The sequence below is a fragment of the Micromonospora sp. NPDC023869 genome, from assembly GCF_055559695.1.
Map to the genome: position 1 here is coordinate 113,971 of NZ_JBVHKD010000012.1, position 57,671 is coordinate 171,641.

Annotated in this window: 49 protein-coding genes and 2 tRNA genes (2 of these 51 only partly in view); 20 read left to right on the forward strand and 31 right to left on the reverse strand. The window is 72.7% G+C overall.

Features of this window, described 5'->3' with window-relative positions:
• From ACZ31C_RS26850 to ACZ31C_RS26910, 13 genes are all read right to left on the reverse strand, one after another.
• On the reverse strand, positions 1-108 hold the 5' end (the start) of the coding sequence (locus ACZ31C_RS26850; protein WP_465797633.1) for an NADase-type glycan-binding domain-containing protein. 1,098 nt of this gene lie to the left of the window's left edge; 108 of the gene's 1,206 nt are visible here — the first part of the coding sequence; its start codon is at positions 106-108; its stop codon lies beyond the left edge, outside the window.
• Entirely contained in the window at positions 95-670 is a 576-nt protein-coding gene (locus ACZ31C_RS26855) for a phage tail protein (RefSeq protein ID WP_465797634.1), read from the reverse strand. The genes ACZ31C_RS26850 and ACZ31C_RS26855 overlap by 14 nt, the downstream gene beginning before the upstream one ends.
• Positions 671-699: 29 nt before the next feature.
• Entirely contained in the window at positions 700-2,649 is a 1,950-nt protein-coding gene (locus tag ACZ31C_RS26860) for a putative baseplate assembly protein (RefSeq protein WP_465797635.1), read from the reverse strand.
• The gene (locus ACZ31C_RS26865; RefSeq protein ID WP_396751961.1) at positions 2,649-3,071 is read right to left on the reverse strand and encodes a GPW/gp25 family protein; all 423 of its coding nucleotides are present in this window, start codon (positions 3,069-3,071) and stop codon (positions 2,649-2,651) included. Before ACZ31C_RS26865 ends, ACZ31C_RS26860 begins: the two co-directional genes overlap by 1 nt.
• Positions 3,072-3,076: 5 nt before the next feature.
• On the reverse strand, positions 3,077-3,430 hold the full coding sequence (locus ACZ31C_RS26870; RefSeq protein ID WP_465797636.1) for a PAAR domain-containing protein: 354 nt from the start codon (positions 3,428-3,430) through the stop codon (positions 3,077-3,079).
• A 13-nt stretch (positions 3,431-3,443) separates the two neighbouring features.
• Positions 3,444-5,261, reverse strand: a complete 1,818-nt coding sequence (locus ACZ31C_RS26875; RefSeq protein ID WP_465797637.1) for a VgrG-related protein — start codon at positions 5,259-5,261, stop codon at positions 3,444-3,446.
• A 5-nt stretch (positions 5,262-5,266) separates the two neighbouring features.
• Positions 5,267-6,016 carry a CIS tube protein gene (locus ACZ31C_RS26880; RefSeq protein WP_465797638.1) on the reverse strand — a complete coding sequence of 250 codons (750 nt, stop codon included), beginning with the start codon at positions 6,014-6,016 and terminating at the stop codon, positions 5,267-5,269.
• Between the two features lies 1 nt (position 6,017).
• Positions 6,018-6,446, reverse strand: coding sequence for a phage tail protein (locus tag ACZ31C_RS26885; protein WP_465797639.1), 429 nt, complete (start codon positions 6,444-6,446; stop codon positions 6,018-6,020).
• A complete protein-coding gene (locus ACZ31C_RS26890; RefSeq protein WP_465797640.1) occupies positions 6,443-9,553 on the reverse strand; it encodes a hypothetical protein in 3,111 nt (1,036 codons plus the stop codon). Before ACZ31C_RS26890 ends, ACZ31C_RS26885 begins: the two co-directional genes overlap by 4 nt.
• Before the next feature lie 6 nt (positions 9,554-9,559).
• A complete protein-coding gene (locus tag ACZ31C_RS26895; protein ID WP_350695530.1) occupies positions 9,560-9,718 on the reverse strand; it encodes a DUF6760 family protein in 159 nt (52 codons plus the stop codon).
• Positions 9,715-10,197, reverse strand: a complete 483-nt coding sequence (locus ACZ31C_RS26900) for a hypothetical protein (RefSeq protein ID WP_465797641.1) — start codon at positions 10,195-10,197, stop codon at positions 9,715-9,717. Before ACZ31C_RS26900 ends, ACZ31C_RS26895 begins: the two co-directional genes overlap by 4 nt.
• 84 nt (positions 10,198-10,281) lie before the next feature.
• Entirely contained in the window at positions 10,282-10,725 is a 444-nt protein-coding gene (locus ACZ31C_RS26905; RefSeq protein WP_350695527.1) for a phage tail protein, read from the reverse strand.
• 55 nt (positions 10,726-10,780) lie between these two features.
• On the reverse strand, positions 10,781-12,337 hold the full coding sequence (locus ACZ31C_RS26910; RefSeq protein ID WP_465797642.1) for a phage tail sheath family protein: 1,557 nt from the start codon (positions 12,335-12,337) through the stop codon (positions 10,781-10,783).
• Between the two features lie 240 nt (positions 12,338-12,577).
• On the opposite strand from ACZ31C_RS26910, the gene ACZ31C_RS26915 reads away from it, so the two are divergent.
• Both ACZ31C_RS26915 and ACZ31C_RS26920 read left to right on the forward strand, forming a co-directional pair.
• Positions 12,578-13,552: an alpha/beta hydrolase gene (locus ACZ31C_RS26915; protein WP_465797643.1), complete on the forward strand. Its 975-nt coding sequence runs from the start codon at positions 12,578-12,580 to the stop codon at positions 13,550-13,552.
• Between the two features lie 259 nt (positions 13,553-13,811).
• Complete coding sequence (locus tag ACZ31C_RS26920) at positions 13,812-15,242, forward strand: hypothetical protein (protein ID WP_465797644.1); 1,431 nt, start codon at positions 13,812-13,814, stop codon at positions 15,240-15,242.
• Positions 15,243-15,333: 91 nt separating this feature from the next.
• Here the strand turns inward: ACZ31C_RS26920 and ACZ31C_RS26925 are convergent, their stop codons facing one another.
• The 5 genes from ACZ31C_RS26925 to ACZ31C_RS26945 form a co-directional block, all read right to left on the reverse strand.
• Positions 15,334-17,727 (reverse strand): eCIS core domain-containing protein, encoded by a 2,394-nt coding sequence (locus ACZ31C_RS26925; RefSeq protein ID WP_465797645.1) that lies wholly within the window; start codon positions 17,725-17,727, stop codon positions 15,334-15,336.
• Between the two features lie 13 nt (positions 17,728-17,740).
• Positions 17,741-19,870, reverse strand: coding sequence for an ATP-binding protein (locus ACZ31C_RS26930; protein WP_465797646.1), 2,130 nt, complete (start codon positions 19,868-19,870; stop codon positions 17,741-17,743).
• Entirely contained in the window at positions 19,867-20,523 is a 657-nt protein-coding gene (locus ACZ31C_RS26935; RefSeq protein WP_449944757.1) for a Pvc16 family protein, read from the reverse strand. The genes ACZ31C_RS26930 and ACZ31C_RS26935 overlap by 4 nt, the downstream gene beginning before the upstream one ends.
• 19 nt (positions 20,524-20,542) lie before the next feature.
• The gene (locus ACZ31C_RS26940) at positions 20,543-23,557 is read right to left on the reverse strand and encodes a hypothetical protein (protein ID WP_465797647.1); all 3,015 of its coding nucleotides are present in this window, start codon (positions 23,555-23,557) and stop codon (positions 20,543-20,545) included.
• A gap of 139 nt (positions 23,558-23,696) precedes the next feature.
• Positions 23,697-24,305 carry a helix-turn-helix transcriptional regulator gene (locus tag ACZ31C_RS26945; RefSeq protein ID WP_350695515.1) on the reverse strand — a complete coding sequence of 203 codons (609 nt, stop codon included), beginning with the start codon at positions 24,303-24,305 and terminating at the stop codon, positions 23,697-23,699.
• A 219-nt stretch (positions 24,306-24,524) separates the two neighbouring features.
• Between ACZ31C_RS26945 and ACZ31C_RS26950 the strand changes: the two genes are divergently transcribed.
• The gene (locus tag ACZ31C_RS26950) at positions 24,525-25,805 is read left to right on the forward strand and encodes a hypothetical protein (protein ID WP_396751988.1); all 1,281 of its coding nucleotides are present in this window, start codon (positions 24,525-24,527) and stop codon (positions 25,803-25,805) included.
• Positions 25,806-25,906: 101 nt separating this feature from the next.
• Here ACZ31C_RS26950 and ACZ31C_RS26955 read toward each other — a convergent pair whose 3' ends face one another.
• On the reverse strand, positions 25,907-26,146 hold the full coding sequence (locus ACZ31C_RS26955) for a DUF6458 family protein (protein ID WP_396691481.1): 240 nt from the start codon (positions 26,144-26,146) through the stop codon (positions 25,907-25,909).
• Between the two features lie 151 nt (positions 26,147-26,297).
• On the opposite strand from ACZ31C_RS26955, the gene ACZ31C_RS26960 reads away from it, so the two are divergent.
• Together ACZ31C_RS26960 and ACZ31C_RS26965 are read left to right on the forward strand one after the other, a co-directional pair.
• Positions 26,298-26,370, forward strand: a tRNA-Gly gene (locus ACZ31C_RS26960).
• Positions 26,371-26,409: 39 nt separating this feature from the next.
• Positions 26,410-26,481 (forward strand) — tRNA-Val (locus tag ACZ31C_RS26965).
• A 459-nt stretch (positions 26,482-26,940) separates the two neighbouring features.
• Here the strand turns inward: ACZ31C_RS26965 and ACZ31C_RS26970 are convergent.
• Positions 26,941-27,615 carry a polysaccharide deacetylase family protein gene (locus ACZ31C_RS26970; protein ID WP_465797648.1) on the reverse strand — a complete coding sequence of 225 codons (675 nt, stop codon included), beginning with the start codon at positions 27,613-27,615 and terminating at the stop codon, positions 26,941-26,943.
• Between the two features lie 243 nt (positions 27,616-27,858).
• A complete protein-coding gene (locus ACZ31C_RS26975) occupies positions 27,859-29,481 on the reverse strand; it encodes a glycoside hydrolase family 43 protein (protein WP_465797649.1) in 1,623 nt (540 codons plus the stop codon).
• A 255-nt stretch (positions 29,482-29,736) separates the two neighbouring features.
• Here ACZ31C_RS26975 and ACZ31C_RS26980 point away from each other — a divergent pair, with 255 nt between their 5' ends.
• From ACZ31C_RS26980 to ACZ31C_RS26995, 4 genes are all read left to right on the forward strand, one after another.
• A complete protein-coding gene (locus tag ACZ31C_RS26980) occupies positions 29,737-31,032 on the forward strand; it encodes an extracellular solute-binding protein (protein ID WP_465797650.1) in 1,296 nt (431 codons plus the stop codon).
• A 46-nt stretch (positions 31,033-31,078) separates the two neighbouring features.
• On the forward strand, positions 31,079-32,098 hold the full coding sequence (locus tag ACZ31C_RS26985; protein ID WP_396751997.1) for a LacI family DNA-binding transcriptional regulator: 1,020 nt from the start codon (positions 31,079-31,081) through the stop codon (positions 32,096-32,098).
• Positions 32,099-32,222: 124 nt separating this feature from the next.
• The gene (locus ACZ31C_RS26990; RefSeq protein ID WP_465797651.1) at positions 32,223-33,248 is read left to right on the forward strand and encodes a LacI family DNA-binding transcriptional regulator; all 1,026 of its coding nucleotides are present in this window, start codon (positions 32,223-32,225) and stop codon (positions 33,246-33,248) included.
• Positions 33,249-33,499: 251 nt separating this feature from the next.
• The gene (locus ACZ31C_RS26995; protein ID WP_465797652.1) at positions 33,500-34,525 is read left to right on the forward strand and encodes an NAD-dependent epimerase/dehydratase family protein; all 1,026 of its coding nucleotides are present in this window, start codon (positions 33,500-33,502) and stop codon (positions 34,523-34,525) included.
• A gap of 34 nt (positions 34,526-34,559) precedes the next feature.
• Here ACZ31C_RS26995 and ACZ31C_RS27000 read toward each other — a convergent pair whose 3' ends face one another.
• Positions 34,560-35,534, reverse strand: coding sequence for an Acg family FMN-binding oxidoreductase (locus ACZ31C_RS27000; protein ID WP_465797653.1), 975 nt, complete (start codon positions 35,532-35,534; stop codon positions 34,560-34,562).
• Between the two features lie 210 nt (positions 35,535-35,744).
• On the opposite strand from ACZ31C_RS27000, the gene ACZ31C_RS27005 reads away from it, so the two are divergent.
• Positions 35,745-36,383, forward strand: coding sequence for a response regulator (locus tag ACZ31C_RS27005; protein WP_117226524.1), 639 nt, complete (start codon positions 35,745-35,747; stop codon positions 36,381-36,383).
• A 22-nt stretch (positions 36,384-36,405) separates the two neighbouring features.
• Here ACZ31C_RS27005 and ACZ31C_RS27010 read toward each other — a convergent pair whose 3' ends face one another.
• From ACZ31C_RS27010 to ACZ31C_RS27035, 6 genes are all read right to left on the reverse strand, one after another.
• On the reverse strand, positions 36,406-38,034 hold the full coding sequence (locus ACZ31C_RS27010; protein WP_396752027.1) for a GAF domain-containing sensor histidine kinase: 1,629 nt from the start codon (positions 38,032-38,034) through the stop codon (positions 36,406-36,408).
• A gap of 146 nt (positions 38,035-38,180) precedes the next feature.
• Entirely contained in the window at positions 38,181-39,188 is a 1,008-nt protein-coding gene (locus ACZ31C_RS27015; RefSeq protein WP_465797654.1) for an Acg family FMN-binding oxidoreductase, read from the reverse strand.
• A gap of 70 nt (positions 39,189-39,258) precedes the next feature.
• Positions 39,259-40,146 carry a universal stress protein gene (locus ACZ31C_RS27020; protein ID WP_465797655.1) on the reverse strand — a complete coding sequence of 296 codons (888 nt, stop codon included), beginning with the start codon at positions 40,144-40,146 and terminating at the stop codon, positions 39,259-39,261.
• A 13-nt stretch (positions 40,147-40,159) separates the two neighbouring features.
• Positions 40,160-42,553 (reverse strand): phosphoketolase family protein, encoded by a 2,394-nt coding sequence (locus tag ACZ31C_RS27025; protein ID WP_465797656.1) that lies wholly within the window; start codon positions 42,551-42,553, stop codon positions 40,160-40,162.
• A gap of 86 nt (positions 42,554-42,639) precedes the next feature.
• Positions 42,640-43,500, reverse strand: coding sequence for a universal stress protein (locus ACZ31C_RS27030; protein WP_396752014.1), 861 nt, complete (start codon positions 43,498-43,500; stop codon positions 42,640-42,642).
• A gap of 92 nt (positions 43,501-43,592) precedes the next feature.
• Complete coding sequence (locus ACZ31C_RS27035) at positions 43,593-44,363, reverse strand: PP2C family protein-serine/threonine phosphatase (RefSeq protein WP_465797657.1); 771 nt, start codon at positions 44,361-44,363, stop codon at positions 43,593-43,595.
• 123 nt (positions 44,364-44,486) lie between these two features.
• Between ACZ31C_RS27035 and ACZ31C_RS27040 the strand changes: the two genes are divergently transcribed.
• The 7 genes from ACZ31C_RS27040 (at position 44,487) to ACZ31C_RS27070 (ending at position 51,405) form a co-directional block, all read left to right on the forward strand.
• A complete protein-coding gene (locus tag ACZ31C_RS27040) occupies positions 44,487-44,723 on the forward strand; it encodes an HTH domain-containing protein (RefSeq protein WP_111218248.1) in 237 nt (78 codons plus the stop codon).
• On the forward strand, positions 44,723-45,304 hold the full coding sequence (locus ACZ31C_RS27045) for a Clp protease N-terminal domain-containing protein (protein WP_465797658.1): 582 nt from the start codon (positions 44,723-44,725) through the stop codon (positions 45,302-45,304). Before ACZ31C_RS27040 ends, ACZ31C_RS27045 begins: the two co-directional genes overlap by 1 nt.
• Positions 45,305-45,417: 113 nt before the next feature.
• Entirely contained in the window at positions 45,418-46,404 is a 987-nt protein-coding gene (locus ACZ31C_RS27050; RefSeq protein WP_465797659.1) for a diacylglycerol/lipid kinase family protein, read from the forward strand.
• A complete protein-coding gene (locus ACZ31C_RS27055; RefSeq protein ID WP_449944836.1) occupies positions 46,397-47,407 on the forward strand; it encodes a YihY/virulence factor BrkB family protein in 1,011 nt (336 codons plus the stop codon). Before ACZ31C_RS27050 ends, ACZ31C_RS27055 begins: the two co-directional genes overlap by 8 nt.
• A 125-nt stretch (positions 47,408-47,532) precedes the next feature.
• Positions 47,533-49,023 carry a phosphatase PAP2 family protein gene (locus ACZ31C_RS27060; protein WP_465797660.1) on the forward strand — a complete coding sequence of 497 codons (1,491 nt, stop codon included), beginning with the start codon at positions 47,533-47,535 and terminating at the stop codon, positions 49,021-49,023.
• Positions 49,024-49,042: 19 nt separating this feature from the next.
• Entirely contained in the window at positions 49,043-49,846 is an 804-nt protein-coding gene (locus tag ACZ31C_RS27065; RefSeq protein ID WP_465797693.1) for an endonuclease/exonuclease/phosphatase family protein, read from the forward strand.
• Between the two features lie 770 nt (positions 49,847-50,616).
• The gene (locus ACZ31C_RS27070) at positions 50,617-51,405 is read left to right on the forward strand and encodes a hypothetical protein (RefSeq protein WP_465797661.1); all 789 of its coding nucleotides are present in this window, start codon (positions 50,617-50,619) and stop codon (positions 51,403-51,405) included.
• A 242-nt stretch (positions 51,406-51,647) separates the two neighbouring features.
• Here ACZ31C_RS27070 and ACZ31C_RS27075 read toward each other — a convergent pair whose 3' ends face one another.
• Complete coding sequence (locus ACZ31C_RS27075; protein ID WP_465797662.1) at positions 51,648-52,610, reverse strand: TIGR03557 family F420-dependent LLM class oxidoreductase; 963 nt, start codon at positions 52,608-52,610, stop codon at positions 51,648-51,650.
• 366 nt (positions 52,611-52,976) lie between these two features.
• Between ACZ31C_RS27075 and ACZ31C_RS27080 the strand changes: the two genes are divergently transcribed.
• On the forward strand, positions 52,977-54,368 hold the full coding sequence (locus ACZ31C_RS27080) for a cellulase family glycosylhydrolase (protein WP_465797663.1): 1,392 nt from the start codon (positions 52,977-52,979) through the stop codon (positions 54,366-54,368).
• A gap of 426 nt (positions 54,369-54,794) precedes the next feature.
• On the forward strand, positions 54,795-55,892 hold the full coding sequence (locus tag ACZ31C_RS27085) for a sporulation protein (protein ID WP_465797664.1): 1,098 nt from the start codon (positions 54,795-54,797) through the stop codon (positions 55,890-55,892).
• 107 nt (positions 55,893-55,999) lie between these two features.
• On the opposite strand, the gene ACZ31C_RS27090 is transcribed toward ACZ31C_RS27085, so the two are convergent.
• A complete protein-coding gene (locus ACZ31C_RS27090) occupies positions 56,000-56,383 on the reverse strand; it encodes a hypothetical protein (protein ID WP_131051311.1) in 384 nt (127 codons plus the stop codon).
• A 356-nt stretch (positions 56,384-56,739) separates the two neighbouring features.
• Here ACZ31C_RS27090 and ACZ31C_RS27095 point away from each other — a divergent pair, with 356 nt between their 5' ends.
• Positions 56,740-57,141, forward strand: a complete 402-nt coding sequence (locus ACZ31C_RS27095) for a hypothetical protein (RefSeq protein WP_350695477.1) — start codon at positions 56,740-56,742, stop codon at positions 57,139-57,141.
• A gap of 90 nt (positions 57,142-57,231) precedes the next feature.
• Here ACZ31C_RS27095 and ACZ31C_RS27100 read toward each other — a convergent pair whose 3' ends face one another.
• Positions 57,232-57,671, reverse strand: the final stretch of a protein-coding gene (locus ACZ31C_RS27100) for a HelD family protein (RefSeq protein WP_465797694.1). It continues 1,783 nt past the right edge of the window; 440 of the gene's 2,223 nt are visible here — the last part of the coding sequence; the start codon falls outside the window, past its right edge; the stop codon is at positions 57,232-57,234.

Consider the following 57,671-nt stretch of genomic DNA (forward strand, 5'->3'; position numbering starts at 1 on the left):
GACGGGCGGGGGAGCGTCCGCGGACTGTTCCCAGTCGAGGAACGATCCGCAGACGCCGCAGAAGGCGCTGCCCGGTTCGGCCGGTACGCACCGCTCACAGCGCTCCATCGTCGTTCCCTTCCGCCTGCTGCCCGTCGGCGACGATCCGGACCGTGCAGGGCACGTGCGCCGGCCGGTTCGCCTCGACCAGGGCCCGCAGCGCCTCCAGCGGGACCCGGTCCGGCTCGGGTACCCGTACCGTCACGGTCAGGGCGGGCACCGCCGTTCCCGGAAGCGGCCCGCCCGATCTCGACGACCAGGCCGTGCCGCCGTTCTCGGTGATCTCCGGCCAGACCCCGAAGACCATCTGCACCTGCTCCGCCAGGCCCTGTGCGGTACCCCGCACCCGGTGTCGCGCCACCGCACCGGCGACCGCCTCACGGCGCTGCGCCAGCGTCCAGCCCGGCGCCGTCTCGGCCGCCACCCAGCCGGCGAGCCAGTCGACGAAGTCGGCCGGGGCCAGCCGGGGGTCCAGATAGGCGGCGAGGCTGTCCAGCGTCGCGTGCACCGGAGCCAGCACCTCGTCGAAGGCGGCGAGCAGCCGGCCGGCCACCTCGTCCGTCTGATAGATCGCCGGCAGCCGCCGGTCGAACGGATGCGGTGTGCCGAGACCCGCCACCGTGCCGCGCATGGGACATCCCTCTCCGGTCCTGGGCGGACCTAGCGTTCCTCCACCCGGACCTGGTGTTCGTAGGAGAAGGCCAGCGCGTGCGGGTCGAGGTCGACCCGGGACGTGGCCGTGCCGCGCCGGCCGGTGAGCGGGTCGGCGGGGAAGAGCAGCACCTCCTCCAGCAGCGCGACGCCGGGCAGCGGCTGGAGCACCCCGAACAGTTCGCCGGCCTGCACCGGCCGGCCGAACGGCCAGCCCGTCCCGTCCGGCCCGCCGCGCAGCGGGTTGAGATAGCCGTAGAGCGCGTCGAGCACCGCCGTGCGGATCCGCCCGGTCGCCGTACCGGGCCGGGCGATCAGCCGGACCGCCACGGTGACGCCCTGGTAGAAGGGGGGTTCCACGCTCAGGCGTACGCCGATGGGCCGCCGCGCGTCCAGGTGCGCGGCGATGGTGGCGAGCATGTCGTCGGGCGGGATCAGCTGCTCGAAACGGAGTTGCTCCCCCGCGTCCGCGACCGCTTCCGGAACCACCAGCAGGCGTACGCCGCCGGGGTCCGCGCCGTCCCCGGCGGACAGGCAGCGGATCCGGGCCGCAGCCGGTACGGCCTGCCCGGCGATGAGTTCGTAGTCCCGGGCGGTGACCGCCCGGTCCTGTGCCCGCAACTGCACCGGGCCCCGCTGGCGGGCGCTCTGCACCGACTCGCCGTCCACCCCGCCGAGGGCGGCCTCCCGGTTCTCCACCCGGCTGACGTACGGCACCGAGCTGCGCAGCATCGATATCGTGCCCCGGGCCACGTTCCCACGCCGCCCACCGCCGGTGCGGTAGCGCCGGACCCGCAGCCGGGCGCCGTTGGGCGGCACCGCGCCGTAGCGGCGCAGCGTTCCGTCGGGCTCGCGGACCGCCGGCCCGAACTCCACCTCGCCGGTGGTCCGGTCCACGGTCACGCACCGGTCGTCGGGGCCGGTGGCGCCGAACGCGTCCACCTCGGTCCACTCCTGCCAGCCGGCGCCGTCGGAGACCTCGACCACGAACGGTTCGTCGTCGGGGAGCACCGGCGGGCGGGCCACCCGCAGACGCAGGCCCGGCACGCCCTCGGACTCGCCGAGGAACTCACCCACCACCGTCTCGGCGTGCACCGCCTCGACGGTGCCGCCGATGGTGAAGGCGGTGGCGGCCCGGATCGTCGGGGACGCCGAGTAGAACGGCTGGCCGGGCTCGGCGGCGACCAGTCGGCACCGCAGCCAGCCGGCCCGCTGGCCGCCGACGGTGGAGGTGGTGTGTCCGGCCGGTACGTGCAGCACCACGTCACCGGGCCGGTTCAGTCCACCGGTGGAGTCGCTGTCCACCTCGCACTCCGTCCAGCGCGCGCCGTCCCAGGCCTCCCAGCTCACGGGTGGCTGCCGGGGGTCGACGCCGATGCCCTCCACCCGGCTCTCCAGCCGCAGCACCACCACGCAGGACGGGACCGCCGCGTCCAGGCCGAACAGCACCGCGTCGCCGACCGTCGGCGGGGTGCCGAAGCAGGCCACGTCCCGGCCGTCGAGCACCTGGTCGGTGCGGTCGGCGGCCGGACCGTCAGCGGGATGCACGCGCAGGTGGGCCAGCTCGCACGGCACGATCGCCAGGTCGGTGCCGGTGGCGAAGACGATGGCCTCCTCCGTCTCGGTGCGGACCGTGCCGGCCTCGGTCCCGGCCCGCAGCAGCACCGTCTCGGCCTGCGGGGCGGCGAGCCAGAACGTGAGCGCGGCCCGCGCGGCGGTCGGTGGGAAGAGGCGTACGCCGATCAGGTCGAGGAAGGCCAGATAGTTCTTCTCCGGCACCCGGTTCAACCGGTACAGCAGCTCGTCGGTCATCTGCGCGAACGCCTCGACCAGTGTGACGCCCGGATCGGAGACGTTGTGATCGGTCCACTCCGGACAGCGCTGCTGGATGAAGCGTTTGGCGTCGTCGACGAGGTGCTGGAAGCGTCGGTCGTCGAGGTTGGGCGCGGGCAGGACCATCAGTACGTCGCCTCCACCTCGACCGCGTCGTGCGACGGGATCACATAGAACGGGAAGACCAGGTTGCGGGGGTCGTTCGTCCCGCGCAGCACATACCGCAGGTCGATGTAGAGGGTGCCGGCGGTCACCTCGTCGAAGCCCACGAGGACGTCCGTGACCTCGATCCGGGGCTCCCAACGGTCGAGTGCGGCGCGGACCTCGAAGGCGACCTGCCCGGCGGTGTTCTCGTCGGCGGGCGCGAAGACGAAGTCGTGGATCGCGCAGCCGAACTCGGGGCGCATGGGTCGCTCGCCGGGTGCGGTGCCGAGGATGAGCCGGATCGCCTCGACGATCTCCCGCTCCCGGTTGACCAGCGCGATGCCGCCACCGGCGTCGAACCGCAGCGGGAACGCCCACCCGGCGCCGATGAACTGCTCCGCCACGTCGCTCAGCCTCCGATCGAGACGTTCAGGGCGCCGGTCAGGATCGTCGCCGAGCAGGTGGTCCGGTCGCCCACCCGGGCGGCGGGGAAGCCGCCGATCAGCACCAGTCCGCCGGGCCGTGGCGGGCTGGGCATCACCACGTTGCCCGGGCCGAGGGCCAGGTGCGGTGGCGGGACCGGGCAGGTGCACAGGGTGCCGACCACCGCCGCCGGTCGGCCACCGATGAGCACGCTGGCCACGCCGAGCAGGGGACCGGGCGTCGGCGGGGCACCCCCGGGTGGGCCTGCGGCGGGCGGGCCGACGCTTCCGGTGGGTACGCCGTGGCCGATCCTGTCCCCGATACGGGCTGCTGCTGGCATCGCGCTTCCCTCCTCAGTTGATCCGGACGATCCGGCCGGAGATCGATACGCTGCCACCGGTGAGCTTCAGCTCGCCGGCCCCGGCGTCCACCGACACGCCTTGACCGGTGACCGAGACCGGCCCGCGCGACTCGACCGAGACGCTCCCGGTGCCGCGGACGGTGAGGTCGGTCTTGGCCTCGATCACCACGCTGCCGTCGCTGCGGACCACCACCGACGTGCCGGCCCGGTCCAGGTGCACCAGCAGGTTGTCGGTGCCCTTCTGGGTGCGCAGCCGGACCCCCTGCGCCGCGGCGGCGACGGTCGGCCCGTCCAGCAGCTCGATCCAGTTGCCGGTGGTGCCGCCGCCGGTCGCCCGGCCGTTGCGGGAGGCGAACGAGAGCCGGTTCACCGCCCCGCTGGTCGGGTCGACGAGTGGACCGTCGTGCGGCGACGGCTGGTCGACGCCGTTGTAGAGCCCGCCGATAACGTACGGCCGGTCGAGCAGCCCCTGCTCGAACCCGACCAGCACCTCGTCACCGACCTCGGGGCAGCACACCCCGCCGCCGCCGGTCCCGCCCAGTTGCACCGTCCGGACCCAGTCGGTCTCGTACTCGTCGTCCAGCCAGGGGAAGCGGAGCTTGACCCAGCCCCGGTCCCGGCGTTCCGGATGGTTGCGGTCCCGGACGGCGTTGGCGTCGGTGACCACGCCGATGGCCAGCCCCGGCATCCGCGACCGCAGCGCCGTCGGGTTGCCGCCGGTGAGGCCGCTCAGCGACCGGTCCTGGGCGCCGCTGACCGTCAGCCAGGTCTCGTAGAACCGGGCCGGCCCGAAGAGGTGCCGGCTGGCGGTCACGGTGTACTTGCCGACGAACGGCTTCCCGACGCCACTGAGGGTGAACGGCACGCCGGTGCGTAGCAGCGGGTTGCCCCGGACCGCCACCTCGAGTTCGGCGAAGCCGCTCGCCACCTGGGCGGCCAGCGACCGGGAGACGGTGTCGACCTCGGCCGCCGTCTCGTACGGCACGTCGGCGACCAGCATCTCGGCGTCGCCGAACCGCGCCGCCAACTCCCCGGCGGTCACCGGCAGGCTTACCTCGTCGCTGTCGCGCACCCGGGTACGGCCGATCACCGGCTGGCGGGTACGGCGGTCCCAGCCGCGTACCTCGACGTCGGTGAACTGGCCGGCGGAGGTGACAGTGGCGTGCATGGAGAGGACGTTGCCGTTGACCTCCGCCACGAAGTCGCTGCGTTCGGCGGGCGTCTGCGTGCCGGGGGCGGAGGCGGCGCGGACCGGCCGGCGGAACACGAACCGTCCGTCGACCATCGCCACCTCGGCGTCGTTGTCGGCGGCCAGCATCCGGAGGAACTCCCAGTCGCTGACGTTGGGCTGCGCCACCACCTCGTAGACCACGGTGGTGGGATCGATCCGGCCGATCGGCAGACCGGCGAAGCGGGCCAGTTCCCCGGCGATGTCGGACGCCTTCCGGTTGAGATAGCGGGCCACCCGTCGGCCTCGCCGGAGTCGGTGCGACAGGTCCAGGGCCCGGATCGTGGTGTACGTGCCGGTGCCGTCGAACTCCGTCTCGATGGTGATCACCTCGCCGGTGAACAGCGCGGTCTCGCCGTTGCGGTCGCCGGGTCGGACCGCCACGGTCAGCTTCTGGCCGATCGTGATGCCGACCTTCTCCACCATCAGCGAGCCGGGATCGCGGTACCGCAGGGTCGCCACCGCCGGCATGTTGACGCCGTCCTCGACGCAGCCGTACGTCAACTCCTCCGGCCAGGGGGCGGGGATCTCGTCCGTGGGTAGGCCGACCTTGAGCAGGTTGGTCAGGGTTCCGGTGGGCACGTGGGCTACCTGCCTTCCGCATCGGCGCCGGACCCGACGGGCACGCGGGACAGGGCGGTCGGGACCTCGTCGGGGGCGGGCAACAGCAGCTCGGTGCCGGGCGGCAGTCGGCTCGGGTCGTCGAGGTCGTTCGCCTCGGCGATCACCCGCCAGAGGGTCGGGTCCCCGTACTCGCGGTGGGCCAGCAGCGGCAACGAGTCGCCGTCCACCACCCGGTGCACCCGACGCGCCGAGCGGGTGCCCGAGGTGGGGTTCTGGGCGGGCTTGCTGCCGTTGATCTCGGTCAGGTTGACCGCGCAGGTCGCCCGCAACGGGGTGCCGGAGCTGTCGAACAGCGTGTACGTCGCGGTGACCTGACTGACGTACGAATAGAACGAGACGGTCTGGAACTGGCCCCAGGTGAACTTCACCCACGGGGGCGAGGGCGCTTTCGCCGCGATGCTGGCCGTGGTCGGCGTACAGCAGGCCAGCAGGCTCTCCACGCGCTGCTGCACGGTGCGGTTGTGCGTGTCGGTGACGTCGAGGAAGACCGTCAGCGCGAGGTTGCGCGGCTCCGAGCCGGTGAACTCCGGGATGCCGACCTGCTCGGCGCCACGGACCACGTGCGGGATCCAGGAGGCCGACTTGGTCAGCGTCAACTCGTTCGGGTTGAACATGAAGGTGATCGGGCCGCCGAGCGCCCCGCCGGGGCGGTTGCCGCCGCCCAGCGGCGGGTTGTAGCGCTGGAGGAACGCGGAGACCTTGCCGGTCGGCATGTCAGCCCACCTCCAGGAAGCCGTGGTAGGCGAGTTCGATGCTCTCCGTCGCGGTCTCCGAGCGGGCCGGGTCGAAGGACGGGCCGCTCCAGCGGACCAGCACGACGTCGGCCAGTCCCCACTGGACCAGCAGGGCCCGGTTGGGCTGTAGCGCCGCGATCTGGGCGGTGCCCCGGGTGACGCCCTGCGGCAGCTTGGCGAGCATCCGGGCCACCTTGGCGGTGTCCGGGATCAACGGTCGGGTGAGCGTGACGTTGGTGTAGCGCACCCGCGACGGCAGTTGCCAGACGAAGCCGTTGTTGCCGCCCTCCTGGTGTTGCTCCACCTCGACCTCGCAGCCGAGCCCCTCGCACGAGTTCCAGTTGCCGAGGTCGATGCCGTCGATGCGGAGCCGGAAATGGACGCTGGTGCCGGGATCGATGTCGCTCACCGTCCACCGTCCAGCCACCGGCCGGAGCGTTCGCGTCCCCGCCGGAGTTCGGTCCGCAGTAGTCGGGAGATCGGTTCGACGAGGCGGTGGGCGAGTTCGTCCAGGGCCCGCCGGTCGAGGTGGTGGAACCGTTCGGCGCTGTCGCGGTCCTCGCGCCCACCGTCGCGTACCGCCTGCGCGCCGGTCGACCCGGCGGTGGCCCGGTCGGAGCCGCCGGGCGTCGGGGCACGGGTGGCGGTCGCGGCTCCGGCAGCCTCCGGTCCCGTCCGCTGGACCACCGTGGTGGAGCGCGGCGGCGTCGGCGTGGGGCGAACGGTATGGCCGCGCGGTGTGCGCTGGATCTGTGGTGCGGCGCCGGTGGGCGTGCTCGGCGCGCGGGTCACGACCGCCGGGCGCGGAGCCGGGCCGGCCAGCGGGTGCACCGACGCGGGGACGGTGGACGCCGGGCGGATCGGTCCGGCGACCGGCCGGGCCGGTGACCGGGCCGGATGAGGCCCGGGGGCCGGGGTGGTCCGGGCGCCGGAGCCGGCGACAGGTGCTTCTGGTCCCGCCATCGTGTGGGCCTTCCTGGTGCTCGCCGGAGTTCGGCTGGTCGTGGTCTCCGATACGCCGCCCGAGGACCGGACCCAGCGGACCGGCACCGCCGCCGAAACGGCAGAGGCGCGGGCACCGGCCGGGGTCCTGGGGTCCGTGCCGCCTCGGGGTGGCGCGCCGAGTCCGCCGGACCGTTGCAGGACCGGTGTCAGGGGCCGTTCGCCGAGGAGCGGGGCGCGACCCGCCGGTCGGTGGGCCGGGCCGGCGGATCCGGATGCTCCTGCCGCCGCGCCGGGCCGCGTCGGAGCCGGACCGGCACCGGCCGTCGTCGTCGGCGCGGCCACCGGGGAGTGGGCACGGACGACCGGTGTCCGTGCCACGACGGGCGTCGCCACCGGGTGGGCTCGCTCGGCCGCCGCCGGGGCGGTGGGCTCGGCGGGGTACGGCAGCAGGCGCGCTGCCCGCTGTGGGAGGCCGGACCGGGCGGCGTCCGACGGCGCGCCGCCGTTCGACGTCGGGGGCACCGGAGGCGTGCTGCCGGTCCGGGGCGGGGATGCCGGGGTGGCGCCTGCGGCCCGGGCCAGGGGCGCGGTGCCGGCCAGCGGCGCCGAGGTCGGGTGTGCGGTCCGGGTCGCGGGCGCCGGGGGCGCGCTACCGGCACCGGCGCGGGGCGTCGAGGTCGGGCTTCCCGCTCGGCCCGGGGATACGCTGCCGGTCCCGGCCGTCGGGGCCGGGCTTCCGGGGCGGGCCGAGGCCGTCTGGAGTGTGCTGCTGGTCCCGGGCCGACCGGGACGGTCCATGCGCGCCGGAGGTGTGCCGCGTGTCGGGGCGTCCGTGGGCATCGGGGTTGCCGGTGACGTGCCGTGCGGGCGGACCCGGGCGGTACTCGCCGACGGGAGGGCATCGGCGGCTGGGGGGACCGTCGGCGGCTCGGGTCGGTGGGCGGTGCCGCCGGAGTGGGGCGAGGGGCCGTCGGTGGTCTTCCGGCGCGGCACCGGGCCGGGGGTGGCCACCGGCCGGGCCACCATCCGTGGTGGGGCCGCGTCCGGGACGAGCGGGGCTCCGAGGCCCGGCGGGCCGGGGGGAGGTACCGGCGGACCGCTCCGACCCGCCGGCACCTCCCGGAGCGGTGACCGACCCGGGCCGGACGGCCCCGCTCCGGCTTGCGACCTCGACGCTCCAGCACCGGGTGGCCGTACCACCCGACCGCTCTCCGGTCGGCCGGTGACGGCCCGGTCGGCCGGGGCGGCGGCCGGAGACTGCGGACCGGCGGGGCCGCCGGACCGGTGCACGGGCGAGGTCCCGCCGCCTCCAGGCGAGGCCGCGGCAGCGCCGCCCGGCGAGCCTCCACCGACGACACCGGATCGCTGCACCGGTGCCAGGGTGCCGCCGCCCACACCGGACGACGTAGCACCCGCGCCTCGACCTGCGGACCGGGGCAGTGGCTGGTCTGGGGCCGGACGGCGGGCGGACAGCACTGCCGGTGGCGCGTCCGGGTCCGGTGCCGGCATCACGATGGGCTCGCCGAGACCGAGTCGCGGGGGAGTGCCGCCGACGCGGGGAGCCCGCGCCACCGGGACCGATCCGGTCGTCCCGGTCGGCGCGGCAGGCGGCGGGTCGCGGCGGGGCGGCGCGGTGGGTGCCGGGGAGCTGCCGGTCGGCGTGACCGGTGCCGAGGCGCTGCCGGTCGGCGCGGAGGACGACGGGTCGCGGCGGGACGGTGCGGTCGGCACCGGGGCGCTTCCGGTCTGTACGGCGGGCAGCGGGTCGTGGCGGGCCGGCGTGGTGGATGACCGGTCGCGGCCGCTCGACGTACCGGGCACCGAAGCAGGGCTGGTCGGCGCGGCCGTGCGGACGGCGGTGCCGGGGGCCGGTGCGGCAGAACCTGTGAGGTCCGGGCCGGACCGGGCAGCGGTGACGGATGTCCGGGGAAGGTCGGTGGGGCCGGGTTGCCGTGCGGGCACTCGGCGCGGCGGCGCGGCGACCGGGGCGAGCGTCAACGGCGTACCGGCTCGGCGGGCCGGGGCGGGGCGGACCGGTCGGGGCACCACGGCGGTGGTCGGTGTCCGGGCCGGGCCGTCGGCCGGCGGACCATCAGCTCCGGCCGGTGGTCCGGCGGGGAACCCCGACGGTGCACGGAGGACCGCCGGGAGCGCCGGGGCCGGTGGTCCCGGCTCGGCCGGGGAACCGGCGGTGGCCCGGCGCTGCACCGGCAGGGCGGAGGCGGCGGGACGCTGTCCGGGCAGTGCGGTGCCGGCGGCGCGGGCCGGCTTCGCCGGGGGCACCGGGCGGAGCAGGTCGTGGGCCAGCCCGCTGGGCGCGTCGGGGCTGACCAGGTGGTGCAGCGGGCGTCGAGCGGTGGGGTCCTGCCAGGTGGCCAGCCGGTGCCGGAATCCGATCGGGTCGCTGATCGGCACCTCGACACCGGCGAGCAGGCGATCCATCGGCGGTACGCTCCGCCAGCCCCGGCCGTCGACGACCGGGGCTGGCGCCGGATCAGCGACCGGGGTCGGGTCGACCGCGTCGGAGTGGACCGGTCCGCGCCACCGTCGGAGCAGGTCGCGTACGCCCATCGTGGATCACCGCCCCTCGTTGACGCGGGTGTTGATGGCGGCGATCTCCGCGACGAAGCGCCGTCGTTCGTCGTGACGCAGGTCGAGGATCTCGTCTCGGGACCAGTGGAAGTGGTAGGCGACGTACGCGACCTCCTCGTAGAGCCGGTCGGTCGCGTACGTCACGATTCCCCCGGGCGACCACCGGCCAGGTCCACCTCGAAGTCCGAGGTGCAGTGCGGGCAGGTGACCGCCGCGCGGGTGTGCCCCTCGGCGTTGATGCGGCGATAGAAGTCCTGCAGGAAGGTCAGGTCCGAGGCGAACAGGCGTTCCACATGTTCGGCCCGTACGTCGGTGATCGTGCCCAGCCGGGTGACGACCATGCTGAGCAGCACGACCGACAGGTAGGCGGGGTTGTCCTTGACCCGCAGGTCGACGAGCGGGCCGAGTTCGTCGCGGGCGGTCGCCAGCCGCATGGTGCCGTGCCGGTGCACGGTGCCGGCCTCGTCGACGTACCCGCGAGGGAGTTCGAAGGAGAACTCGGTCTGGAGCCTCGGCGGCTCGGGCGGCGGTGCGGCCCGGCCGACCGGGGCGGCCCCGGGGTCGGAGTCCGAGCCGTCGAGCGGCTCCTCCGGGGCGGTGTACGAAACGGTCCGTCGTCTCATCGACCTCACGGCGTGCGGACCGGCCCGGGCCGGGCCGGGAGTGGACGCCGCTACCTCCCTTCACGCGGTACGTGGTGGTGCGCCTCAGGAACTGGTGATCTCCTCGAAGACGATCGTGATCTTCTCGGTGGCCGGGGAGGTGTCACCGGCCCGCAGGCTGGGGCCCTCCCACCGGCTCACCCAGGCGTTGGTCAGGTCCCACCGGCGCTGCTCCGAGTTCTCCGCGTCCACCACGATCACGCTGATGTTCTGCCGGGCCGTGTTGATCGCGCCCTTCTCGTACGTGTCCTTGATCCACTCGGTGAAGGCGCTGCTCTTGTCCAAGCCCCGGGTGATGGTCACCTCGCCGCCCTTCCGGGCCCCCGGGATCTTGCGGATGATGTACTCCCCGGTCGGGGTGACCTGGGTGACCTCGATCGCGTCGAGTTCCACGGTGAGGCCGCTGACCTCCTGGACCGATTCGACCCGTGCCTTGCCGAGTTCCACCTGGAACCGGTGGGTAACGAAGGTATCGCCCGTCTCCGCCATCGCTGGCTACCGTCCTTTCCTAGCCGTCACAGGTCTGTGGTGCGTACGCGTCGGGTCACTCGGAGACGAGACTGGTGCTGTCGGAGTACTGCGACATCCGGAAGACGACGAACTCGGCGGGGCGTACCGGGGAGACGCCGACCTCGCAGACCACCCGGCCGAGGTTGACCGACTCCGGTGGGTTGGTCTCCCGGTCGCACTTGACATAGAACGCCTCGGCGGCCGTGCTGCCGAACAGCGCCCCGCTGCGCCACTCCTCGGTGAGGAACGCGGCGATGTTGCGCCGGATCGTCCCCCAGAGCCGCTCGTCGTTGGGCTCGAAGACCGCCCACTGGGTGCCGAGCAGGATCGACTCCTCGATGTAGTTGAACAGCCGGCGCACGTTGATGTAGCGCCAGGCGGGGTCCGAGGAGAGGGTCCGGGCGCCCCACACCCGGATCCCGCGACCGGGGAAGGTGCGGATGCAGTTCACCCCGATCGGGTTGAGCAGATCCTGTTCGCCCTTCGTCACCGAGTTCTGCACCTCGATCACGCCCCGGAGCACGTCGTTCGCCGGTGCCTTGTGGACCCCGCGCTCCGCGTCCGTACGCGACCACAGGCCGGCCACGTGCCCGCTCGGCGGCAGGAACCGGTGCTGCCCGCTGGCCGGGTCGAAGACCTTGATCCAGGGGTAGTAGAGGGCGGCGAAGCGGGAGTCGTACCCGGCCTCCTCCTGCCGCCAGGTCAACACCTGCCGGGCGGTCAGCTCCGGCGGCGGGTCGAGCAGCGCCATCCGGTCGCCCATCTGCTCGCAGTGCGAGATGACCGCCAGCTGGACCGCCTTGACGTCCTCCAGGCTGATCCGGCCCTGCTGGTAGGCGCTCATCAGGTCGGGCACCGCGACCATGGTGATCTCGTCGACCGCCTCCAGCCCACCGAAGCCGGTCCGGGCGTCCGCGTCACCGACGTAGTCGTCGGCGGAGATCCGGGCGGGCAGCCCGGCGTCCTCGGTCGGCACCGGCGGCACGCTCACCGACTGCTTCGAGGGCCGGACCAGCGAGCTGGCCGGTGCCGCCTCCTCGACCGCGATCAGCTTCGACCGTTCCCGCACCTGGTTGACCACGTACGCCTTGGTGTTGCGCTTCGCGGAGACGTCGAACGCCTCCCGTTCCGTGCCGCCCTGCCGGACGACCAGCCGGAACCGGTCCTCCGGCACGGACTCGCCCTCGACGTCGGCCACCTCGACGGTGAGCTCACCGCCGTCACCGGAGCCGGGCAGGGCGGTGACGGTGAAGGTGCCGAGCGCCACCGAAGGCCCGGTGACCGTGCGGCCCGTCCTGGTCGTCCCGGTCGCCTCGGTCGCAGTCTCCGAAGCACCGACCCGCACCACGTAACAGATGCCGCCGCCGTTGGCGAAGTAGCCGTACACCGCGTGCGCGAGGTAGGCGTCGTCGAGCGCCTCCCCGAACGTCTGGACGAACTGGCTCCAGTTGGTCACCAGGGTCGCGGTGTGCAACGGCCCCCTGGCGGCGAAGCCCACGAAGGCGGCGACGGCGGTGCCCACACCCTCGATCGGGCGTGAACCGCTCGGCACCTCCTCCACGTACACCCCGGGTGACAGGTACGACGGCATGACACGCTCCCTCGGGCACGACGGCGATCCGTGAGGAGAAGTCTGGTCACGCCCGGTGGCGGTAACCATGACTCGACGGGCGGGCGGCGGGGAAGCGGCCACTACCCGAAGGGGCAGTCCACCGACAGTGCCGTCAGATGGCGGATGTCTTTCCGGACGGGGGCCGGGGAGGCTCCGCGTACCCGGGGGACACCCCGGAGTCTCCGCCGCGTTCGCGGCCCGGATCCCGGGAGTGGTCGGATGCCCATCCTCAGGCGAGACGTCCCCGCCGGGATCGTGCTGGAACCCGCCGCCCGACGGTTCGCCGAGGCGACCGCGCGACCGCCGTACCTGCACGAGCTGGGACCGGAGCGGGGCCGGCGGGTCCTGGACGACCTCCAGTCCGGGAACCTGGCCAGGCCCGACGCCGACCTGGACGAGCGGGTGGTGCCCGGCGGGCCGGGCGGTGAGATCGTGGTCCGGGTGGTCCGACCGGCCGGTGCCATCGGCCGGCTGCCGGTGATCCTCTATCTGCACGGCACCGGCTGGGTCCTCGGCAACTGCGGCACCCACGACCGGTTGGTCCGGGAGTTGGCCGTCGGGACCGGTGCCGCCGTGGTCTTCCCGTACTACAGCCTCGCGCCCGAGGCGTGCTACCCGGTGGCGGTCGAGGAGTGCCACACGGTGCTGCGCTGGCTCGCCGGACCAGGTGCGGCCGATCTGGACGGTGAGCGGATCGCCGTGGCCGGTGACTCGGTGGGCGGCACCCTGGCGACGGCGGTGACGCTGCTGGCGAAGCGGCGCGGTACGCCGAGACCGGTCGGTCAGGTGCTCTTCTATCCGGTCACCGACGCCGGCTTCGACACCGCGTCGTACCGGATGTTCGCCGAGGGCTTCCACCTGCGCCGGGACACCATGCGCTGGTTCTGGGACCAGTACGCGCCGGACGAGGCGGTGCGGGCCGAGGTGGCGGCCTCACCGCTGCGGGCGGCCCCGGAAATCCTCGCCGGGCTGCCACCCGCACTGGTCATCACCGCCGAGGCCGACGTGCTGCGGGACGAGGGTGAGGCGTACGCCCACCTGCTGCGGTCGGCCGGTGTGCAGGTCTCGGCGACCCGCTACCAGGGGATCGTCCACGACTTCGTGATGCTCGACGCGTTGCGCGGCACCGAGGCGGCCGAGGCGGCCATCAACCAGGCGATCGCCTTCCTCAAGCGGGTGCTGCGGCTGGCCTGAGCGGTGTGCCGCCGATGCCCGCCCGCGTCGCCGGCACTTCCCGATCCGCCCCACGTGCCTTACCCGCGAAGGTGCCCTCGCGGCCACCGTCGACTGCCCGCGCGGCCGCGCAGACTTGCCGCACGGCAGGAAGATCCAGCGGGCCGGAAGGAGCACGATGCGGGCCGGAGAGTGGCGTCAGGACCAGGGCGAGCGCGGTACGGGAGGGTCGGTCCGTCGCGGTGGCACCGCGTCCGGTGCCCGGCCGGAACATCCGATCATGGCGCTTCAGCACGCTGCCGGGAACGCGGCCGTCGCCGCGGCACTCTCCGGTGAGCACGGCAGCGCACCCGCCCTGCCGGTGCAGCGGGCACCCGGCGGTGCCCAGTCGGCCTCGACCGAGCAGGCGGCGCCGGACTACACCCCGCGACTGTCCCGGGGGCCGCTGCTGCGCGCCGCCGAGCGGGCGGAGATCGAGGCGGCCGGTCCCGGCAGCGCGATGCAGGCCGAGACCGGGTCGTTCGAGCAGGCGCAGGCGTACCTGGACGCCAGCCGGTACTACGACTGGCTGCAACTGCCCCCGGGACGGCGGCTGTACGTCGCCACCCTGGCCTGGGAGAGGCGGGCGGACGCCGCAGGCATCCGCGACACCCCCGCGTACGTGCTGGCCCGGGGCATCATGATGCGTTCCGCGCCCGAGGGCGACCCGCTGCGCGAGGAGCTGGAGGCGGAACTGACCACCGACGTGCGCGACACGTTTGCCGCCACCCTCGCCGCCCAGGATCTCCAGGCCGGCCAGGAGAGCACCGAGGGACTCAGCGCGCAGCAGATCGAGGAGTTCAACCGAAAGAACCAGCAGGCCAACACGCTGCTACGGCGGCTGTTCGTGATCATCCAGCAGGGTCTGGAGGTGGCCGGGGCCGAGGGCAAGAACTCGGCGGACCGGCAGTGGCGCCGCCACACCGGAGCCGTGGCGCGGGCCCTCGCGCACGGCGGACGGGTCAACGTCCGGGTGGAGATCCCCCGGGAGGAGACGGCGGAACCGATCGGTGGCAGGTCGCTGCCGGAGTGGTTGGGGATGCGGAACCTGCCGAAGCGGGCGTTCAGCACGCACGACATGACCGGCGGCAGCGAGGAGACGCTGCGCGAGGTCGGCGGTGTGAAGGCGACGGCCGGCAAACTATTCAAGCACCCCCGGCGCGACGAGCGTGGTGCGGACATCGCGGCCGGTGGCATCGGCAGCCGTGACTTCAACGGTGACGTGGTGCTCCCCAACGGCCTGCACGGCCACATCCTGCTCGTCTACAAACCGCCCACCAGCAGCGACATCGGCTGGCTCCAGATCGGCCTGGAGACCACCGCCCCCGAATCGGTGAAGGACACCGTGCTGCACGCGATCGGGCTGTCCAAGCCGGATCCGAACGCCCCACAGAATCCGGTCGGATACCGCCACACCGCCAAGTCCACCGAGGCGACCGCCAACCCGGCGTCCAGTGTCGGCGGGCTCAAGCAGGACAAGATCGGGGTGGGCAAGCTGGACACCATGCGGGTCACGCTCGGCGGCGACTGGTTGCGCAAGCTCAAGGCGGAGGACGCCAAGCTGACCGAGCAGATCAACCGGGCGGAGCGAGACGAGAGCAGGCTGCGGGAGATCTTCTCCGCGCTGGTCGGCACCGACGACGACTACGCACAGCTCGTCGCCGACGCGTAGCCCACCGCCGCGTCCGACCCGGATCGAGGCCGCCCCCACGGTGAGGGCGGCCTCGATCGGACACCGTCGGCGGTGGGGGTGCATGGCCGGGTCAGTAGTCCTGGACCTCCCTGATCGCCGCGACCTTCTGGCTCGTCTGGTAGTCCGGGCCAACGCGGTTGAACTCGTGTCCCGAGTTGCGCTGCTCGATGACGAAGTAGTACTTGTCACCGCTGATCGTGATCGGTACCCGGTTGCTGGGTCGCGGATGGAAGTGGGTGAGTTCGCCGACCTCCACGCCGCGCGGGCTGGCGACCGGGGTCCTGGTCGCCACGGTGTCGTCGTCGCGGAGCATCTTCAGCAGTTGGCGGCCGGTGATGAGCCGGGTGACCAGAGCGTCCTCCAGATAGGTCAGGGATGCCGCAGGCACTTGTCGCGTCGCGGGTCTGTTGGATCTCGACCACGCGCTGGTCGCACCCGCCGCCAGGTCCGTCTTGCCGGTCGCGCCCAACCAGGCCAGGAGCACCTTTGCCTCGCCGTCGTCGAGGATGGACATCACCGCGTCCTGGGGGCTTGCCTTGAGCATGGTGTTGAACTGGTACTTGTCCTCCTTCGCCAGGGCGTCGCGATCCTTGCCGAAGATGCCGAACAGGGCTTCTTGAAGCATGACCTGGGTGAGCAGCGCCGCCACGTTGCCGCTCACCGGCGGGAGTGTCGCGTCCGGGTAGTCCGCCGGGGAATAGGTCTGCCTCCAGTGCGCCTTCATGCCGGCGACCATGACGTGGGCTTCGACCCGGGCGAAGTCGTAGACCCGGCGATGTTCCTCCTTGAAGAACAACCCGGACATCGGCGACGGCGGCGGGGCCGGCCGCTTGCTGGCGGCCCGGGCCGACGCGCCGCCCCGGCCGCCGCGTGCCGCCGGCACGCCTCGAGTGGGTCGGCTAGCACCCTGCGCCGACACGCCCGACCGGTTGTGCCGTTCCTGCGCCGCCTCGATCTCCCCCGCGCTGGCCTTACCCAGGTTCTCGTACGGGAGGGAGACGTTGGTCTGCTGGTTGGCGCTCTCGAACGGGTCGGTGTTCGTCCTGTCCTTGCGCACGCTTGTCGCATCGGCGTCGATGTTCAGGCTGAAGTCCTGCTCCTCGCCGCGCAGCGTCTTGTTGTACTCGTTGAGGATCTCCTCGAGCGAGCCCTTTCTCGTCAACGCCGTGCCGAGCTTCTTGCGTGCCGAGATCACGTGAGGCCGCGCGTAGGCCCTGGTCGCCAGAGGGCCGTAGATCAGCTCGATGGTCGGCGAGTTCCTCGGCGGTGCGACACCCTCCACCTCCAGCTTGAGCAGGGGGAGCTGGCCGTTCTCCCCGACCGGGGTCACCTTGTCCGTCCTGGCCAGAGCCATGCCGTTGACGAGGACTACCGTGTCGTCGTCGCTGCTGAGCTGCACCTTGGGGATCTCGACCTCGATGCCGGTGCGTTTGGCATCGGTCAGTTCCTGGGGCTGGGCGTACGGCGCTCGGCGATCGGGATCGTGCGCGTTGATGTACTCGGTCAGTTTCTCGTCGGTCATCTCGTCGTCGGTGACGAACTGCTCCAGCCGGGACGGCGCTCCCGCCTGCTGCGGCAGCAGCGGGCCCCGGTTCAGCTTGCCGCGTTCCAGTTCGAAACGCATGAGGAAGTCCTGGTCGTCGGCCAGGCCCGCGGCGCTCAGCCGTTGCTGGAAGGCGTCCATCGTCATCCGCTGCACGGGCGTGTCCCGGCCGGTCGTCCCGGTCACCTCGGCGTTCCCTGCCGTCCGCTGCACCCCCGGGACACGGGCCACGTCCGGCCTGACCGGCTGGGCCGGACCCGGCCGTGGTTCCGGGGAGGTCGACGCATCTGCCCGCTGCGCGGGCGGCTCCCTGAGCGCCCGGCGGGCGTTCGCCTCGGCCGCCCGCTCGAAGGCGTCACCCGGGTCGGAGACCCGCTGGCCGTGACCGTTGTCGGTGCCGGCGACCGGGCCGGAGCGCTGCTGGATGACGTGCGTGAGTTCGTGGGCCAGGGTGTGCCGGTCGCTCCCGCCCCGGCCGATCACCACGTGCGATCCCGACGTGAAGGCGCGGGCGTCCACCTCCGCCGTCGAACGTTCGGCGAGCGCGCCGGTGTGCAGGCGTACGTCGGAGAAGTCCGCGCCCAGCCGCGCCTCCATGTCCTGCCGCACCGGCCCGGCCAGCGGGCTGCCGGCCGAACGCAGCACCTCGTTCACCGCCGACCGTTGGATCGGCTCCGACTCGTGTCCGTGGTCCGGGTCGGCGCACCGCATCCGCTGCACCGCCCGGGTGGCGGCGGCGTTACCGGCCCGGTGTTGCAGGTCCAGGATGGTGGCCGCCGCGCCGCTCGGTCCGACGCCGGCCGGACCGACGGGCACCGCACCCGCCTCCGCCCGGACCTGTTCGGCCCCGGTGGTCTCCGGTTTGGCCGGCGTGACGGGGCGGGCCGAGACGTCGCGGCCGGCTGGATCGTGTGCTCGCATCGCTGCCCTCTCGTCAGTGGACCCGCGCGGGCTCCCCGCGTGGTTGGTGCACGCCGAACTCACTCTCCAGCAGCAGCCGGCCGAGCTTGCGGTACTCCCGCTGCACCGCACCGACCAGGTCCGCCATCCGTACCGGCCGACCGGCCTGCGCCGCCAGGTAGGCGGCGGTCACCACACAGGCCCGGATGCTGCCGCCGGCCAACTCGAAGCTGCGGGCGCAGAAATCCAGGTCCAGGTCGGGATCGCGGGGCAGTTCGGTGCCGAGGCAGCGGTCCCAGAGCGCCCGCCGCTGCGCCACGTCCGGCATGGCGAAGTCGACGATCAGGTCGAGCCGTCGGGTGAACGCCTCGTCCAGGTTGGCGCGCAGGTTCGTGGTGAGCACCGCGACGCCGTCGAAGGACTCCATGCGTTGCAGCAGGTAGGCGCTCTCCAGGTTGGCGTAGCGGTCCCGGGCGTCCTTGACTTCCGACCGCTTGCCGAAGATGGCGTCCGCCTCGTCGAAGAGCAACAGACCGTTGACACCGGCCGCCTCGGTGAAGATCCGCTCCAGGTTCTTCTCCGTCTGGCCGACGTACTTGTCCACCACCGTGGACAGGTCCACGACGTACAGGTCCAGGCCGAGATCGGCGGCGACCACCTCCGCCGACATGGTCTTGCCGGTGCCCGAGTCGCCGGCGAACAGCGCCAGCACTCCGCGCCCCCGCCCGCCGCCGGGGCGCATCCGCCACCGGCCGAGTACCCGGTCCCGGTACCGCACCCGCAGGGCCAGCTCCCGCAACTGGTCGTGCACCTGGTCGGGGAGCACCAGATCGGCCCAGCCGACGCCGGGTTCGATCCGTCGGGACAGTCGGGCCAGACCACCGGCGTTCTGTCCGCGTACCCCCGCGCGCAGGTGCCCGGCGTCCACCCGGTCCGCGCCCGCGAAGAGCGCGAGCTGGTCGGCGGCCTGCGCGGCCCGCCGGATCTGGTCCGGGCCGAGCAGGTACGCCGCCAGCTCCCGCGCCGGGTCGACGCCGTCGGTCCAGCCCTCGGGCCGGTCGGCGGCCCGCGCCGCGCCCGCCGTGCGCCACAGTCGGGCCCGGCCCTGTTCGTCCAGCGGCGTGGCGGTGACCAGCAGCGGCGCCTGCCGACTCCAGTGCGGATCCCACTCGACAGTCCCGGTGAGCAGCACCGGCACCGGCTGGTCGGTGACCCGACGCAGCAGCCGGGCATGTGCCGGCACGCTGATCGGGTCGAGTGCCTGGACCGGGCCGGCGACCAGGCCGGCACCGCGCAGCCGGGCCTCCCGCACCACCACGGCCAGCACGTCGGCCGGGGCCGGTTCGGCGGCCAACGCGTCCAGGTCGAGCCGGAGCACCGCCCAACCGGCCGAGAGCAGCGCCGCGACCCCCAGGTCGTCGGCGACGGCGCCGGGTTGTTCCCGCAGGTAGGCCCGGCGCACTCCGGCGCGTACCGCCGCGCCGAGGCGGTACGCGGTGTCCGACGGCGGGGCCGTGTCGTCCCCGACGGGCCAGGCCAGCTCGGCGAGCCGGGCATCGACGGTGTCGTCACCGAGCAGGTACCCGGCCACCCGGTCGGGCACCCGCAACGGCCGGGACAGGTACGGCTGGTCCGGCTGCTCGACCAGCAGCAGCCCGCCGCCGACCAGGGGCGCGGAGGCGGCGAACCGGGACCGACCGGCGACCGCCGAGGCGGGCAACCCGCACAGCTCCAGGGCCAGCCCGATGGTGGCGCGACGCCGGCTGACGTCGTCGTGGAGATAGCCGTAGAGCTTCTCGTACCGGGCCTCGACGTCGGGCAGCAACGCGACCAGCAGGAAGTCCACGTCCAGTGCGCTGAGTCCGAACCGGCGGGCCAACCGGAGCAGTCGCGGCTCGTCCCCGTCGGGAGGTAAGGAGGGGTCCCCTGCTATGCACGAGGCGTTATCAGGGGACCCCTCCTTTCTCGACACCCCGACGGATGCGGCAGCTCGGGTAGGGGCGGCGGCCAGGCGTTCGGCGTGGTCGGCTGACACGTACAGCCCACGGAAGGCGTCGTCCGGGTCGGGGTCGTTCCGGCGGCGCTCGGTCACCGCCCGGCCTACCCGCGCGGCGAGCAGCCCGAGCCGCTCCGACAGGTACGCCGTGTCGTCCGCCCCGCTCACCGCAGACCGCCCGGCCCGGGGAACCGACCGTCGCCGTCCCGGCGGGGGTTTGCCATCGTGTGCGTACGCCGACTCACCCGCGCCCCGGCGACGTCACCGACCTGGACGGTCCGCTCCCGCACCGGCGGGGCGGCCGGCGACCGGCGGGTCGACACCGGGGCGGTGACCACCAGGTCCAGCGATGGTTTGAGCTCGCCGCCGAGCGCGGTCCACACGTCTGCCAGGGCACGTCCCTCGCCGGGCGGCGCGGCGACCGACAGCGGTACGGCCAGGCCGAGCGCGGCCAGCGATCCGGTCAGCCGCTCGGTCGGCACCTCGTCGTACCGGATCAGACCGGCCAACAGGGTGGCGAGCAGGCGGTGCTCGTCGGTGGGCCGGTTGGTCCACGCGGTGACCAGATAGGAGAGCGCGAAGAAGTGCGGGGAGTCGTGCCAGGCCACCGTCTGGCCGGTGTCGTCCCGCTCGGCGACCCGGCCCTGGAAGTACCGGGACCGGTCCTCCCGGATGTCGTAGAGGAACAGGTTCACCGTCGGTGCGTTGCGGCGGGTCGCCCAGTCCCGGGTGGGCGCGTCGAACGACACCTCCACCCCGGTACCCGTCAGCGCCTCGGTGGCGACCAACCCGCGCAGGGCCTCGTCGATCTCGTGTATCACGCGCCCGCTCCCATCGTCGTCACCAACTGCGGCGCAGCAGTCCGGGCGGTTGCTGGGCCGGCAGCACCACCAGGAACGGGGTGTTCACCGGGCGGAACCCGATGCCGGTGGCCACCGCCCGGCGTTCGCCCAGCCGGTCCTTCGGCAGCACCAGCACCTGGCCGGTGAAGGTGCCGTCGGCGGCCGGACGAACCGGTGCGGCGGTCGCGGTGATGCCGACGTCCCAGGCCAGGCGCACCGGTTGGCGGGGTGGGAAGTCGAAGCCCCGGATCGTGGCGACGAAGCCGGGCGGTCCGATCCCCGGCACCGCCTCGATACGCGGCTGGAGCACCCGCAGCCGCGCGGTGGCGGTGTCGTTGTCCGGGTCGGCGTTGCCGCCGGTGGTGGAGACGGTGCCCCGGACGGTCGTGTCGAGGGCCGCGCCGGGGGCGAGCGTGCCGCCCACCGTGGCGGCAGCGCCGGGGGCGAGGTCCGGCACCGGGCAGCCGTCGTCGCGGCAGTCGGGCAGGAGCCCACCGGCTGGTACCCCGTCGGGCAGGCCGGCGCGGACCCGCAGGCCGGTCGCGGTGGTCCCGCCCGCGTTGCGCACCGTGTACCGGACGGTGACGACGCCGCCGACGTAGCCCGGCTGCGGGTCGACCGAGACGGTGATCGTCGGGTCGGCCGGGCTGTCCGGCGGTGCGGGTACGACCCGGACGGTGGTCACCGTGGCGTTGTCCGACGGGTCCGCGTCGGTCGGGCTGGTCTCGACCGACCAGCCCACCTCGAAGCTGCCGGCAGCGTCGCCCACCAGGTCGACCCGCACCTCGACGGTACGTCCCACCTCGACGCGGCCCAACGCGCAGCGCAGGGTGGCGAGCACGCATTCACCGGCCGACGTGTCGAGGCCGGTCACCGACAGCCCGGCCGGTACGCGCAGGGTGCCCTGGACGTCGTCGGCGGCGGTCGGTCCCTGGTCGGTGACGGCGAACCGCAGCGAGGTCCGCCCGCCGACCGTGGTGGTGGGCGCGGGTGCCGACACGCTGGTGGCGACGTCCACGCGGCGCTGCCAACTCGGCTCCTTCTGCCGTCCGGGCAGGTGCCCGGTGAGCGGGCCGACGGTGCCGGCGGCGAGGTCGTAGCTCCACAGTGCCTCGGGCGAGTTGTTGCCCTCGGCACGGCGGGCCGAGAAGGCGAGCCGCTGGCCGTCCGGCGACCAGGCCACGTCGCGGGGCTGGTGCGGGGCGTCCTCGCGGTCGGGCACCGGCAGGGCGCACGATCCGCCACCGGCGGGCAGCAGCAGGCGGCAGTCGCCGTCGTCGAGGTCGAGAAGGACCACGCCGTCGGCCTCCCGGTTGAAGGCCAGCCGGGTGCCGTCCGGCGAGAAGGCGGCGCTGTCGTCGACGACCGGGCAGCCGACGCCGCAGATCGTCTCGGTCAGGTCGGTCTGGTCCAGGCCGTTGCCGGCGTCGGCGGTCCAGATGTGGGTCGACACCTCACCCCGGTAGGTGCCCCGGGTGAAGGCGAGCCGGGTGCCGTCAGGCGACCAGGCCGGCTGGGTGTCGTCGAGTCCGGCCAGCGGGGCCGGGACCGGCAGGTCCAGCAGGAGGTCCCCGTCGACGGCGTCGACCACCTCGATCCGGGACGGGGTACGTCCTCCCGGCCCGTCGCCCGGCGAGTTGCGGACCAGGGCCAGCCGGGTGCCGTCCGGTGACCAGGCCGGGTCGGTCTCCCGGTCGCCGCTGCCCCGCCCGGCGATCGGCAGCAGCCGGGGCCGACCCCCGTCGGCGTCCACGATCCACAACCGTTCGGTCCGTACGCCGTCGACCGTCTCGAACCGGGTGACCGCGATCTGCCGTCCGTCCGGCGAGTACGCCTGCCGCTCGAACCACGGATCACCGTCCACCGGCTCCCAGAGCAGCAGGGAGTCGTCGAGCGCCCCCGGGTCCTCCCGGAGCACCGATACGCCCAGGTCCCGCGGGTCCACTCCATCCGGCCGGATGTCCTGGAGGGTGGCGGTGGTCCGGTCCAGGGCGCTGGTCCGGCCGACCAGCAGCGACTCGGTGTCGCTGCCGGGCGGGGTGTACCAGGTGGGATGGCTGACGTCGCGGTTCTCGCCGAGTCGCTGCACCACCACGCACTGGCACACGTCCTCCTGCACCAGCACCGAGTAGACCCGGTCGACGTCTCCGGCCGACCCGCCGTCCGGCAGCGTCCGGCTGACGAACGCCACGGTCGCCCCGTCGGCGGTCCACGCCGGCTGCCGGGCCTGCCAACCGCCGGGCAGCATCTGGGTCCGCGCGGTGCCGTCCGGAGCGATCAACCACACCTCGGGTGCCGGTTCGGCCGGCCCGACCGTGTAGGCGAGACGTCCGTGCGCCGGGTTCGGGTCCCAGGCCGGCTCGGCGGCACCGGTCGCCTCGGTGGTGACCTGGGCGACCGGGCCGCCGTCGGCGGAGATCCGATAGACCTGGGGGAGCGTGGCGTCGCCACGCAGGCCGGCGAAGGCCAGCGTCGTACCCTCCGGTGACCAGGTCGGCCACCTGTTGTCGCCGGTGCCGTCGGTCACCCGTCGGCTGTCGCCGGTCGCGACGTCGACCACGAACACGTCGTGCGCGCCGTCGGCCCGCCCGGCGGCGGAGCTGTACGCGATCCGGGAGCCGTCGGGGGAGAGCACCGGCCGGGACTCGTCGGCCGAGTTCTCGGTGACCCGCTGCACCGGGCCGGTGCCCCGCCGCAGGTAGACCTCGGTGGTGCGGGTGTCCCGCCGACCCACCCAGGTCACCGTCGACCCCCGGGCCGAGACCTCGTCGTCGAAGTGGCCCGGGCCGGGGCCGAAGAACGGCGCCGCCGTCGCCGCCGAGCCCTCGCCCGTGACGACACCGACGCCGCGGTGCCCGGTGCCGGCGTACGCGATCCGCTGGCTCAGATCGTCGTTCGGCGCCGGTGCGGGTGGCGCGGTCGGGGCCGGTGCGGGCGCGGCGACGGCGACCCCTGTGGTGGGTGGCGGCGCAGCGACGAGCAGCACGGCCAGGACGACAGGGAATCCGATCATGCGTCGCACGTGGACCTCGCGAGGCGTACGTCGTTCGGGATGGCCACCGTCATCCTCTGGTGCTCCGGCGTCCGGCCGCCTCGGCCTGCCGGGCACCCGAGGGGGCATCCGGCGCCGCCCGTTCAGGCAATCCACCGCACTAGATCAGGCCGTTGCGCAGCGCGTACGCCACGGCGTGCGCCCGGTTGCGCAGTTGCAGCCGACTGGTCACGTCGTGCAGGACGTTCTTCACGGTCCGCTCCGAGTACGACAGCTTGCTGGCGATCTCCCGGGTGTCGAGCCCGTCCGCGACCAGCCGCAGCACGTCCACCTCCCGGGTGCTCAGCCCGAGCAGGGTGAGGCCGCGTGGTTCGAGGACCTGCCGCTGCAACCGCCCCATCTGCGCCATCAGCCGACCCAGCAGGTCCGCCGGGAGCGCGCCCTCACCACGGGCCACGGCCAGGACGATGTGACTGAGCCGTTCCGCGCTCGCCTCGGTGCGGCGGACCAGCCCCACCACGCCGTGCTCCACCGCCTGGGACAACCCGGCGTCGTCGATCCGGGCCGGCACCAGCACCAGTTTGGCCGGTCCGGTCCGGTGCAGGCGGCGCAGCAGCCGGATGGCCGACTCGTCGAGGACGTCGACGACCACCAGCGAGACGCTCTCCGGCGTCTCCCGGCCCGGCTCGATCACCCACAGGTCCGGTCGGGCACGCAGTTGGCTCTCCACCCCCGACCGCGAGATCGGGTCCTCCGCGTGAACGCTCACCGTGACACGCTGCATCTTCAGCCTCCCCCACACCTCGACGCCCGGACCCGTTCGTCCGGCCCGGACGGCGCGGCACGGCGGGTGCCGCGCCGGTACGCAGAGCATGACCGGCGTGACTTCGCGTGCACCTAACGTGGACCTAACGGGCAACGGTTCTGCCCGTGCCGGTTCCCCGCCGGACGGTCGGCAGGCGTCGTCACCCGCCTAGCGTGGGCGGACATGAGCGTCTCGTTGGGTCTGGTGGACACCCCGACGGTGGTCGTGCCGGGAGAAAGCGTCGACATACCGGTGACGATCCGCAACTCGGGCGACGTCGTCGAAGCGTACGACCTCACCATCGTCGGCGTGCCCGACGCGTGGGTGACGTTCGATCCGCCCCGGGTTTCCCTCTATCCCGGCGCCAGCCAGACCGTCGTGCTCACCGTCCGTCCGCCCCGGTCCTCCGAGGTCCGCGCCGGGGATCTGCCGTACGGCGTGCGGGTGGTCCCGTCGGAGGCGCCGGAGACCGCGACGGTCGAGGAAGGCGTGCTGACCATCGCGCCGTTCTCCGAGGTGGGCGCCGAACTCCGGCCGCAGGTGCGGCGGGCCCGGCTCACTGCCCGCTACCGCCTCGCCGTCGTCAACGGCGGCAACATCGGCGAGGAGTTGACCGTCACCGCGACCGACGGGGCGGAGCAACTGCGCTTCACGGCCCGCCCGCCGGCGATGATCCTGGCCGCGGGTGAGCAGTACCAGGCCGGACTCCGCGTACGGACACGGCGGCTGCTCTGGCGAGGCACCCCGCGTCACCTGCCGTTCCGGGCCCTGCTGACCGACCGGGACGGTCGCGCGATCACTCTGGACGGCACTCTGGTGCAGCAGCCCGTCCTCTCCGGGTGGCTGCTCAAACTGTTGGCGCTGCTCTTGGCGTTGCTGCTGCTCCTGCTGGCGCTATGGTTCGGCCTGCTGCGCCCGGCGGTGCAGTCGGCCGCCCAGGAGGCCGCCGACGAGCGGGTGGCGCAGGCCGCGACCCAGATGGAGGCATCCGCGAACGAGGCCGCCGGCCAGGCGGCCCGGGAGGCCGTGGCGCAGGAACGGGCCGAGACCCCCGCCGCCCCGCCGGCGAGCCCGTCGCCGACCCCGGCAGCCGCCACCGGTGGTGGACAGTTCGCCACCGCGCTGACGCTGCGGACCAACCCCGGCAGCACGGCGTCCCGCAGCTACACGGTGCCCCGCAACCGGGTCCTCCTGCTCACGGACTTCCTGGTCGACAACCCGCAGGGGGACACCGGCACGTTGACCATCACCGCCAACGACGTGCGGGTGGTCACCTACGGCCTGGAGAACTTCCGCAACCAGGACTACCACTCGGTCACCCCGATCCGGGTACCGGCCGGAGCGCAGGTGACCCTCACCATCGAGTGCCGGCAACCCGGCACCCCGGTCGGCGCCGCCACGCCCCGGACCTGCCAGGAGGGGCTGTACCTAAACGGCATCCTGAATCGGACCAGGCCGAGCTAGCACGAACGACGATGGCGGTCACCATGCATGGTGACCGCCATCGTCGTTGCCTCTGCGACCGATCAGCTCCCTCGGCCGCCGACCCGACCGTCGTACGCCGCTCACAGCGGCGGCGCGACGTCCCGGCGCTCCTCGACCCGGCGGTACTCCGCCGGCTGCTCGGTGGTGACCACCTGGCGGCGGCGGCCCCAGACCAGGGTCGTCATGATCAGACCGAGTACGCCGGCCGCCATCAGGATCCAGCCGACGACGTCCAGGTCGAGACCACCGATGCTGGCGTTGACCGCGAAGGCGAGGATCGCGCCGAGCGCGAGCAGGAAAACACTGGTTCCGATACCCATGACAGCCTCCTTCTTCCAGGGGCGCGGTGTGCTGTCGTGAGGGTCTGTACCCCGACGGTGACCGGCACAATCACGTCGGGAAGCGGGGTGGCCGGTCGAGCGATCTTGTCATCGGGTAGAGTTGGCGCGTCCCCGGCACTTCGCGGGGCACGCGGACGTAGCGCAGCTGGTAGCGCATCACCTTGCCAAGGTGAGGGTCGCGGGTTCGAATCCCGTCGTCCGCTCGCAGCCTGCCCGCACCCTCGGGTGTCGGCGGTCTCCACGGGCGATTGGCGCAGTGGGAGCGCGCTTCCTTGACACGGAAGAGGTCACTGGTTCAAACCCAGTATCGCCCACCGCATGTTTTCGCTGGTCACGCTCATTTGTCAGTGACTATCCCGCCTCGATGAGTCTGGATCGCACCCCGACCTTGGTCGGGGATCGGCCATGGGTCGACTCGTTCGTCATGCGGGAACCGGAAGGTCGTGCTCGATCCTGGATCGAGTGGTTATGGTGCCCCCGGTGAATCCACTGGATCCCGGATTGAGCGTGATCTTGGCCGGGCGAGCCGCACGCTCATCGGCTGTTCGCCCCCGTCGAGGGAGCAGCTGAGCCTCGCCGGCGGGATCCCGTAACGTCGCCGACTCGGATCGCCACTGGATCAGGCGGCCGTCGCCTTTGCCGTCACCGACCAGTCAGATGTCGCCGGCCGCCGTTCGATCCGTTTCCGCCGTCAGGTCGAAAGGGCCGGATTCCAGGTGTGGACCGTCGTACCTCGGCGAGAAGCACGCGTACCAGACGTCGTGTCGGCGCCGTCAGTGACGTCCGCTGTTATCGGGCAGCGCGAAACTCCATCCAGCGGCACGTGCCGACGGTACGAAGCGGTCCACCGCGTCGACGGTCTGGCTCCGGTCTCCGCCGCCGTCGTGCAGCAGCACCACCGCGCCGGGTGCGGCGCCGTCGGTGAGTCGTCGCAGCAGTTCGTCGGTGCCGGGTGGCTCCCAGTCGGTGACGGCGAGCCGCCAACCCATCGGCCGCATGCCGAGCGCGGCGGCGACGGTGGGGGTCTGGCCCCACGCGCCGTACGGGGCGCGGAAGTAGCCGACCCGGGCGTACGGGACGGCCTGCCGGATCACCGCGTTGGTCTCCAGCAGGTCCGAGGCGATGCGTCCGGCAGCCCAGTCGCTCATGTCGTCGTGCCGCATCCCGTGGTTGCCGAGCACGTGGCCCTCGGCGGTGATCCGGCGGACCACCTCGGGGTACCTGACGACCTGGTCGCCCCGAAGGAAGAAGATCGCCCGGACGTCGTGGTCGGCCAGCACGTCGAGCAGGCGCGGGGTGTGTACCGGATGGGGCCCGTCGTCGAAGGTGAGGCAGAGGACCTGCCCGGTGTCGATCACCTCGACCGGGCGTGCCGGCGGGGGTCCGATGCCCGGCCGGATCGCGACGGCGGGGTAGGGGGCGTGGCGAGACTGGGTGGGCGGTGGCATCACCGGTGGCCTTCCGACGAGGTGGTGCGGCGAGTGGGTCGCGTGGGGCGCGGACCCGCCCCACCTGGCACGGCGACGATGCTGCGGTGGCGATGCGGTCGTTCCGGGAGCGTCCGGTAACTTGGTCGAAACGTTACGGCCGTCGATGCCGGGGCGTCAACGGTCGATACGTCCGACTCTCGGGATATTGCCTGTTCAGAGAGCTGTAAAGCGATATCGAAAACTTTCCGGACGCGCCTGTGGTCAGTGTTCGAGGTAGGTGGCGTGGTCGAAATCGGCGTACCGGCCGTCGCCGCCGATGTCCTGCACCCAGAGCCCGAGCAGCGAACCGGTGAAACCCCAGGCGGTGAACTCCCCGTCGACCATCTCCGTGGCGTGCTCGTCGGAGAGGATGGTGGCGTCAAGCTCTACCGGCACCTGCCGCCAGCCGTCACCCAGGTCGTACTCGAAGCGCAACGCCGGGCCGTCGAAGGTCACCCGCAGGCCGACCCGGCGGGCGCCGCCGGTGTCGACGGTGAGCTGCGGGTACGCGGTGCGCCGGCCCCGGTCGCAGCTGAGCACCTCCAGCACCACGCGCCCGTCGTCGGCGCGGGTCAGATAGAGGTGGTGCCAGTTGCGGGTGTTGTAGTACCCGGTCACGCCGGCCAGGTGCCGGTGGTCGCGCGGGTCGAACTCGACGACCGTCTCCAGCGAACAGTGCGTCGCGCCGACCCGGCGGGCGACCAGGCTCGGGGTCTGCTTGCCGGTCGGCGACTGTCCACCGTGCACCCGCAGGTGCGAGGGGCGGGAGCGCAGGTCGATCCAGTCGTCGTCGGCCGGGCGGCGCAGAGTCGACCAGCACACCGCCAGTTCGGGTGCGTCGAAGTGGTCGACGGCGGGTTCCGCCGGCCACGGTCGGGCCGGCAGGTCCGGGGCCGGGACCTCGTCGGCCGGGATCCCGCCGTCGATGCGGGGCCACCCGCCGGACGGCCAGTCCACCTTCTGCAGGGCGGTCTCCCGACCCAGCACGCACTTCCCGAGCGGGGTGTACGGGCGGCCGACCAGGTGCGCCAGGTACCAGTCGCCGTGCGGGGTCTGCACCAGGCTGCCGTGTCCGGCCTTCTGCAACCTGAGGTCGGGCCGGCCGACGGAGGTGAGCAGCGGTCCGGCCGGGTCGACCTCGTACGGCCCGAACAGCTCGCGCGAGCGGGCCACCGTGACCTGGTGCTCCCAGCTCGTGCCGCCCTCGGCGACGACCAGCCAATACCAGCCGTCGCGGCGGTACAGGTGCGGTCCCTCGGTCAGGCCGACGTCGGTGCCGGTGAAGATGATCCGTGGCTCGCCGACCATGCGCTTGCCGACCGGGTCGTACTGCTGGATCTCGATGCCGCCGAAGCGGTCGCGGCCGGGCCGCCACTCGGCGCTGAGCGCGAGCACCCAGGTGGTGCCGTCGTTGTCGTGGAACAGGGCGGCGTCGAAGCCGTGTGAGTGCAGCCGGACCGGCGCCGACCACGGGCCGGTGATGCTCGGTGCGGTGGTGAGGAAGTTCTGCGCGTCCCAGTAGCCGCCCGCGAAGCTGGCCACGTCGCTGTAGACGAGGTGGAACAGTCCGTCGTGGTGGGTCAGGTCGGGGGCCCAGATCCCGGCGGCGTCGTCGCAGGCACGCAGGTCGAGCAGGCGACGGTCGGTGACGATCCCGCCCAGGTCGCGCCAGTGCACCAGGTCCGTGGAATGGTGCACGCGCACGCCCGGATACCACTCGAAGGTCGAGGTGGCCAGGTAGTAGTCGTCGCCGACGCGCAGGATGGACGGATCGGGGTGGAAACCGGCGAGGACCGGGTTTCGGATCGACCGGGTGGTGGCCACGTCCGCGGGCTCGGCCGACATGCGCTACTCCTTCAGGATTCGATCCCGGTGGATTTCCGGTAGTGGGCTGCGGGAACCCGCCAAGATTCGGATCACCGTAGCGGGTAGTGTCTGCTTGCGACAGCCCTCTTGACCGCGTACGTCGACGCGTCGTAACGTGCCGGCCATCACGTCGAAAATACCGGCAACGGGTTGAAACTTTCGAACTGCCATTCGCGGCCTGTCGCCGATCGCGGTGCCTCTATGCGTACGTCACCGGTTGTCGAAGGGATACAGATGACAGCGCCCGTCTCCCGCAGGTCACTGCTCGGTCTGGCCGGTCTCGGCGCCGGTGCCTTCCTGCTCGGAGGATGCGGAGGCGACGAGTCCGACACCACCGGCGCCCCGCAGACGATCAACTGGTGGCACATCCAGAACACCGAGCCGATGCTGCCGGTCTGGGCCGACCTGGCGCGGGTGTACTCGGGCCGGCACCCGAACGTGACGTTCGAGATCGAGCCGTTGGAGAACGAGATCTTCAAGGGCGAGCTGGCCGAGATCACCAAGAAGGGCACCCCGCCGGACCTGTTCCAGTCGTGGGGCGGCGGCCTGTTGCAGCAGCAGGTGGAAGCGGGCCTGGTCAAGGACATCACCGCTGACGTGGAGCCGTGGATCGGGCAGTTGCTGCCGGCAGCGTTGCAGCCGTACACGATCGACGGACGGATCTACGGCATCCCGTTCGACGTCGGCATGACCGGTTTCTGGTACAACCGGGACCACTTCTCCGACGCCGGCATCACCTCGCCGCCGACCACCTGGGCCGGGCTGCTGGAGGCGGTCGGCAAGCTCAAGGCGCGCGGCATCACCCCCATCGCGCTCGCCGGCAAGGACAAGTGGCCGGGGCACTTCTACTGGGCGTACCTCGCGATGCGCGTCGGCGGTGTGGACGCCCTGCGCCGCGCGGGCGAGACCGGCAACTTCGACACCCCGGAGTTCGTGGCCGCCGGTGAGCGCCTACAGGAGCTGGTCGATCTCAAGCCGTTCCAGCGGAACTGGCGCTCCGCGGAGTACGGCACGGCGGACGGGCAGGGCGCGGCGATGGGCAACGGCGAGGCCGCCATGGAGCTGATGGGCCAGTGGGCGCCCTCGATCCAGGCGTCGTCGTCGAACAGCAAGCTCGGCATCGGCAACCAGCTCGGCTTCTTCACCTTCCCGACGGTGGAGGGCGGCAAGGGTGCCGCCACCGACGCTTTCGGCGGCGGCAACGGCTTCGCGGTCGGCCGCGACGCGCCGCCCGCGACGGTGGACTTCCTGCGCCTGCTGCTGCGGTCGGAGAACCAGCGCCGGGCCGCCGAGACCGGAGCTGTGCTCCCCACCAACCTGGCCGCCGTCGGCCGGATCAAGGACCCGAACAACCAGGTGGTGGCGGCGCACCTGGCGGTCGCGACCGGGTTCCAGCTCTACCTCGACCAGGCGTACCCGCCGGCGGTCGGTCAGCAGGTCAACGACAGCGTCGCCGAGCTGATGATCGGCCGTAAGCGGCCGGATCAGATCCTCAAGGACATCACCGCGGTGGCGAAGAGCCAGCAGTGACGCCTCCGTCGGCGGCGTCCATCGAGCGAGGAGATGGAGGCGCCGCGTGGCTGCCAACGACAACCGCACAGTGACCATCGCGGCGATCGCCCGCCTGGCCGGCGTGTCGGTGCCGACCGTCTCACGGGTCATCAACGGGCGTTCGGACGTAGCCCCCCAGACGCGTCAGCGGGTGGAGGAGTTACTCACCCGGCACGGATACCGGCGGCGTCCGCCGAGTATGCGGGCGAGTTCGGGGTTGGTGGACCTGGTCTTCAACGATCTGGACAGCCCGTGGGCGGTGGAGATCATCCGGGGTGTGGAGGACGTCGCGCACGCCGCCGGGGTGGGTACGGTGGTCTCCGCCATCCACCGCCGCACCTCCTCGGCCAAGCAGTGGCTGGACAACATCCGGACCCGCTCCACCGAGGGCGTCATCTTCGTCACCAGCACGTTGGAGGGACCGCAGCAGGCCGAGCTGCGCCGCCTCAACATCCCGGTGGTGATCGTCGACCCGGCCGGTGTCCCCGCCCAGGACGCGCCGACGATCGGTGCCACCAACTGGGCCGGCAGCCTGCGGGCCACCGAGTACCTGATCGGGCTGGGTCACCGGCGGATCGGGTTCATCGCCGGACTGCCCCAGTTGATGTGCAGCCGGGCCCGGATGGACGGCTACCGCGCGGCGCTGGAGACGGCCGGTATCCCGGTGGACGACCGGTTGATCCAGGTCGGCAACTTCTATCACGAGGCGGGGTTCTCCGGCGGGGTGCGGTTGCTCGGGCTGGCCGATCCGCCGACGGCGATCTTCGCCTCCAGTGACCAGATGGCGTTGGGGGTGTACGAGGCGGTCCGGCAGCGGGGGTTGCGGGTGCCCGACGACGTCAGCGTGGTGGGCTTCGACGATCTGCCGGAGGTCCGCTGGTCCTCGCCCCCGTTGACCACGGTGCGTCAGCCGTTGGCCGAGATGGGGATGTTGGCGGCGCGTACGGTGCTGCGGTTGGCCAAGGGGGAGAGGGTGGAGAGCCCCCGGATCGAGTTGGCCACCGAACTGGTCGTCCGGGACAGCGCGGCGGCGCCGAGGAGTTGACCACCCGACGGCCCGAAGGATCTGCCCCACCTCCCGGTATGCGCGTGAAAATTCCGGCACTAGGGTAGGAGTTGTCGGCTGCCTCGCCGGGTGGGTCGCCGTACCGGGTTGGGTGGGTGGAGCTGTGGTTGCCAGAGAGACCCGCAGGGTCACGATTTCGGCGATCGCCGATCTGGCCGGCGTGTCCGTGCCGACCGTGTCGCGGGTGATCAACGGGCGTTCGGACGTGGCCCCCCAGACGCGTCAGCGGGTGGAGGAGTTGCTGACCCGGCACGGGTACCAGCGGCGTCCGCCGAGTATGCGGGCGAGTTCGGGGTTGGTGGACCTGGTCTTCAACGATCTGGACAGCCCGTGGGCGGTGGAGATCATCCGGGGTGTGGAGGACGTCGCGCACGCCGCCGGGGTGGGTACGGTGGTCTCCGCCATCCACCGGCAGACCGCTCCCGCCGAGCAGTGGCTGACCAGCCTGCGCGGCCGGGGCACCGAGGGCGTTATTTTCGTGACGTCCATGGTCGAGGCGCCGATGCGGGCCGAGTTACGGCGGATGGACGTCCCGGTGGTGATCGTGGACGCCGACGGCCTGCCGCCGCAGGACGCGCCGACGGTCGGTGCCACCAACTGGGCCGGCGGCCTGCGGGCCACCGAGTACCTGATCGGGCTGGGTCACCGGCGGATCGGGTTCATCGCCGGGCCGCCGCAGTTGATGTGCAGCCGGGCCCGGATGGACGGCTACCGCGCGGCGTTGGAGGCCGCCGGGCTGGGCTTCGACGACGCGCTGGTCTGCCCGGGCGACTTCTATCACGAGTCGGGGTTCGTGGGCGGCACCCGCCTGCTGGGGCTGGCCGATCCGCCGACGGCGATCTTCGCCTCCAGTGACCAGATGGCGTTGGGGGTGTACGAGGCGGTCCGGCAGCGGGGGTTGCGGGTGCCCGACGACGTCAGCGTGGTGGGCTTCGACGATCTGCCGGAGGTCCGCTGGTCCTCGCCGCCGATGACCACGGTGCGTCAGCCGTTGGCCGAGATGGGGATGTTGGCGGCGCGTACGGTGCTGCGGTTGGCCAAGGGGGAGAGGGTGGAGAGCCCCCGGATCGAGTTGGCCACCGAACTGGTCGTCCGGGACAGCGCCGCCACCCGGCCGACCACCGGATGAGCTACCGATACTTTTCCGGAAGTTGTTGACGCGCGTCTCGGTCGCGACGACGATTTAGCGTGCCAACCTTCGATGAAGGAGCCGGCCAGGGGTGCCCGCCGTGCCCGCGGCACCGCCCTGCCGAAGCCCGTGCCCGGCGCACGCCGTAGGCGTCCGCCGGGCACGGCACCGGACCGGCTTCTGCCCAGGGCAGATCTGCTGACGGTGAACGAGCTGCCCCACCGCGTCCGACCCACGGCAGGGTGGACCACATGAGAATGCTCATGCTGGGCGGCAGCGGGTTTGTGGGCCGGGCGACGGTCGCCGAGGGCCTCCGTCGTGAATGGTCGGTGACGGTGTTCAACCGGGGGCGGCACGGGGCTCCTCCGGACGGCGTACGCCACCTGGTCGGCGACCGCACCACCTCGGACGGGCTGGCCGCGCTGGCCGACGGCGAGTGGGACGTGGTGGTCGACACCTGGGACGGCGCACCCCGGGACGCCCAGGCCGGCGCGCGGACGCTCGCCGGACGGGTCGGGCACTACGTCTACGTCTCCTCCGGTGCGGTCTACGCGCCGCCGGTGCCCGCCGGGGTGACCGAGGACGACGCTGTGGTCGACGCCGACCCGGACGCCGCCGACGGCGACTACCCGACCCTCAAACGCGGTGCCGAGCGGGCGGTGCAGGAGGTCTTCGGCGACCGGGTGCTGCTGGGCCGGGCCGGGCTGATCCTCGGCCCCGGCGAGGACATCGGCCGGTTGCCGTGGTGGCTGACGCGCATCGCCCGGGGCGGTGACGTGCTCGCGCCCGGTCCCGCCGACCTGCCGGTGCAGTACGTCGACGTGCGGGACCTGGCCGTCTTCCTGCTCGACGCCGGTGCCGCCGGCCTCGGCGGCACCGTCAACGTGGTGGACCGTGCCGGGCACACCACCATGGGGGAACTGCTCGCCGCCTGTGTCGCGGCGACCGGCGCGGACGCGTCGCTGCGGTGGGTCGCGCCGGAGCGCCTGCGCGACGCGGGCGTGTCACCGTGGACCGAGTTGCCGGTCTGGCTGCCGCCCGGCCACGCGTACCGGTGGATGCAGCAGATCGACGTGAGTCGGGCGTTCGCCGCCGGGTTCACCGGTCGACCGGTCTCCGACACCGTCGCCGACACCTGGGAATGGCTGCGCCGGGTCGGCACGGTGCCCGACCGGGCGGGCCGACCGGCCCGGGAGCCGGTGGGTCTCGACCCGGACCGCGAGGCCGCCCTGCTCGCCGAGCTGACCACCGGCCACCCGGTCCCGCCGGCCCACTGAGCGTCGGCCCGGCCCTCCCCGCGACCTCACCCGGTCAGCCGAGGCGCACCGGCAGGTCCAGCGTCTCGTCGACCGGTCGACGTGGGGTGGGCCGGCCGGGTCGACCGAACCCGATCCGCATCACCATCTGCGGGGTGCCGAACCTCCCCAACGACATCCGCAGCTGTTCGCGAGCCGAGGGCACCTCGATCGGCTGGGACAGCATCGACACGGACAGCCCGGAGTCGGTGGCGGCGAGCAGGACCCGCTGCAACGCCTGTCCGGCGACGACCTGGTCGACGGCGGTGTTGCCGGCCGAACCGAGCACCGCCACCAGCGGCTCCGGCTCGAAGTCGCGGCCGGGTGCGCGCTGGGTGCCACCGAAGCCGCGCGACGGCAGCAGGTCCTGGGGTTCGGCCTGCGGCCCGCCGGCTGCGGCCGGTACCCCGTCGGGTGCGGGCTCGGCGCGTGCCCAGGCGACGCGTTCGGCCCGGTAGGCGGGGTCGCGTTCGAGGACACGGTGCGCGCCACGGGCGATCTCGGCGAAGGCGGTGACCGCGCTCACCCCGATCAGCAGTTCCAGCCAGCAGTGCTCGGCGCGGGCCGCCTCGCCGAGGCGCCAACGGGTGTCGGCGGGTACCGGGTCCGGCCAGAACGGGGCGCGGTTGCTGAACCGGCGGCGGATCGCCGCGTGCAGGTTCTGCTCGGCCGGAGTCGGTCGGCGTGGCAGGTCCGGCACCAACCGGGCCAGCACGGTCGGTTCCGCCGGGTACGGCCGCAGCCGGACGGTGGCCGGGGTACCCGCCACCGCCAGCGCCAGCCGCAGGTTGAACAGTGCCGCGCCACCGGCGACCCGGGCACCCCAGCCGCTCGGGTCGGTGGCCGGCAGCCGCCGCTCCGGGTCGAGCAGCACCTCGATCCCGCCGTCGCGCAGCCGGAACCGCCAGGGCTGGACGTTGTGCAGGGACGGCGCCCGAATCGCGTCGGCCGCGGCGACCCGAAGCTGCTCGACGGTGTAGCCGGTCTCCATGGTCCTGCCCCCTCACCCTCGCCGGTACCTCCCCACGGTGCGCCTCGGGGACCCCCGCCCAGCAGGGCCACACGTCCCGAACCCCCGGGACACCCCGCCCCTCACCCGGGACCGTGCACCGGCGTCGGCCCTGTCTCCGACCAGGGGACGATCGTGGGTCGGGACCTTCGGCCCGTGCGTGCGGCGGGGGAGAACGGGTAGAAACGAGGGATGATCCGGGTGTTCCTGCTCGACGACCACGAGGTCGTCCGTCGTGGCCTTGCCGACCTGCTCCAGGCCAGCGGCGACATAGAGGTGGTCGGCGAGTCCGGCTCCGCGCCGGAGGCCGCCCGCCGGATCCCGGCGCTCCGCCCCGACGTGGCGATCCTCGACGCCCGGCTCCCCGACGGCAACGGCATCGACGTGTGCCGGGACGTACGGGCCGTGGACTCCTCGATCAAGGGCCTGATCCTCACCTCGTACGAGGACGACGAGGCGCTGTTCGCGGCGATCATGGCCGGAGCCTCCGGGTACGTGCTCAAGCAGATCCGCGGCACCGACCTGGTCGACGCGGTACGCCGGGTGGCGGCCGGACAGTCGCTGCTCGACCCGGCGATCACCACCCGCGTGCTGGACCGTATCCGCAGCGGGGTGGAGCAGCCGCGCGAGTTGCAGTCCCTCACCGAGCAGGAACGGCGGATCCTGGAGTACGTCGCCGAGGGACTGACCAACCGGGAGATCGCCGGCAAGATGTTCCTGGCCGAGAAGACGGTCAAGAACTACGTCTCCAGCGTGCTGGCCAAGCTCGGCCTGGAACGGCGTACCCAGGCCGCCGTGCTGGCCACCCGGCTGCTCGGCAAACCCCGCTGACGCGTACGCGCGACTACGCCGGTCAGTCCCGCAGCGGGATCGACCAGCGCAGTTCGGTGCCGCGCGGACGAGCCGGGCGTACCTCGAAGGTGCCGTCGTGGCGTTCCGCGCGCTCGCGCAGGTTCACCAGCCCACCCCGGGCGGCGGCCGGGTCGCATCCCACCCCGTCGTCGGTGACCAGCACGGTCACCTGACCACCGTCGACCCGTACCGACACCGTCACGGCCGACGCCTCGGCGTGGCGTACCGCGTTGGACAGGGCCTCCCGGAGCACGGCGGTGAGATCGGGGCGGACCGCGTCCGGGACGGCGCTGTCGACCGGACCGGTCAGTTCCAGCCGGGGACGGAAGCCCAACGACTCGGCAGCCACCTCCACCGCCTCGCGGATCTCGGTGCGCAGCGCCGCGCTCACCGGGCTGCGCAGCTCGAAGATGGTGCGGCGGATGTCGGAGATGGTGGCGTCCAGGTCGTCGACCGCCGCGTTGAGCCGTTTGGTGAGTTCGGGCCGCGCGGCCAACGGCACCGCGCTCTGCAGGTGCAGACCGGTGGCGAACAACCGCTGGATGACCACGTCGTGCAGGTCCCGGGCGATCCGCTCGCGGTCCTCCAGGACCACCAACTGCTCGCGCTCCTCCTGGCCGCGTGCGCGTTCCATGGCCAGCGCGGCCTGCCCGGCGAAGCTGCCGAGCAGCGCCACGTCCTCGTCGGTGGCGCCACCGTGCTCGGCCGTGTGCGCGATCACCAGGACGCCGTGCAGGGTGTCGGCGGTGGCCAGCGGCGAGATCACCGCCGGCCCGGTGTGCAGCACCGCCGGCCAGGGAGCGGCGTGGGCGAGGTCGTCCACCGAGTCGTGCCGGCGCTGCGCGATCGGCCCGGCGAAACTGGTGTCCGCCGCCGGCAGCACCGTGCCGACCAGCGCGCGGGCCTGAGCGCCGGCGCCGTCGACCACCTCCACCGTGAAGTGGTCGGCCTCGTCGTCATAGAGCAGCACCAGGGCCAGTTCGGCCTCGGCGACCTCGCGGGCCCGCCGCGCCACCAGCGTCAGCGCGTCGGTGCGGCGTACCTCGCCGAGCAGCAGCGAGGTGATCTCGGCGGTGGCGGCGAGCCAGCGTTCCCGCCGGTGCGCCAGCGCGTACAGCCGGGCGTTCTCGATCGCCACCCCGGCCGCCGCGGCGAGCGCCACGACAATCTCCTCGTCGTCCTCGGTGAACTGCGCGCCGCCCTGCTTCTCGGCCAGATAGAGGTTGCCGAAGACCTGGTCGCGGATGCGGACCGGCACCCCGAGGAAGGTGTGCATCGGCGGGTGGTTCGGCGGGAACCCGTAGGAGCGCGGGTGCTGGGTGATGTCCGGCATCCGCAGCGGCTTCGGGTCGTCGATCAGCAGGCCGAGCACGCCCCGACCATGCGGCAGGTCACCGATCCTGGCGTGCAGCTCGGGGGAGATGCCGTGGGTGATGAAGTCGTGCAGCATCCGGTCGGTGCCGATCACGCCGAGCGCGCCGTACCGGGCGCCGGCCAGGTCGCAGGCGGACTGCACGATCCGTTGCAGGGTGCTGCGCAGGTCCAGGTCGGTGCCGATGCCGACCACCGCGTCGAGCAGGGCCCGCAGCCGTTCCCGGCTGGTCATCACCTCCCCGACGCGGTCCAGCATCTCCTGGAGCAGTTCGTCCAGGTGGACGCGGGAGAGCGGACTGAGGCCGAGAGAGGGCGGCTCGTGCCGGGGGTGAGGTTCGCCGACGGTCACCCGGCGATGCTAACCGGCCGGCGACGGACGGAGAACGCCCGCCGGACCTCGGCTCACCCCACCGTCCCCTCGACGGCGGACAGGTCCACCACCTGCGCACGGTCCAGTCGCGGCGTGTGCGGCGGACCGGCGTGCGCCGGGTCGGCGACCCCGAGCCGCAGGACGAGGTACGGGTGGCCGAGCCCGGCCAGCACCCCGCGCAGGACCTGCCGGGTCGCCGGCACCTCCACCACCCCGCTCAGCGGCACCACCGAGACACCCAGCCGGGTGGCGGTCAGCCAGGCGGCCGAGAGCGACTCACCGGCCCGCAGCCAGTCCACCGGCTCGTCCTGGTCGCCGTAGAGCACCCCGTACGACGCGGCCCGGTCGTGCCCCGGCCCCACCGGCAACGTCCCCGGACGGCCGAAGTCCCGGCCCGGCACCGTGGTCTGCGCCGCCTGCTCGGGCAGCACCTCGGCGGTCAACCCGGTCCCGGCGGCCCGGCTGGTCCAGTAGTCCAACTCCTCGCGCAGCCGGGTGTCGTCCGCCTCCACCGTGGCGGCGCGCGAGGCGGCGGCGGCCAGCTCCAGCACCTGGTCCCGGTCGAGGATCTCCAATCGGGCGCCCTCCCGATGGGCGGCGATGCCGACCGCGTCCAGTCGTTCGTCGCCGACCGGTTCGTCACTGACCGGTCGCCGGTCGGTGTGCCGGACCTGCATGCACTGCACGGCACGCATCGCGTCCGGGTCGGCCCCGCTGGCACGCAGGTCGGTCAGCCGGGCGAGCAGGTCTGGCTCCGCCGGGTCGGGCATCCGCCGCACCGTCGCCGTCCAACCCTCGGCGGCCAGCGCCAGCCGGGCGTGGTGCAGCGCCGCCCCGCAACTCAGCCGGACCAGCTCACCCTCCGGGTCGGTCGCCGCCAACTGCGGGTCGTGGACCATCCGCAACTCCAGCGCGTCGGGCAGGACCCGCCAGCGCCACGGCTGCGCGTTGTGCACGGAGGGTGCCCGACCGGCCATCGTGGCGGCCTCCGCGAGCGCGGTGGGCAGCGGGCGATGCGTGGCCGGCGTCTGGTGGCTCATCCTCACGACCTTTCGTCTCTGCTCATCGTGCCGCACTCGGGTAGGCAGGTGGGCCGGGTCGGGTTCGTCATCAGCGTTCCCGGACGACCGCCACCGGGCAGTGCGCGTGCTGGATGAGCTGTTGGCTGACCGAGCCGAGCAGCATGCCGCGCAGGCCGCCCCGGCCCCGGGTGCCGACGACGACCAGTTGCGCCTGGCGGCTGGACTCGATCAGTAGTCCGGCCGCCGCGGAGGCGCCCGTCTCGACGCTGACCTCGACATCGGGGAAGGTCTCCTGCCAGCGGCGCACCGCCTCGTCCAACTCCGCGCGGTCCTCGGCCAGGGCGGCGTCGCGGGCCTGCTCGCCGGTGAGGTTCCACTGTTCGCGTCCGGGCTGCCAGGCGCGTACCACCCGCAACGGCACCCGGCGCAGTGCCGCGTGCTCGACGGCGAAGCCGAGCGCCACCAGGGACGGTTCGGAGCCGTCCACCCCGACGGTGACGTGCCCGGCCCGCGCGGCGTCGACGGTGTCGCGGCGGACCACCACCACCGGGCAGTGCGCGTGCGCGGTGACGCTGACCGCCGTGGAACCGGCGAGCAGGCCGGCGAAGCCGCCGTGTCCCCGGCCGCCCAGCACCACCAGGTCGGCCTCCGTCGAGCTCTCCTCCAGCACCAGGGCCGGCGGGCCGTCGCGGACCTCACCGCGTACGGTCAGCTCGGGGTTGGCCGCGCCGGCGTCCGCCGCGGCCTTGCCCACCAGCTCCTCGACCTGCTGGCGGGCCTGCTCGTCGGGCCACATGCCGGGCGTGACGCCGGGACCGACCCAGCCGGCCACGGTGAGCCACTCGAAGACGTACACCAGCCGGACCGGCCGGCCGTCCCGGCGGGCCTGGTCCAGCGCCCAGTCCAGGGCCGCCGCCGCGTCCGGTGAGCCGTCGTAGCCCACCACGATCTCCGCGCCGCTCGTACTCCTGGTCATGGCTGCTTCCTCCTCAGGGGTTGGTGGGGTCGGTCTCGCGGACCCAGCGCCATTCGGCCACCCGGGGGTCGTCCTCGCCGTACCGGCGGGTGTGGTCGCGGGCCGCGTCGCGCGCGTCGGTCATCTCCTGCCGCAGGTACGCCACCCGGTCACCGAGCCCGGGAACCCGGTCGATCACGTCGATGACGAGGTGGAACCGGTCCAGGTCGTTGAGCATCACCATGTCGAACGGCGTGGTGGTGGTGCCCTCCTCCTTGTACCCGCGTACGTGCAGGTTGCGGTGGTTCGTGCGGCGGTAGGTGAGCCGGTGGATCAGCCACGGGTAACCGTGGTAGGCGAAGATGATCGGCTTGTCGCGGGTGAACAACGTGTCGAACTCGTTGTCCGGCAGGCCGTGCGGGTGCTCGCTCGACGGCTGGAGCCGCATCAGGTCGACCACGTTGATGACCCGGACCTTGAGGTCGGGCAGGTGCCGGTGCAGCAGGTCCGCCGCCGCCAGGGTCTCCAGGGTCGGTACGTCACCGGCGCAGGCGAGGACCACGTCCGGCTCGCTGCCGGCGTCCGTGCTGGCCCAGTCCCAGATGCCCACCCCGCGTCGGCAGTGCTGGACGGCCTCGTCCATGGTCAGCCAGTTCGGTGCGGTCTGCTTGCCGGCCACCACCACGTTGACGTAGTGCCGGCTGCGCAGGCAGTGGTCCATGGTGGAGAGCAGGGTGTTCGCGTCCGGCGGCAGGTACACCCGGACGACCTCGGCCTTCTTGTTCATCACGTGGTCGATGAAGCCCGGGTCCTGGTGCGAGAAGCCGTTGTGGTCCTGCCGCCACACGTGGCTGGAGAGCAGGTAGTTCAGCGACGCCACCGGCATCCGCCAGGGAATGTCCCGGGTCACCTTGAGCCACTTCGCGTGCTGGTTGACCATCGAGTCGACGATGTGGATGAACGCCTCGTAGCTGGTGAAGACGCCGTGCCGCCCGGTCAGCAGGTAACCCTCCAGCCAGCCCTGGCACAGGTGCTCGGAGAGCACCTCCATCACCCGGCCGTCGGGGGAGAGGTGGTCGTCGCCGGGCACCGTGGCGCCCATCCAGGCCCGGTCGGTGACCTCGAAGGCCGCCTGGAGCCGGTTGGAGGCCACCTCGTCCGGCCCGAACAGCCGGAAGGTCTGCGGGTTCGCGGCGATCACGTCCCGGATCCACCGGCCCAGCTCGCCGGTGGCGCCGGTGGCCGTGGCACCGGGACGCGGCACGTCCACCGCGTAGTCGCGGAAGTCCGGCAGGACCAGGTCGCGCAGCACCGACCCGCCGTTGGTGACCGGGTTGGCGCTCATCCGCCGGTCCCCGGTGGGCGGCAGGGCGGTCAGCTCGGCGACCGGGGCGCCGGTGGCGTCGAACAGCTCCTCCGGGCGGTAGCTGCGCAGCCAGCGCTCCAGCTCGGCCAGGTGATCCGGATTGCTGCGGACGTTCGACAGCGGCACCTGGTGGGCGTGGTACGTGCCCTCGACCTGCTTGCCGTCGACCTCGCGCGGGCCCGTCCAGCCCTTCGGCGTCCGCAGGACGATCATCGGCCAGCGGGGACGTTCGGTGCCGGCACCGGATCGGGCCCGACGGTGGATCTCGGCGATCTCGTCCAGCGCCCGGTCCAGGGTGGCGGCGAGCGCCTCGTGCACGGCGGCGGGCTCGTCACCGGCCACCACGTACGGCTGGTAGCCGAAGCCGCGCATCATCGCGAGCAGGTCGGACTCGGGGATCCGGTCCAGCACCGTCGGGTTGGCGATCTTGTAGCCGTTGAGGTGCAGGATGGGCAGCACCGCGCCGTCCCGGGCGGGATTGAGGAACACGGTCGACAACCAGCTTCCGGCCAGCGGGCCGGTCTCCGCCTCGCCGTCCCCGATGACACAGGCCACCAGCAGGTCGGGATTGTCGAACGCGGCGCCGTAGGCGTGGCTGAGCGCGTACCCCAGCTCGCCGCCCTCGTGGATCGAGCCCGGCACCTCCGCCGCCACATGGCTGGGGATGCCGCCGGGGAAGGAGAACTGGCGGAACAGTCGGGCCATGCCGGCCTCGTCGCGGCCGACGCCCGGGTACCGCTCGCTCCAGGTGCCCTCCAGCCAGGTGTTCGCGACGATCGCCGGACCGCCGTGGCCGGGGCCGGTGACGAAGAGGGCCGACAGGTCGCGGTCGACGATCACCCGGTTGAGGTGGGCGTAGATCAGGTTCAGGCCGGGCGAGGTGCCCCAGTGCCCCAGCAGCCGGGGCTTGACGTGCTCAGCCGCCAGCGGTTCGCGGAGCAGGGGATTGTCGAGCAGATAGATCTGCCCGACGCTGAGGTAGTTCGCCGCCCGCCAGTAGGCGTCCAGGCGACGCAGTTCCTCGTCGGTCAGGGTGCTCGGGATGTCCACGGCCGTGTCCATACTGCTTGAGCCTCTCGCGGGTCGGTGGATTCTGCATCCGCTGCGCGGGTTCCTGCCTCCAGCTTCGCGGGATCGGCCAGCGTGGATCAGGGCCGTTGGTCCCGCCCGTCCGGGTGCCCTGGCCCGTCGTCGGTGGGCGGCCCGGTGACGCCACGGACCACCAGCACCGGGGCCGGGGCGTGGTAGAGCAGCGACTGGCTGACCGCGCCGAGCATGCCGCGCCACGGTTCGTCGCCGCGCGCGGCGACCACCACCAACTGCGCGGTGCGCGACTGCTCGACCAGGACGTCACCCGGTTCGCCCCGGACGACCCGGCACTCCACCGCGACGTCCGGGTGTCCGGCACCGTGCCGGGCCACCAGGGCGGCGAGCCGGTCGGTGGCCTCGCCCACCGCCGCGTCGGACTCGACCACCCAGACCGCCAGCAGGTGCGAGCCGTGCCGGCTCGCGCAGGCGTACGCCCAGGCCAGGGTGATCTCGGCGGAGGTCGAGCCGTCCACCCCGACCAGCACCGGTCCGGTCGGCGGGGGTTCCTGGCGGGCGACCAGCACCGGGCACTCGGCGCGGGCGGCCACCTGGACGGCGGGACTGTCGGCCGGGATACAGCGGTCGCAGTGGGCCATGCCGCCGTCCCCGACGGCCACCAGGAAGGCCGCCTCGGACTTGCGGACCAGCGTCGCCACCGCCGAACCCTCGATGATCTCGGCGGTGACCGGTACGTCCGGCTCGCTCTGGTTGGCCGCCACGGTGGCCTCGGCGAGTAGTTCCTCGGCGTGCGAGCGGGACGCGGTGACCGCGGGCGCCTCCAGCGCGGCCCAGTTGAACGCATGCATCAGGTGCAGCGCGCGGCCGTGGGCGGCGGCCACCCGCGCGGCGGTACGGGCCACCGGCAGCGCGCCGTCCGGACCGACGCCGACCAGCACCGGCGCCTCGCTGCCTGGGGCCATCCGCCATCACCCCCGCAGCTGCGCTCGGCCTGCTGTTGAGGCTAGTCGCGCCGGTGCGCCCCCGGGGCGTGATCGCCGGACGGCAGCCCTGGTCAGGACGCCGGCCGCGCCCGGAGCACGACCGCGCTGGCGTTGTCCGCCCCACCGGCGGCCAGCGAGGCGTCCAGCAGGGCGGCGACCGCGTCGGCCGGGTCGGCGCGGACCAGGGCGTCCCGCATCCCGTGGTAGCCGACCTGGTCGCTGACCCCGTCGGTGCAGAGCAGCCAGGTGTCGCCGGGGCGCAGCGTCACCGCCAGCAGGTCTGCCTCGGGCGCGGCCGGATGGCCGGCGTAGCGGGTGAGCTGGTAGCGGGCCCGCGCGGCGGCGGGTGAGTCCACCGGGTACCAGCCGTGCAGCACGCCCAGCCAGGCGACCGTGTGATCGGTGGTGACGAGTTCCAGCAGGTCGTCGCGGAGGCGGTAGGCGCGCGAGTCACCCAACTGGACCACCCAGCCCTGACTGCCGTCCGGCTCGACGACCAGGCCGGTCAGGGTGCACCCGGTCAGCTCGGCGCGACCCGCCCCGGCCTCGCGTACGGCGGTCTGGGCCGCCTCGGCGGCGGCGCGTAGCCCGGCCGCCCCGACCTCGGGCCAGGCGGCGTGGACCCGGACGGCGAAGGTCGGCACGGCGGCGGCCCCGGCGCGACGGCTACCGGCACCGTCGCCCATGCCGTCGGCCACCACGGCGAAGGGGAGCGCGGGATCGACGTGCAGCACGTCGTAGTTCTCCCGGTAACGGTCGCCGACCACGCTGCCGCCGGCCACCTCCAGCGTCAGTCCGGCGAGCGTGAAGCGACGCACCTCGTCCCTGGCGACCCGGCTCACTCGACCCCTCCGACCCCCGACCGGCGGGGAGCCCCGCGCGGCCCCGACCCTAACGGAGGAGGGCCTTCGCGGGGGTGTCAACCAAGGTTGACAGAGGCGCTGCTGTCAATGTAAGTTGACGCCATGAGTCAGGCGACGGAACTCGCGGCCGCAGCCGGCAGCACCGACCCCCGGGTCGGCCTGCGCGCGGTCCGCGCCCTGCGCCGGCTGCTCGAACGGCTCGAGGTGGTCCAGGTCGACAACGCCCGACGACAGGGCTGGTCCTGGCAGGAGATCGCCGACGCGCTCGAGGTCAGCCGGCAGGCGGTCCACAAGAAGCACGCCGGGCGACCGGCGGTCGGATCCTCCTGGGAGGCGTGATGTTCGAACGGTTCACCGACCGCGCCCGCACCGTGGTGCGGCACGCACGCGACGAGGCCCGGGCCGAGGGGCGAGGACCCGTCGGCACCGAGCACCTGCTGCTCGGCATCCTCGCCGACGGCGACGCGCTGGCCGTCCGGGTGCTCCGCGACGTCGGGGTCACCGGTGACGACCTGCGGGATCGGGTACGCCGGCACACCGTCCGCGGTGGCGACGGGCTCGCCGAGGCCGACGCCGCCGCGCTGCGGGAGATCGGCATCGACCTGGCCGCGATCGTGGCCCGGATCGAGGAGTCCTTCGGCCCGGACGCGTTGCGTGAGGCCGATCCTGCGCCACGTCGCCGCTGGGGTCGGCTACGGCGGCAACCGGGCGGGCCGTTCTCCGCCCGCGCCAAGAAGGTGCTGGAGCTCTCCCTGCGCGAGGCGCTGCGACTGCGTCACCGGCACATCGGCACCGAGCACATCCTGCTGGGGCTGCTCCGCGAGGGCAACGGGCTGGCCGCGCTGGTGCTCACCGAGGCCGGGGTGGACCTGTCCGACGTACGCCGCCGGGTGGAGACCGCCCTGCGGGCCGCCGCCTGAGCCGCGCCGCCTGAGCCGCGCCGCCACGGGGCGGCGTCACACCCGCCGGGCGGGTGAACCTGGTCACCCGGCGTCGGGTCGCCGAACCGCCGACCGTGCCGCACACTGACGCCGTGGAAGCTGGACGGCACGGACGGGCCCTGCGCAGTGCGGTCGTGGTCAACCCGGTGAAGGTGGACGATCTCGACACGTTCCGCCGCACCGTCGTCGACGCGCTCGCCGCCGCCGGCTGGCCCGAGCCGTTGTGGCTGGAGACCACCGTCGAGGACCCCGGTCGCGGCCAGACCGAGCAGGCCCTGGCCAAGGGCGTGGATCTGGTCTTCGCCTGCGGCGGCGACGGCACCGTGATGGCCTGCGTCAGCGCCCTGGTCGGCACCGATGTGGCCCTCGCCGTGCTTCCCCAGGGCACCGGCAACCTGCTCGCCGCCAACCTGGGGCTCTCCACCGACCTGGCCGCCGGGATCGAGGTGGCCGTCGAGCGCGGCCGGCGGCTGCTCGACGTCGGCGAGGTCGACGGGCAGCACTTCGCGGTGATGGCCGGCATGGGCTTCGACGCCCAGATGCTGGCCGCCACCAACGAGACGACGAAACGGCGGATCGGCTGGCCGGCGTACGTCGTGGGCGCCGCCCGACACCTGCGGGACCGCCCGATGCGGGTGTCGATCTCGCTGGACGGCCAGCCGCCGCTGCGCCGCCGCGCCCGCTCGGTGCTGGTCGCCAACGTCGGCCGGCTCCAGGGCGGGGTACGCCTGCTCACCGAGGCCGAACCCGACGACGGCTACCTCGACGTCGCCGTGCTCACCCCGCACCGGTTGCGGCACTGGGTCAGGCTCGGCTGGGCGGTGGTACGCCGCCGCGACCGGGTGCCCCGGATGGAGGTCTTCCGGGCCCGCCGAGTGACCATCACCAGCAACCGTGCGCAGCCGCGCGAGCTGGACGGTGACCTGATCGAGCCCGGCCGTGAGCTGAGCGTGCAGATCCGCCGACGGGCCCTGTGGCTGTGCGTACCGCAGCCGGAGAGCACACCCGACCTGGCCGAGGACGCGTCCGGCGCCGCCGAGCGGGGTGAGCGGCTCATCGAGGAGGGCCGGGGTGAGTAGCACCAAGATGGTGCCGGAGACCCGGCTGATGTCCGACGAGCAGCTCTGCGCCGACCACGCCTGGCAGACGCTGCGCCGCGAGGGCCGCTGGCACCTGCTGCACGACGCCTTCGTCCGGTTCCGCTACGGCGACGGGTTCAGCCACGCCCGCGCCTTCGCCTTCCAGCTCTGCCTGGCCGTGGTGCCGTTCCTGATCGCGCTGACCGGGCTCATCTCGGAACTCGGGGTCGCCGAGGGCGGCGAGGTGGTGGCCGACACCGTCCTGGCGCTCACCCCCGGCGCCAGCGAGGCGGTCGTCGCCGAACTGCTCGGCGAGGGCGAGGGCGGCGAACGCGTCGAGGACATCGGCGAGGTGGCGCTGGCCCTCGGCCTGGGTACCGGGCTGGTCGCGCTGACCAGCACGATGGCGCAGATCGAGCGGGGCGCCAACCGGATCTACGGCGTCGAGCGCGACCGCCCCGCCCTGCGGAAGTACCTGCGCGCCGCGGTGCTCGCCGTCATCGCCGGCATCCCGGCGCTGACCGGGTTCCTCATCCTCGTCGGCGGCGGCCCGATGGGCGACTCGGTGGAACGCCGCTACGCGTGGGGCGAGGTGGCCGCCGTCGTCTGGGACGTGGTGCGCTGGCCGCTCAGCCTCGGGCTGACCGTGCTGGCCGTCGCGGTGCTGTTCCGGTACGCGCCACGTCGCCGCCAACCCGGTCTGTCCTGGCTGCTCTTCGGCGCCGGCATCGCCACCGCGCTGTGGTGGCTGGCCAGCCTACTGCTCGCCGGCTACGTACGGTTCAGTGAGGACTTCGGCCAGACGTACGGCGCGCTGACCGGCATGATGGCGTTGTTGCTCTGGGCCAACCTCACCGGCATGGCGCTCTTCGGCGGGCTGGCCTTCGCCGCCCAACTGGAGGCGGTCCGCATCGGCGTGTCCGAGCCCGCCAAGCCGGACCTGTGGAAGCCGAACGCCCCGCGTACGGGTCTGCACGACACCGGCGAGATGACCGCGCTGTAGGCCCGCCACCCGGGCCGGACCGTCGTGGGCCACCCGGAGGTGGGTGTACGCACGCATCGACGCGGGTACAGCGCCACGCCAGAAGGCGTCGCCGTCGGTCGACGCCACCGCACAAGGAGGCTGCCGTGGGCGCGGTCCGGGACGTACTACGACGACCCCTCGGTCACTTCACCGAACGTACCCTCGCCGGGCTGCTACTCGTCCTCGGTGCCGGGGTCGGGTTCGGGCTGCTGCTGGTGCTGGTCCGCGTGCAGTGGTCCCCGCTGTACGACGTGGACCACGGCGTGGCGGTGTGGCTCAACGAGCAGATCTCACCGATCGGTCCGCTGGTGACGGTGCTCAACGCCGTCACCGACCTCGGCGGCCGACCGGTGATCGTCTGGCTGGTCACCGTGGCCGTGGTCGGGCTGCTGATCCGCAAGCAGGGTCGGCTCGCGGTCTTCCTGATCGTCACCGGAGCGGGCGCGCTGATCCTCGACCCGTCGCTCAAGACGCTCGTCGACCGGTTGCGCCCGGAGGTGGACGTGCCGATCGGCACGTACGCCGGGCAGAGCTTCCCCAGCGGGCACGCGCTCGGGTCGATGGTCGCCTACGGCGCGCTGCTGCTGGTCTTCCTGCCGGCCATGGCACCCCGCTGGCGCAAGCCGGCGATCGCCCTGGTCGCCACCGTGGTGGCCCTGATCGGATTCACCCGGGTCGCGCTCGGCGTGCACTTCCTCTCCGACGTGCTCGGCGCCTGGCTGCTCGGCGCGGCGTGGCTCGGCGTCACCGCGTACGCCTTCCGGCTGTGGCGGTTGGAACGCGGCCGACCGGCCGCTCCGCTGACCGACGGCCTGGAACCCGAGGCGGCACACGAGGTGGCCCCGGCGCCGGACGAGGAGAAGCTGCTGCCGCACGCCCGCGCCGGCATCGCCGAGATCGTGGTCGGCTGGGTGCTGGTCTTCGGTGCCCTCTACGGCTTCGGCATGTTCGTCAGCTACCACGCCGACGGCACCTTCCTGGCCCGGCTCGACGAGGCCGTGCCGCAGTGGTTCGCCGAGCGGGGCACCCCGTTCCTGGACGACGTGAGCTGGTGGTGGAGCAAGGTCGGCGACACCCACGCCATCCTGCTCATCTCGATGGTCTTCTGTCCGCTGGTGCTGGCGATCTGGCGACGCTGGCGACCGGTGCTCTTCGTGGCGCTGACCATGTTCGGCGAGCTGACGCTCTTCCTCGCCTCCGCCGCCGCAGTGGACCGGCCGCGCCCGCCGGTGGAGAACCTGGACGGCCCGATGCCGACCTCCTCCTTCCCGTCCGGCCACATCGCGGCCACGCTCTGCCTCTGGGTGGCGATCGCGGTGGTGGTCTTCGCGCGTACCGACCGGTGGTGGCGTTGGCTCTTCGTGGCGGCGGCGGTGATCATGCCGGTCGGCGTGGCCGTGTCCCGGATGTACCGGGGCATGCACCACCCGACCGACTTCATGGGCGCGATCATGCTGACCGGGCTCTGGATCGGGCTGCTCTACTGGGTGGTCCGCCCCAACGAGGACGTGCGTGCGGGCAACCGGCCGGAGATCGAGTCGGAGGACGTGGACACCCTGGACGACGAGCTGGCCAAGGCCGGCCAGCCGGGCTGAGGCGACCGTGCTGCGGGTGATGACCTGGAACATCCGCAACGGCGGACAGGACCGGCACGGCCCGGACCGGCGTACCCTGCTGGCCCGGGTCGTCGCCGCGCACCGGCCGGACGTCCTCGCCCTCCAGGAACTACGCGGCCTCGACGTGGCCCGCTTCGCGTCGGACGCCGGCCTGACGCCCCACCTGGCCCGGTCACCCTTCGGCCAGCCGGTCGCGATACTCGTCGACCCGCGCTGGCCGACCCCGTCGACCGGGCCGGTCCGTCGCCCGTTCCACCACGCGGCGCAGCGCGTGACCCTGTCCACCGACGCCGGGCCGCTCGCGGTCCTGAGCACCCACTTCTACCCGTACCGTGGCGGTCGCCGCCTGATCGAGGCCCGTTGGGCGGCCACCGCGCTGCGCCGGGCCCGCGCCGACCTCGCCCTGCTCGCCGGGGACCTGAACACCCTCGCCCCGTACGCCGACCATGCTCACCACCCCGACCATGCTCACCACGCCGAGCACGCCGAGAGTCTGGCCCGGCTGGCACCCGCGTACCGCCGTCGGCACCTGCGCCGCGACGGACGGACCGTGGACACCCGGGCGGTGGCCCACCTGCTCGCCACCGGTCTGGTCGACCTGGCCGCGACCGCCGGACCGACCGTACCCACCGGCCACGGCCGCACCCCGGAGTTCGCCGAGATGCGCCTGGACTACCTGCTGGCCACCCCCGCCCTGGCCGCCCGCCTGGTCGACGTCCAGGTGATCCGCACCCCCGACACCCAGCAAGCCTCCGACCACCACCCCGTAGCCGCCACCTTCACTCTCACCCCACCCACCTAGCCACCGTGGCCCGGGTCCGGCTCGCCGAGGCCCGCTGCATGTCCGCCTCATCCAGCCCAGCCACCTGTACCCGCCTGGCTCCTGCCCGGTCCATCCCCGTGCCAGTTCCTTTGCTAGACCGACGGTGAGCGCAGGCTGCGAGTGTGTCGAGTGTCGTGGATGAACAGTGGTCCACGTCCCGCGCCCCATGCCCGGGACCCTCCACCTGGTCCGGCCCGGTGCGCCGGTCACCCCACGTCCCGCACCCGGCGTCCCACGCGAACCCACCGTCCCGCGTCCACCGTCCCGCGTCCACCGTCCCGCGCCCTGCGCCCTGCGCGCGCCCGGCGCGGGCCCACCATGATCCGCGCAACTTCATTGATACTGCTGCCTCAGAGGCTCCCGGAGACAGCAACATCAATGAAGTTGCGCGGATCTTGCACCATGCCTGCGCAGCCGGGCCACTGACCGCGCCGCCGCGCCGCGCCCGACCCCGCCCGACCTCGCCCGACCCCGCCCGACCCCGCCTGGCAGCACCGCACCGCGCCCCCGCCTGCGTTGATCAAGAAGTTTTGGTCACGGAGGGATTGGACGGAGGCACAAACTCCTTGGTCATCCCCGGTGAGGGCATGGTCCGTCGGGAGTACGTTCGTCCTGCGCCGGCACACACCTACCTGGGTGACCACCGGGGTGATGGGAGCTGGTGGTGCGGACCACTTCGTCCCCGAGGGGGCGAGCGGGGAGCGGCTACGGTGCCGGGGTGGCTGGCACGACGCGACTACGGTGTGGCCGTGATCGACTCGTCACCGCCCCGACGTGCGGGCGAGGCTGAGCCTGAGGCGCTGTCAGCCGGGGCGGTCGCGGCGCGAGGCGTCGCGCTGGTGGTGGTGCTGCCGTTCCGGTTGGCCTGGGAGTTGCTGGTCGCCGTCGCCGGGCTGCTGCACCGGTGGGTGATCGCGCCGACCGTGTGGGTCCTCGACCGGTGTGTGTGGCGTCCGATTCGCTGGCTGCTGCGTCACCTGGTCTGGATTCCGCTGCTCTGGACGCTGCGGGTCCTCGGATGGCTCTGGCACACCCTGGTCCGGACTCCGTCGACCTGGCTGTGGCGTCGCCTCGTCGAGGTCTGGTACGGCGTACTGCGGCCACCCCTGCGCTGGTGCGGTCAGGTGCTCGCCCGGCTGCTGCGCTGGTGCGGCCGGGGGCTGGCCTGGCTGGTACGGGTCGTCGTGCTGGTGCCGTCGTACTACCTGGTGTGGCTGCCGCTGGTCTGGACCGTACGGCTGCTCACTCCGCCCGCCCGACTGCTGGGCCGATGGCTCGCGGCGCTGGCCGGGCTGCTCGCTGTGGTGCTGGGCTGGGCCTGGCGTACGGCGGGGCGCATGCTCCGCTGGTGCTGGGTGTGGACGCTGCGCCCGGTGTTCCGGGCGGGGCTGTGGGTGTGGACGCACCTGCTGCTGCCCGTCTGCCGGGCGGCCGGTGCCGTCTGGCTGACGACGGTCGGCTGGCTGCGCCGCAGCGTCCTGGAGCCGATCGGCCAGGCCACCCGCGAGGTACTGGCCGGCCTCGGCCTACGCCGCTGACCACACCAACGGACCGGCGGCACCGGCGCGAGCACGGCTCGGTCCGATGTAAGGAGGGGTCCCCTGCTATACACGAGGCGTTAGCAGGGGACCCCTCCTTACAGGTCAGAGGACCAGGTTGAGCAGGACGGTCAGCACGATCGAGGCGACGATCGAGAAGAGGATCATCAGGAGGCAGCCGAGACCGCCGCCCGCCGGTCGGATCTCCGTGTTGCCGATACGCATGGCTCACATCCTGCCGGTCACAGTTCGCGTAGCCGGGGCAGCAACTGCTCCTGCGCCCAGTCGAGGAACATCGGTTGGCGGTCGCCGCCGACCTGCACCAGCGCCACGTGCGTGAAGCCGGCGTCGACGAACTTCTTGAACGCGGCCACGTGCTTGTCCACGTCCGGGCCGCAGGAGATGCCGGCGGCCACGTCCTCTTCGCGTACGGACTGCGAGGCGGCCTCGAACGCGTCGGTGTCGGGCAGTTCGGCGTTGACCTTCCAGCCGAGCCCGAACCAGCGGAACTGGTCGTGCGCGATCTTGCGGCACTCGGCCTCGTCCGGGCCGTAGCAGATGGCCACCTGACCGTAGCGGGGTCGTCCGACGCCACCGGCCTCCTCGTACATCTCCACCAGGCGCGCCTGCGGCTCGGTGGCGATCATGCCGTCGGCGTACTCGGCGGCCAGGGTGGCCGACTGCCGTCCGGACGCGGCCACCGCCATCGGCACCGGCCTGTCGGGCCGGTCCCACAGGTACGCGTCGGGCACGTCGTAGTGGTTGCCGGAGAAGGTCAGCGTCTCGCCGTTGAGCAGCGGCCGGATGATCTGCAACGCCTCCTCGAACATCTCGTGCCGTTGCTGCACGTGCGGCCAGGCGCCCACCACGTGCTCGTTGAGGTTCTCCCCGGCGCCCAGGCCGAGGGTGAACCGCCCGTCGGCGAGGAGCCCGACGGTGGCGGCCTTCTGCGCCACCACGGCCGGGTGGTAGCGGCGGATCGGGCAGGTCACGAACGACATCAGCTCCGCGCGGGAGGTGGCGTGGGCGACCGCGCCCAGCACCGACCAGGCGTACGGCGAGTGGCCCTGCGACTCCAGCCAGGGGTAGTAGTGGTCGGACATGACGAGCTGGTCGAAACCGGCTGCCTCGGCCCGTACCGCGTAGTCGACGAGTTCCTTGGGGCCTGCCTGTTCGCACATCAACGTGTATCCGATGCTGACCATGCTGTCTCCTTCGCTCCCCGGCGGTCCGTTTGCGGATACCCGGGCCCGGTTGGGTCAACCCTCATCGACGCTTGACGAGCTTCTTGGAGGCTGCCTACGGTTATCTGAACCGGTTCAGGCGCCGGCCGGGAGCCCATCCTGTGGTGGGGATGGTCCGCCCGTGGCGGCCCGGCCTCTCGTGGGCCGTCACGGGTCGCCGCCGGTCGAGCCGCGCTACTGAACCGGTTGCTTCCGAGGCTTCATCGGCCTACGCTGATGCCTGCCTCGCCGGGCCTCTCGCCGTGCGGCTGCCGGGCACAGCCGCCGCACCTGCCACTCACCGCAATCCCTCCTGGGCACGGGGGAGAGAACTCCTGCGAGGAATCGATGAGAAGACTTTTCGGGGCCGTCGGTGCCGTGCTGCTGGCGACCGTCGCCGCAGTGTTCGCCTTCGGCCCGTCGGCGCACGCCGCCACCGGCTTCACCGTCAGCGGCGGCAAGCTGTACGACGCCAACGGCAACGAGTTCATCATGCGCGGCGTCAACCACGCGCACACCTGGTACGCCAACCAGACCAGTTCCTTCGCGAACATCAAGGCGCTCGGCGCGAACACCGTCCGGGTGGTGCTCTCCAGCGGGGACCGGTGGACCCGCAACAGCGCCGACGACGTGTCGAACGTGATCCAGCTCTGCAAGACCAACCGGCTGATCTGCGTCCTGGAGGTGCACGACACCACCGGGTACGGCGAGCAGAGCGGTGCCGCGACCCTCAACCAGGCGGTCGACTACTGGCTGAGCATCGCCAGCGCGCTCAACGGCCAGGAACGGTATGTGATCGTCAACATCGGCAACGAGCCGTACGGCAACCAGAACTACTCGTCCTGGGCCACCGACACGTCGAACGCGATCCGGCGGCTGCGTAGCGCGGGCCTCGCGCACACCATCATGGTGGACGGCCCGAACTGGGGCCAGGACTGGTCCTTCACCATGCGGGACAGCGCGCCGACGGTGTTCGACGCCGACCCGGCCCGCAACACCGTCTTCTCGATCCACATGTACGGCGTCTTCGACACCGCCGCCGAGATCAGCGACTACCTGGGCCGCTTCCGCAGCCGGGGCCTGCCGATCGTGGTCGGCGAGTTCGGCCACTACCACTCCGACGGCGACCCCGACGAGGACGCCATCCTCTCCTACACGCAGGCCAACGGCATCGGCTGGCTGGGCTGGTCGTGGAGCGGCAACGGCGGTGGCGTCGAGTACCTGGACATGGCCACCTCGTTCAACCCGAACCAGTTGACCACCTGGGGTCAGCGCCTGTTCAACGGCACCAACGGCATCCGGCAGACCGCCCGCGAGGCGAGCGTCTTCGGCGGGACCCCGCCGCCGACCACGCCCCCGCCGACGACGCCCCCACCCACGACGCCTCCGCCGACCACCCCGCCGCCCACCACGCCTCCGCCGACGACCCCGCCGCCGGGAGCCGGCTGCACGGCGACGTACTCGATCACCGGTCAGTGGCAGGGCGGCTTCCAGGGCGACGTCCGGGTGACCGCCGGCAGCAGGGCCATCACGGGCTGGACGGTACGCTGGACCTTCACCAGCGGCCAGTCGCTGAGCCAGTCCTGGAACGCCACGGTCACCAGCAGCGGTAACACTGTGACCGCCCGCAACGTGTCCTACAACGGCCAGCTCGGGGCCGGTGCCAGCACCAGCTTCGGCTTCATCGGTAGCTGGACCGGTAGCAACCCGGCTCCTGCGGTGACCTGCACCGCGAGCTGACGACCGTACCCCTGACGGTGGCCGGGCCCGAGGCGGGCCCGGCCACCCGGGCCAGTCACCGGTCGTCCGCCGCCCATCGTCCACCACGCCGCCTTTGCTCTGCTTCCCCCCACGCACCGATGTGGCGTCCGAACCGTTGCCTCGGTTGAAGCAGAGCAAAGGCGGCCGACGGGACACCTACCAGGGGCGACAGACCGGCGAGGCGGACGGCACACAGCAGGCGATCGTGCGGTCCGGGCCCAGGACAGGCGGGCGGCGCCGTGCTTACGTCATCTGGTCGAAGCCGACTAACCGGTTCTCGACATCCCGGCGACAGGAATTCTGCGCAGATTCTCCCAGCGACCTTTCAGGGCCGCCCGATACGGTGCCGCCGTCAGCGTCCGTTCCTAAAGGGAGCCCGGGCACCAGACCCCGCAGGAGAACTGAATGGTCTTCAAGAAGATGTTGAGCGCGTTGGGCGTGGGCGGTCCGAGTGTGGACACCGTCCTGGCCAACCCGAACACCAGGCCCGGGCTGGCCCTCGACGGTCAGGTCAACCTGCTCGGTGGGGAGGCGGCGGCGAGCATCGAGCAGATCGTCATCGGCCTGGTCACCCGCGTCGAGGTCGGCGAGCAGGCCGGGGTGATGGAGTTCCACCGGCAGGTGGTCAGCGGCCCGCTCCAACTCGCCGCGAAGCAGGCGCTGTCCATCCCGTTCCAGCTTCCGGTGCCGTGGGAGACCCCCATCACCGGGCTGTACGGCCAGCGGCTGCACGGCATGTCGATGGGTCTGCGTACCGAGCTGGCGATCGCCAAGGCGGTCGACAAGGGCGACCTGGACGAGATCAACGTGCACCCGCTGCCGGTGCAGGAGCGGATCCTGGAGGCGTTCCTCCAGCTCGGCTTCCGCTTCAAGAAGGCCGACCTGGAGCGCGGCATGATCCAGGGCGTACGCCAGACGCTGCCGTTCTATCAGGAGATCGAGTTCTTCGCCGCGCCGCAGTACGCGCAGACCGTCAACGAACTCGAAGTGACGTTCGTGGCCAACCCGCACGGCGTGGACGTGGTGCTCGAGTGCGACAAGCGGGGCGGATTCCTCGCACCCGGACAGGACGTGTTCGGCCGGTACCAGGTGGCGCACTCCGACGCCGAGCGGTCCGACTGGGTGGAGACGGTCGACGGCTGGATCCAGGAGACCATCGGGCGGTTCGGGGCGCTGCGGGCCCAGGCGTTCGGCCCGCAGGGCTACGGCGCGCCGCAGGGCTACGGGGCGCCCGGCTACGGTCCGCAGGGCTACGGCCCACAGGGGTACGGTCAGCCGGGCTACGGCGCCCCGAACAAGTACGGCCCCCAGCAGCGGCGGGGCGGGGTCGGCATGGGCGGTGTGGTCGCCGGCGCGGCCCTCGGCGCGGCGGGCGGCATGCTCGCCGGCCACATGATCGGCAACGCCTTCGACGGTGCCGAGGAAGAGGTCACCGAGGCGGCCGGTGACTTCGGCGGCGACTTCGACGGCGGCGGCGACTTCGGCGGCTTCGAGGAGTTCTAAAGCCTCGCCCCGCGCAGTTCTCAAGCCTCGCTCCGCGCGGCGGGACGTGTCGAGACAGGACGGTGGCCCTCCGGGAGACTTCCCGGAGGGCCACCGCACGCAAGGGGTCAGCGCCGCCCGCGCTGCTTGCGCTCCGCGGCCGAACGCCGCTGGCTACCGGCCTTGGCCAGACCACGGCTACCCAGGTAACCGATGGTCAGCAGCGTGATGAAGAACCACGCCTGACCGGGGTTGTTCAGGTTCAGGCCGTTCGCGGTGGTCCCGCGCCAGAAGGCAGAGATCACCACGAGGGTGACGGCTGCCGCGTAGATCCAGAACTCGGTCGTCAGGAACGACTGCTTGGTCTCCGTACCCGGAGACGGCATCTCCTCCCGGTGCCCGTCATGCATCATCGGCATCGGGCGGGTGGCGGCCTCTTGCATGGCCTGCCGGTTCTGGGCGTCCTGCGCCGGACGGTTCATCGGCCTGGTGGATGCAGCCTGCGTGCTCATCTGTCCTCCTCAGGATGTGATGAGTCGTCACCTGCGGCCCTCGCCCCGCTACCGCGTGTCGGCCACGGCACGGTTCGCGCACATGGCGGGGGCACCCGCCGTCTACCCCGCCGCCGGGGGGCAGTAACACCCCGCCACCTGGCCGAATCCGTCCGGCCCGGGGATACCTGCCGGGTGGGGGACATCTCGCCCTCGCGAGTCGGATGTCCCGTTCCGACGCTCTCCATACTGAGCCCCGGGCGCGGTAGAGACGCTCTCCGGATCACGCGCCGGACCCGGTATAGAGGTGGTGCGGGTTTGCCGGGCCGGTCACCGGGCACGCCATCAGGACCGACGCTTCTGCGAGGTGATGGATCGTGCGTGAGGACGACATGCGACAGGACGCCGCCCGCCGGGCCGAGGAACGGATCGCCGGCGGCGTGTACGGCGAGGGCGCCGTGGACGAGGTGACCGTGCCGCCCACCGATGTGGAGAGTGCCATCCAGCGCGACGACCGGGACGATCCGGCGCACGTGCCGATCGACCCCACCGTGCTGCGCGACGGCGGTCCCACCCGGGGGCAGGGCGCGCTCACCACGACGGGCGGTACGGCCGGACCGGCCAGCGCCCGACGGGTGGCCCGTCAGCCGGAGCGGCACCGGGGCAAGGTGGCGCCGACCACCACCGGTGACGCCACCACCGGCGGGATGAGCACCCCGTCCGGCGGCAGCACCAGCGACCAGTCCACTCCCGCCACCCACGTGGGCAGCTTCGACTGACCCACCCACCGACCGACCGGCCCGGCCCCCACGGGGGCCGGGCCGCCCTCGTTCCCCACCCTCACGTCCCCCGGGACGGGGCGGTCGGGGTCAGGCGGTGAGGGTGAGGGTGGTGAGGCGTTGGGTGGCGCGGGTGAGGGCCACATAGAGGTCGCTGCGCCCACGGGGTGACTCGGCGACGATGCGGTCCGGGTCGACCACGATCACCGAGTCGAACTCCAGGCCCTTGGCTTCGGCGACGGTCAGCACCACGACCCGGTTCTCCAGGTCGGGCTGCTCGCCGACGGCCGCCTCGGGCAGCGCGGTGGTGAGCGCGGTGCCGAGGTCGTCGACGCGACCGGCCGGCACGATCACTCCGAGCCGTCCATCGGTGAGCCCGGCGGCCTCGTCGGTGGCGACGTCGACCATCTCCGCCGCCAGCCGGTCCGCCGGTACGTCCCGCTCGGCGGGCGGAAAGCCACTGGCGCGTACGGCCCGGGGTGGGCGCAGGGTCGGGTCGATCTCGGCGAGTACGCGGGCGGCCACCTCCA

Coding starts and splice junctions, on each gene's coding strand:
- ACZ31C_RS27080 (WP_465797663.1), top strand. CDS start 52,977: ATGAGAAGACTTTTCGGGGCCGTCGGTGCCGTGCTGCTGGCGACCGTC.
- ACZ31C_RS27075 (WP_465797662.1), bottom strand. CDS start 52,610: ATGGTCAGCATCGGATACACGTTGATGTGCGAACAGGCAGGCCCCAAG.
- ACZ31C_RS27030 (WP_396752014.1), bottom strand. CDS start 43,500: ATGGCCCCAGGCAGCGAGGCGCCGGTGCTGGTCGGCGTCGGTCCGGAC.
- ACZ31C_RS27025 (WP_465797656.1), bottom strand. CDS start 42,553: ATGGACACGGCCGTGGACATCCCGAGCACCCTGACCGACGAGGAACTG.
- ACZ31C_RS26920 (WP_465797644.1), top strand. CDS start 13,812: ATGGCGCTTCAGCACGCTGCCGGGAACGCGGCCGTCGCCGCGGCACTC.
- ACZ31C_RS27020 (WP_465797655.1), bottom strand. CDS start 40,146: ATGACCAGGAGTACGAGCGGCGCGGAGATCGTGGTGGGCTACGACGGC.
- ACZ31C_RS27045 (WP_465797658.1), top strand. CDS start 44,723: ATGTTCGAACGGTTCACCGACCGCGCCCGCACCGTGGTGCGGCACGCA.
- ACZ31C_RS26890 (WP_465797640.1), bottom strand. CDS start 9,553: ATGGGCGTACGCGACCTGCTCCGACGGTGGCGCGGACCGGTCCACTCC.
- ACZ31C_RS26905 (WP_350695527.1), bottom strand. CDS start 10,725: ATGGCGGAGACGGGCGATACCTTCGTTACCCACCGGTTCCAGGTGGAA.
- ACZ31C_RS27000 (WP_465797653.1), bottom strand. CDS start 35,534: ATGGAGACCGGCTACACCGTCGAGCAGCTTCGGGTCGCCGCGGCCGAC.
- ACZ31C_RS26925 (WP_465797645.1), bottom strand. CDS start 17,727: ATGCGAGCACACGATCCAGCCGGCCGCGACGTCTCGGCCCGCCCCGTC.
- ACZ31C_RS27065 (WP_465797693.1), top strand. CDS start 49,043: ATGACCTGGAACATCCGCAACGGCGGACAGGACCGGCACGGCCCGGAC.
- ACZ31C_RS26900 (WP_465797641.1), bottom strand. CDS start 10,197: ATGAGACGACGGACCGTTTCGTACACCGCCCCGGAGGAGCCGCTCGAC.
- ACZ31C_RS26940 (WP_465797647.1), bottom strand. CDS start 23,557: ATGATCGGATTCCCTGTCGTCCTGGCCGTGCTGCTCGTCGCTGCGCCG.
- ACZ31C_RS27015 (WP_465797654.1), bottom strand. CDS start 39,188: ATGAGCCACCAGACGCCGGCCACGCATCGCCCGCTGCCCACCGCGCTC.
- ACZ31C_RS26870 (WP_465797636.1), bottom strand. CDS start 3,430: ATGCCAGCAGCAGCCCGTATCGGGGACAGGATCGGCCACGGCGTACCC.
- ACZ31C_RS26995 (WP_465797652.1), top strand. CDS start 33,500: ATGAGAATGCTCATGCTGGGCGGCAGCGGGTTTGTGGGCCGGGCGACG.
- ACZ31C_RS26980 (WP_465797650.1), top strand. CDS start 29,737: ATGACAGCGCCCGTCTCCCGCAGGTCACTGCTCGGTCTGGCCGGTCTC.
- ACZ31C_RS26880 (WP_465797638.1), bottom strand. CDS start 6,016: ATGCCGACCGGCAAGGTCTCCGCGTTCCTCCAGCGCTACAACCCGCCG.
- ACZ31C_RS27040 (WP_111218248.1), top strand. CDS start 44,487: ATGAGTCAGGCGACGGAACTCGCGGCCGCAGCCGGCAGCACCGACCCC.
- ACZ31C_RS26910 (WP_465797642.1), bottom strand. CDS start 12,337: ATGCCGTCGTACCTGTCACCCGGGGTGTACGTGGAGGAGGTGCCGAGC.
- ACZ31C_RS26860 (WP_465797635.1), bottom strand. CDS start 2,649: ATGGTCCTGCCCGCGCCCAACCTCGACGACCGACGCTTCCAGCACCTC.
- ACZ31C_RS26915 (WP_465797643.1), top strand. CDS start 12,578: ATGCCCATCCTCAGGCGAGACGTCCCCGCCGGGATCGTGCTGGAACCC.
- ACZ31C_RS26855 (WP_465797634.1), bottom strand. CDS start 670: ATGCGCGGCACGGTGGCGGGTCTCGGCACACCGCATCCGTTCGACCGG.
- ACZ31C_RS26950 (WP_396751988.1), top strand. CDS start 24,525: ATGAGCGTCTCGTTGGGTCTGGTGGACACCCCGACGGTGGTCGTGCCG.
- ACZ31C_RS26975 (WP_465797649.1), bottom strand. CDS start 29,481: ATGTCGGCCGAGCCCGCGGACGTGGCCACCACCCGGTCGATCCGAAAC.
- ACZ31C_RS27085 (WP_465797664.1), top strand. CDS start 54,795: ATGGTCTTCAAGAAGATGTTGAGCGCGTTGGGCGTGGGCGGTCCGAGT.
- ACZ31C_RS27010 (WP_396752027.1), bottom strand. CDS start 38,034: ATGCTGGACCGCGTCGGGGAGGTGATGACCAGCCGGGAACGGCTGCGG.
- ACZ31C_RS27005 (WP_117226524.1), top strand. CDS start 35,745: ATGATCCGGGTGTTCCTGCTCGACGACCACGAGGTCGTCCGTCGTGGC.
- ACZ31C_RS26955 (WP_396691481.1), bottom strand. CDS start 26,146: ATGGGTATCGGAACCAGTGTTTTCCTGCTCGCGCTCGGCGCGATCCTC.
- ACZ31C_RS26970 (WP_465797648.1), bottom strand. CDS start 27,615: ATGCCACCGCCCACCCAGTCTCGCCACGCCCCCTACCCCGCCGTCGCG.
- ACZ31C_RS27090 (WP_131051311.1), bottom strand. CDS start 56,383: ATGAGCACGCAGGCTGCATCCACCAGGCCGATGAACCGTCCGGCGCAG.